Below are 54,181 nucleotides of genomic sequence, written 5' to 3'. Positions count from 1 at the left end.
TGCAGCCTCCACGATCGGCTTGATCGCCCGAGCAAACGCAGGGTCACTGATCAGGGTGTGCATGGGCCGCTCGCGGAAGCCGACCTGCTCGCCTTTGCTGTTGATCAGGATCGGCCGCGTCACCGGGTTGATGTCCTTCAGGGCCTGATAGACCTGAGGCGGGATGCGGTGATACACGAGATCAGCGAGGCAGCTGGCGGTAGCGGGAGACCCCCAGCGATGACCAACGACCGATTCGTAGAACTGCCGGAACTGGGCATCAAACAGCGGTTCAGGGCGCTCTGTACCCAGGTCGATCCAGGCTTCCAGCAGCCGCTCTTCCACCGAGCGGTGGTCCACGATCCCGAAGGCCTGCTGGCACAGCGCGATCAGTGAAACCTCAGCGCCGATCTCCAGCATGCGCACCGCCGCAGGGCCGTAGGTCGGCGAGGTCCGGCTGAGCTCACCCCAGAACCGGATCAGCGCTTGGTGGGACAGGGTCGTGGCATAGCCAGTGGGCCCTGGGTAGGGCACATCCATCAGCGGAGGCCCTGAAATGGACCTGTCCTGGGCTGGACTGACTGCGATCACTGAGATTTCGCCTGGCCCTGGCTTGGGTTCGGGCGTGATTCCCTCAACAACGCGCTCGATCGTGCGCTGAGCCTGGGAATTGGAGAGCATGTGCACCGAGGCCGCGGCACTCCGCATCGAGAAGCGGAAGCTGCCATCCGGCATCAGGAAGGCGTCCAGTGTCGCTGGCCCGTAGCGGACCTTGCGCAGCTGTGCCGTGTAGGCGTTGGCTTCAGCCGGGGGCTGAACCTCCTTGAGGCGATCCAGTCCCCTGGGCTTTTTGGAGCTGCAGTGGACTGGAAGCGGGGCCTGTTCAGCCTCGTAAACAAGACGCGCGCAATCTGGCTGCGCGCCCTGTGGCGCGGTAGTTTCGGTCAAGATGACCTCCTCCGGGTTGTCAGTGGCGTGCTGTTCCAGCAGCACGTCGACCATTTGACCCCTGGGTGCGCTGCATCTGGGGGTCTCCCCCTACGCAGACACCACAGATGGCGTCACGGCCGATGGGAACAAATTAACTGCCCCGCCACGAAGTGACCAGCACGGTCGGTGAAGAAATCCCGGGAAGGCGTTGACCTTTACAAGCCCCCCGTGCTTCCTGCGTGGCCGCATGATGCACGGGGGGCTTGTAAGCTACGACCCTGTCAAACAGGCTTCCAGATTTCTTAAGGTTTCCAAATCAGGAAGCCCTGCGTTGCAAGCGATCTCAGGAGTTGGGGTCTCCGCTTGTGTGTCAGCGCGTGCTGACATGGCCTGCCATCCGTACGGCCTTGGGTTGGCTTGGGGCCTTGAGCCCCCCTTCTGTTTGAGTGGCAATCGCTGGCCTTCGGCTATTCGCGCTGCAGCTGTTGTGCTCGGCTGCGACTAATAGAGCCCGCTTTTGGCCTCCAGGGATAGAACCGACATGGGCACCCTGCTGCTCCGACTACTTGCGCGGGAGGGGCGGAAGGGTGGCACTGCTGGGTGCCTGGCGATCACGCCACCCGGCCTGCCCCGGCTTGCGCACCGCGCAAGGGCTGACGCGAGTCGCTGCGCTGCGCTCCGTGCCCCTTGCACGGCGCAGGCGGTGCCGGGGCTGAACGGCGGTGTCGTTCGCCAGCCCAGCCATGGCCGCCACTCCCCTCTCCCGCACCTGCCCGATCCGCATCGTCTCGGTGCATCTGCTTGATGCCGCGGGCCGGCTTCTCAGGGTGCTCTTCCTCGATCGCGAGGGGCACATCTCAGCAGAGCCGCACTTCGTGCCCCGAGAAGAGGCGCTGATCCTGGCCTCCAATCAGCAGCGGGTGCTCGGGCCCCAGGCCAGGGTGCAGGTGCTCTGAGGTGCTTGCCCGGCGGTGTCCCCGCCGGGTTTTCTCCTTCGGGGGGGGGTGGGTCGCGTCCGGGTCGATGTGCTCAACTCAGCCCCACGTACACCGGCTGGAACCACTGCATCCGGCGGCTCTGACGCTTCTCGCCATGCAGCACGGTGTGCCAATGGCCCCGGCGCCAGTGGGGCCGACGCGAGACGCTGCTGCTGCTGCCAGCCGCGGTCCCTTCTGACGGGGGCCTGGGGGTGCGATCGAACCGGAAGTCCTTGCCGATCCACACCGGGCCCTGGGGCGTCACGGTGCCGGAGTCATCGGCGGTCCCAGCCGAGAAACCCTTGCCGCTGCGCACCCTGGCGGCCGGGCCGGTGGTCAGCAGTTCCGGCTGGTAGAGCTGCACCAGCAGGGCGTTGATCGCCAGCCCCTCCATGCGCTGGTTGGTGCTATGCACCGCCTGCTCATCCCACTGCCAGGCCGGATGGCTCATGTCTTCCTCGGTGGGTTGGCGCTCGCCGATTTGGGCAAAGGAGTGGCGAGTGAGGTATGTGCTGCCATCGAGGGCCAAGCCCACGCAGCTGATGCCGCTGATGCGATGGGCCATAGGCGGCAGCCAGTTGGCCATCACCCGCAGGTCAGCCACAATCACCACCGGTATTGGCACCCCGTCTTCTGTGAATAGGGCCCCATCGGGGAGCATCAACCGGAAGCAGGGCAGCACCTGCGGCAGCTCCTCATCGAGGTAGGGAGAAGGGGTGCGGCGAAAGGCCTCTATCAGCTCTGGCGCCAGGAAGCGGGGCGGCGCCTCCACGATCCGGGCCCAGCGGCAGGTGGTAGCAGCCCAGAAGCCGATCGGATCTTCCAGCTCATCGATGAACTGCAGGGTCGCCTCGATCATTGCTGCAAAGGCCAGGTGATTGGCCCAGTGCTGGAAGCCCCGCGGGGAGCGGTAGCGGTGCTGCTCCTGCTGGATGTAGGGGTCCTGGCGGCGCAGTTTTGTAATCACCGGGCCGATCGGCGGTAGCTCGGCCTTGCTGGCACGGATCGATTCAGGCGTCAGCGGTGTCATCGGCGCAGATCAGCAGAGCCGCTGGCAGATCCTCACCATCCTGGCCGGATGGCGGATGATTGATGCACTGCCCAGGGAGAAGCGCTGCCTTGCCTGGATTCCACATCACCACCCAAGACGATCTACCCGGACCGGATGGGGATGAGCCCTACACGCTATTTGTAAACCAAACCGAGTACGGCAACGCCCGCTTCCTGCGCACCAACGTGCTCTCGGCCCGGCCTGACCTCAAGAAGTACACGGCGCTGCGTTTTCGGCAGGAGGTCAAGCGCCATGCCGATGCCATCGCGCCTGGGGAGTATGCGTTCAGGGGTCGGGACGCCCCACCGCACGAATGCAAGCCTGATCGCTCACCGCTGAGCGATCAGAGACTCTTCCTTGTCCTTTCTTCTGCCTTCAGGGATCGCTCAGCAGTGACGGCATCACCCCATCGCGGTGATGGGCGATCCAGGCCTGCTCCAGGAACTCCCAGACATCCCGCCCCTGTTGCCTGAGGGTAGTGGTGACCGTGAGCAGGCGGCTCCGGCAGATCGCACCTTGGCGGGATTGGACTCCTTGACTGATCTTGCGCTGAATCACCGATTGGCGCAGGGCACGTTCTGCGGCGTTGTTGGTGGGCTCTATTCCCTCGTTCTCCAGGAAGGTCCACAACCCACCTGTCACCTTCTGGAGCTGCTGGCACGTGCGCACTGTGCTGGCCCAAGGCGTTCGCTCGCCGCGCTGGTAGCCGAGCTCTACTACCCGCTGCAGCGTGGTCTCAAAGGTCTGGCGGATCGGCCGGCAGCTTTGCTGCAAGGCGGGCCAGTCAATCTTTCCCTCCTTGTAGCGGTGCCAGTGGCCAAACAGCTGCTGCTGCAGGCCCAGCAGCTGGGCTCCGAATTCAGCGCTGGCGCCCGGGCGTTCGGCGATGGCCGTCAGGTCGCGGATCAGGTGCGCCCAGCACAGCTGGCGCTGCTTGGTGGGCAGGTGGTTGTAGGCCGAGAAGCGATCGCTCACCACAATCCCGCCAAAGGCGTTCCCCAGCAGCTCGATGGCAGCGGTCGTCGATCGACTCAGCCCTTGCACAAATACCGTCACCACGGCGGTGACCATGACCCACTGCCAGCCCCGCTTTCCAGTGGGATTGTTGCCGTCGGCATTGCCGGTGGGGGCGCCAGTTTCATCTACGTAGGCCACCGGCTGCACGCGGGCAAAAGCAAGGGCCTCCTGCATGGGCTGCTCCAGTGCTGCACTCAAGCGCTGGCGGACCCGTCCAATCGCGCCGCGGCTCATCTCCACTCCTACCAGCTGCTGGAGCAGGGCCTGGGTCTTGCTGAAACTCAACGGAAAGGCACTGCCCAGCAGGCCCACCAGTGCACTGAGCCTTGGGCCGTAGTGACTGGCCTCCACATCCGCCGGCAACGAGGCGCAGGTGCTGGTGGAACAGCAGGGGCAGACCAGGCGATGCAGCCGGTGCTCGATCACCAGCGGGGTAATCGGCGGGATCTCGATCACCTGATGGCGCAGGGGATCGAGATCCTCTCCCTGGAGCAAGGTGCCACAGCGGCGGCAGGCATCAGGGTGGTGATCCACCACCTGATCCACCCGCTCGATCGACAGCAGCTCTGGTCCGGATCCGGGATGGCCCTGCTGGCCGCCCCGCTTGCGGCCACTGCCCTTGCGCCGTTCTGGCGGCTTAAAACCCAGACCATCACTGGAGGGAGGTTTGGATGAGTTGCGAGAGCTGCGTCCGATCCGCTCACGCAGGTTTGCCAACTCGGTGGCCAAGGAGGTGAGTTGGCCGCGCAACAGCTCGATCTCCTGCTGCTGGGCGTTGATCAGCGCTCTGACGCTGGCGGGAGTTTCCAGCCAGTCGGCTTCTGGAATTCCAGCCGGATGTGCGGTCATCACAGGCGGGTCTCTACCTGAGATGCAACCGGAAATCAAGCTGTCGTCAAGGGTTCAGCAGGGCCGATGTTCGCCGCGAGCTGTCACGCCCCCTGAACGGATACCCTGGGGAAGACGTGGTGGTGGTCTTCATGGAGGCCCAGGGGCTGGAGCCGCCGCTGACCTTGGTGTGCAGTGACCTGCATCTGGAAATGGAGGGCTACCCGGTGGAGCAGGGGGCGGAGATAGATATCCCGCTGCTGCCGCCGGGCAGCCAGGGAGCGGCGCGGGGATTTGGGTGAGGAGAGAGGCTGTTGGGCCCAGCCCCTGGAGGCACCGCCCCCGCGGCCACCAGGTCGAATCAGGCCAGTCCAGCCGTGTGCAGCAGCAGGTCGAGACCCAGGGCTGCCATGACCAGAGGCATGGCTACTGAGCCGATGCTCCAGGCCGAGCGCATCAGGCGGTGAAAAACCATGAACAGAGGGGGAATCATCAGCGCATCTCGCTGGCGATGGGCTGCACCTGGTCGGCCGCAACACTGAAGGTGGGCAGGCGGACCGGGCTGAGGGGAAAGCGGCGCAGCCAAACGCAGTCGCTGAAGTCATCCACGCTGACCACCTGATAGGTGGCGTCGGGGCTGGAGCTGTAGCTCACCAGAAGGCCGGGTTGGAGCTGCAGGGTTGTTGGCCGAGAAAGGCACCCCCCAATGCAACCGCAGCCACAGAGCAAAATGAGTATAAATGCTTAAGCCCTGACTTGGGTGCTGCGGGCTTGTCGCCGCAAAGGTTTTGTTCCCTTCTGGTGGCCGATTAGCCCGTTGGGCTCAGGCAGGACGCCGTTAGCTACTGCCTCCAGGCCCTGCAGCTGTTCGAGGTAATGGATCAGCAGCGCTTCCTGGCGGTGCTCAGCGAGGTGGCGGCCGTCGGCCAGGGCGGTCTGCAGATCAAGGAGCCGGGCACCTCCCGCAGCCTCAAGACCCTGCCTGGCAGCTGGAGCGACCTTGCCCTGGCCTGCCTGATCCATGTGGGCATGTAGCCGAAGGCCCGCGCAGCGGTAGCGGCTGACACCCGATGAAGATTCAGGGCTGGGGATCGGGGCGTAGTCCGAGGAGGCGATGCGATTGCATGGCGATCGGGTCAACTGAAGAGGAAACTATGCACCCAGCGCATAGTTCTTGGTCTTTCGGTCTCTTTGCCTAAACACCAGCCACCGCAGGGTTTTGCCAATCACTGGCCAGCTGCGCCATTAAGGCATCATCCTGGGGCGAGATAGCCGCACCCTGCCCCACCCGGATGGACTTCCGCCAGCTCTTCAAGCTTCGCCTGGTGGTGGCGGCCCTGGGAGAGACCCAGCGGCTGGGCTGGTGGAACAGCGGCGTACTGACGGGAACTGGGGAGTTCCTGTTCCAGCAGGGCTTTCCGCGCTCCTCGCCCTTCGCGCAGACCAGGGCTGGCTTCCGGGTGGCCCAGCTGGCCTGCGACGAGGCCTTGGGGATTCAGCCCAGCCCGGGAGGAGCGATCACCTGTCATTTATTTCGGCTGACGCCCCAGCTGGAAGACGCCTATGAGAACGAGCGCAACCGCTGGCTGGATGCACCCCAGGAGTGGGCGGACTGCTTCCAGGCGGCCTGGGCCCTGAGTACGGAGCAATGGCCCCAGGCGCTGGTCGAGCTGGCCGAGCTGGATTCGGAGGCGCTCGACTGGGCCCAAAACCAGACCCCACAAACCGCCAAGGCCCTGCGCCTGGACGCTCCCTTCGAGATCAACCAGGGGCACATCGAGCGGCTGGCTGCAGGGTTCGTGTGTGACCCGATGCCCCCCCTCACCCCAGCAGTTTTGATGAAGAACCTCCGTAGTGCTGTGGGGCAACCCCTGTTGGACAAGGCCGACCAGGGAACCGCGGTGGCCTTCGTGCCGATGGGGGAGGTGAAGAGCCTGCCCGTGGTGATTCCCCACGACAGCGAGCTCCAGCGGGCCGAGGCCCTGGAGCAGGAGAGTGTGGCCCTGAGCCGGGAGGTCGAAGAACTCAGCCGCAAGCTGGAACGTCTATCTCGTCAAGGCTGGATGGAAGACATACCAACAGCTCTCCTCGCGGGTGATCAAGGGGAGGCAGCCTGAGCCATGGCCATCCGCAAATCCGAGCTTTACTCCAGCCTTTGGGCGAGCTGCGACGCCCTGCGCGGCGGCATGGATGCCAGCCAGTACAAGGACTATGTGCTGGTGCTCCTCTTCCTCAAGTACATCAGCGACAAGTTCGCCGGCCAGCCCTATGCGCCGCTGGTGATCCCTGATGGCAGCGGCTTTGCCGACATGATTGCCCTCAAGGGCAAAGCGGAGATCGGCGATCGCATCAACAAGCAGATCATTGCGCCGTTGGTGGCCGCCAACCAGCAACTGAGCCAGAGCGATTTTCCCGATTTCAACGACCAGGCCAAGCTGGGCAGCGGCAAGGAGCTGGTGGACCGCCTCACCGATCTGATCGCGATCTTCGAGACGCCGGCGCTCAACTTCTCGCGCAACCGGGCGGACGACGACGACATCCTTGGCGATGCCTACGAATATCTAATGCGCCACTTCGCCGTAGAGAGCGGCAAGAGCAAAGGGCAATTCCTCACGCCGGCCGAGGTGAGCCGCGTGAAGGCCCAGGTGCTGCAGATCGACAGCGACGACCTCAAGGCCTCCACCACCGTGTGCGATCCGTTCTGCGGCTCAGGATCGTTGCTGCTCAAGGTGGCGGCCCAGGCGGGCCGGCCAGTGACGCTCTACGGCCAGGAGAAAGACGCGGCCACCAGCGGCCTAGCGCGGATGAACATGATCCTGCACGGCAATCCCACCGCGATCATCTGGCAGGGCAACACCCTGGCGGATCCGAAACTCAAGGAGGGCGAACAGCTCAAGCAGTTCGACTATGTGGTGGCCAATCCACCGTTCTCCGACAAGCGCTGGAGCACAGGGATTGATGCGGCGAAGGATCCCCACAGCCGCTTCGAAGGCTTCGGCATCCCACCGGCCAAGCAGGGCGACTATGCCTACCTCCTGCACATCGTGCGCACGCTCAAGAGCACGGGCCGGGGCAGCTGCATCCTTCCCCACGGCGTGCTGTTCCGCGGCAACGCCGAAGCCGAGATCCGCAAGAACCTGATCCAGCGGGGATTGATCCAGGGCATCATCGGCCTGCCGGCCAACCTCTTCTATGGCACCGGCATCCCCGCCTGCATCCTGGTGATCGACAAGCGCGATGCCGGCAGCCGCGAGGGCATCTTTCTGGTGGATGCCAGCAAGGGCTTCATCAAGGACGGCCCCAAAAACCGTCTGCGCGAGCGTGACATCCACAAGATCGTGGATGTGTTCACCCGCCAGCTGGTGGTGCCGGGCTATTCGCGCTTCGTTCCCAACGAGGAGATCGCCGGGCACGACTACAACCTCAACCTGCCCCGCTACATCGACAGCTCCGAAGCGGAAGACCTGCAGGACATCGAGGCCCACCTGCGCGGCGGCATCCCCGAACGCGACACCGACGCCCTGGGGGCATATTGGGAGGTGTGTCCCCAGTTGCGCGAGGCCTTGTTTAGGCCCCTGCGGCCTGGCTATCTGGAGCTGGCGCTGCCGCCGGCGGAAGTGAAGGCCACGATCACCGCCCATCCCCAGTTCGCCGGCTTCCTGGCGGGGATGGCCAAGCACTTTGCGGCCTGGCGGCAACAGGCGGCGGCCCAGCTGTTGGCCCTGGAGGCGAGCTGTCATCCCAAGGCGGTGATTCGCGAGCTGAGCGAGGGCCTGCTGACCCACTACCAGGGCCAGCCCCTAATCGATGCCTACGCCGTGTACCAGCTGCTGCTCGACCAGTGGGCCGAGACGATGCAGGACGACGTGTATGCGATCAGCGCCGAGGGCTGGCGCGCCGAGCCCTACCGGGTGCTGGAGACCGACAAGAAGGGCAAGACCAAAGACAAGGGCTGGGCCTGCGACCTGGTGCCCAAGGAGCTGCTGGTGCGCCAGCTGTTTGCCGGTGATCTGGAGCTGATCGAAGCCCTCCGCGCCCAGCTGGAGGAGGCCAGCAGCCGCCTGGCGGAACTGGAGGAGGAGCACGGCGGCGAGGAGGGCGCCTTCAGCGAGCTGGACAAGATCAACAAGGCAGCCGTGAACACCCGCATCAAGGAGATCCGCAAGGATCCCGAAGCCGCCGAGGAGCTGGCCGTGCTGCGGGAATGGCTGGAACTGAGCGACGAGGAGGCCGCCACCAAGAAGGCCCTCAGGGCCGCCGAAGCCGAGCTCGACGACCAGGCCTATGGCCGCTACGACAGCCTCACGGACGCCGAGGTGCGCGAGCTGGTGGTGCAGGGCAAATGGCTGACCACCATGGAGCAGGCCATCGCATCCGAGGTGGAACGGGTCAGCCAGGCCCTCACCAGCCGCCTCAAAGAGCTGGGCGAGCGCTACGGCGAGGCCTTACCGGCGATCAGCCAGCGGGTGGAAGAACTGGAAGCGCGAGTGGCCGGCCACCTGGAGCGGATGGGTTTCGCATGGAACTGAAGTCGGGTTACAAGCAGACGGAGGTGGGGATGATCCCGGAGGATTGGGATGCCTTGGAGCTTGAAGCCGTTTGCACGATGAAGAGCGGCGAAGGAATTACTGCGTCAAGCATTGATGACTTCTCCGAGTATCCCTGCTATGGGGGAAACGGGCTTCGTGGCTACACGAAGCGATTTACGCATGACGGAAGGTTTGCACTAATCGGACGGCAGGGCGCTCTCTGTGGGAACGTGGTTTCAGCTCAGAGCAAGTTCTTCGCATCGGAGCATGCTGTCGTTGTAACACCACGAGCTAGCTACGACATTGACTACCTGACATACGTTCTGGGCGAGATGCACCTGAACCGATACTCGGAATCATCGGCACAGCCAGGACTATCGGTATCCAAGCTGTTGAAGTTACCGCTCGCCGCACCCCGTTCAGAGGCCGAACAACGCTCAATAGCCTTGGCTTTGAGTAATATGGATGCGCTGCTGGGCGAACTTGGAAATCTCATCGCCAAGAGGCGGGGCATCAAGCAGGCCGCCATGCAGGAGCTGCTCACCGGCAAGCGGCGGCTGCCGGGGTTTGAGGGGGAGTGGGGGGTGAAGACATTGCGACAAGTGGCCATGATTCGCTCTGGTATCACCAAAAACTCGGGCACGAAGATTCAAAATCCGGTCAAAGTCAACTATTTACGTGTTGCCAATGTGCAAGACGGCTTTTTTGACCTGTCGGAAATTAGCAAGATTGAGATACCCCGTCATGAGGTTGCCAAGTATTCCGTACTTGCCGGGGATGTACTTATGAATGAGGGTGGCGACCTGGATAAGCTTGGTCGCGGTGCAGTCTGGCAGGGACTGGGCGAGCCCTGCGTCCATCAGAATCATGTTTTTGTAGTGCGTCCTGATCCCTCACTCTCCTCCTCATATCTCAATTCATGGATAACTAGTTCGATTGCCAGAGATTACTTTTTAATCGCAGGCAAGCAAACCACAAACCTTGCATCTATCAGCAAATCATCGCTTGGAGAGCTCCCAATTCATCTACCATCGCTCGAAGAGCAAGAAGCGATCACAGATATCCTCGACACTATGGACAGTGAGATAAGGCGGCTTGAAGAACGACATACCAAGACCATTGCCCTCAAGCAAGGAATGATGCAACAGCTCCTCACCGGCAAGATCCGCCTGCAATGAGACACCACTGCATCCCCATGCCCCGATCAGCCCAGCCGGCAGTGCTGATGGCCGTGGTGGGTTTGGCTACCCTGCGGCCAGCCAGATCCAGCAACCAGCCCCACGGGAACGTCTGCATGCCATGACGCTGATCGAGCGCATCGACATCCATGCCTTCAAGTCCATCCAGGAAGCCAGCCTGGAGTTGGGTGCTTTTAACGTGTTTGTCGGAGCCAACGGTAGTGGCAAGTCGAACATCCTTGAAGCGATTGGCGTACTGGGTGCTGCTGCTTCTGGTCGCGTGAATGATGAATCTCTATGGCACAGGGGCGTACGCCCTGGACTACCAGATCTCTACAAGACATCATTTCGGGGTCATAAACGCCGCAATGCCATTCGCTTCGGGGCCTATAGTGGCACGAGCAGTTACGAGGTCGATCTCAATAATCCTAGTGACCAGTCCACGGCATGGGCATACAAGAACGAAAAGTGGATCAGTGCCGGGGAAAAGATTGTTGGTCGCTCTCCTGCTTCCTCAGAAATCAGTGCGTTAGATACCCAGCGTGGACTGGCAGCCTTGAAGGCGGTTGAGATGGCAGGTACTGAAGGCATTCGGATGCTAACGGCACTGCAAAACTTTTCAATCTATGCCCCGAATACTTTTAAGCTCAGAGGAATAGAGCCCGACTTGCATGGCAGAAGCCCTGTAGGTCTTGCTGGTGGCCGTTTGGCGGAGGCATCTGAGGCGCTTCGACGCCTGGCTCGCAATGATGAAGTCTTCGAAGACGTGATCGAAGGTGTCCTGGAGCTGATCGATTGGGTCGACAACTTTGGAGCGCGCCCCGCTTCCGGTGTGCCCTTGTCTCCTTCAATCCCAAGACCGGCACAAGTTTTATACTTTCGTGATCGCTTTATGGCAGAAGGTCGGAATATCCTGAGTGGCTTTGATGCCAGCGAAGGAGCATTGTACGTGTTGTTTGCAGCCATCCTTGCAACTCATCCAGATAGCCCAAAGCTGTTTGCTATCGATAACTTTGATGCCACCCTCAACCCGCGGCTGCTTCGCTCTCTGACTGCCAAGATGGTCGATTGGGTCTTGGAGAGTGGGCGCCAAGTGCTCCTGACTTGTCATAATCCTCTCGTGCTTGACGGGCTTCCACTGCAGGACGACAGGGTGCGCCTGTTTGCCGTGGATCGATCTTACGGGGGCATGACCGTCATCAGGCGCGTTGCTGTTGATGAAGCGCTCATGGCCAAGGAAGGTTGGCCCTTGTCTCGCCTATGGATTCTGGGGCATCTAGGGGGCGTGCCAAATGTTTAATGTCAAGCTTGTCTGCGAAGGAATAACAGACAAGATCATTCTGGAGGCTGTTCTTTTTGCTTATCTGCAAAGCGATAAGTTTACTGTCAACTGCATCCAGCCGGAATCTTCGGAGATTCAGGGCGTGCCCGCTGAGCATGGCACTGGCTGGAAGGGCGTGCGTAATTGGTGTCAAATGATTCAAGCCGCAGGTGGCCTTGAAGAAGTCCGGGCACTGGCATCAGAGGTGGATCTTCTCATCATCCATGTTGACGGAGAAATTGTCTTTGAAGCCGAGATCAACGCAGGCCAGCCTTGCCCGCCGCCCGAACATAATGTGATCAAGGCTGAGAGCATTGTCATAAGCTGGCTGGGACTACAACAACTTCCCCCAAACGTGGTGATCTGGGCGCCTAGCATGATGACTGAGGCTTGGATTTTGCGTGTATTATTTCCTTCCCTTCCTGAATCGTCGTCTTGCCTTAATCCGTCAGCCAGCTCAACCTGCGTCGAATGCATCAGCGACCCCAAGGCGGCCCTGCTTGGGAAAAGACCGAAGCTTGTGCAGCGCAGGAATCGGACGAAGAACGGCAAGCGTATCACCGAAATCAAACCAATCACCTCTTCATACAAAGCCATCGGTGGATCAATCTCCCAAGCTTGGCCAGACTTAGTTGCAAATCTGTGGACAGCAGCACGTCTTCAGCACAATCTCTCGCAAGCGCTTCCTATCACTTGACAGAGAAACAACCCCCATGAAGATCTCCACTATTCTCGATCACATCGACAGCGGCCACATGGCCCTGCCCGAGTTCCAGCGGGGCTACGTGTGGAATCGTGACCAAGTGCGCGGGTTGTTCGACTCCCTCTACAAACGCCATCCCGTCGGCGGCTTGCTGGTATGGGCCACGGAGTCTCGGACCGCCACCCATCGCGGTGATGGCCCGCTGGCGGCTGGTGTGGTGAAGCTTCTGCTCGATGGCCAGCAGCGTATGACGTCCCTCTATGGCGTGGTGCGCGGCAAGCCTCCCAAGTTCTTCGATGGCAACGCCCAGGCCTTCACTGGGCTCCGCTTCCATCTCGGGGAGGAAGTGTTTGCCTTCTACCAGCCGGTGAAGATGAAGGACGATCCGCTCTGGATTGATGTCACCAACCTGCTCGGCATGGGCAGCGCCGGCCTCGGCCAGTTGGCAGCCGAGTTCGGCCAGAACCCCGAGTTGTCTCCCAGGGTCGGCGAATTCATCGGCCGTCTCAGCCAGCTTCTGGGAATCACCGAAATCGACCTCCACATCGAAGAGGTCACCGGCGCCGACAAGACACTCGACGTGGTGGTGGACATCTTCAATCGCGTCAACAGTGGCGGCACCAAGCTCTCCAAAGGCGACCTGGCCCTCGCCAAGATCTGCGCCGACTGGCCGGAGGGTCGTGATGCGATGAAGGCCAAGCTCAAGGAGTGGAGCGACCACGGTTACAGCTTCAACCTCGACTGGCTGCTGCGCTCGGTGAACACGGTGCTCACCGGTGAGGCCAAGTTCCTCTACTTGCACGACAAGAGCACCCCCGAAATCCAGGACGCCCTCAAGCGCGCCACCAGACACATCGACACTTGCCTCAACCTGATCGCCGGCCGTCTCGGCCTCGATCACGACCAGGTGTTCTTCGGGCGGTTCGGCATCCCCGTGATGGTGCGCTACCTCGATCAGCGCAGCGGCCCCATGGATGAGGTGGAGCGCGACCGGCTGCTGTTCTGGTTCGTGCAGTCCGGTATGTGGGGTCGCTTCTCGGGTTCCACGGAATCGTTCATCGATCAGGATCTCGCCGCCCTCGAAGCCGAAGACGCCGGGCTGGAGCGCCTGCTGGAGCAGCTGCGCCTCTGGCATGGCGGGCTACGGGTCGAACCCGGGCACTTCACTGGCTGGAGCCTCGGAGCCCGTTTCTACCCCGTGCTCTACCTGCTTACCCGCATGGGCGAGGCCCGGGACTGGGGCACTGGACTGCCGCTCAAGGCCGGCATGCTCGGCAAGATGAGCCGCCTGGAGGTGCATCACATCTTCCCCAAGGCGCAGCTCTACAAGGCCGCCTACCGCAGACCAGAGGTCAACGCCCTGGCCAACTTCTGCTTCCTCACCAAAGACACCAATATCAAGATCACCGATCGCCTGCCGGAGGTGTACTTCCCCGAGATCGAGGCAGCCCATCCAGGTGCCCTGGCCTCCCAGTGGATCCCCCCCGATCCAGAACTCTGGAAGCTCGAGAACTTCCGCTCCTTCCTGGAGGCCCGCAAGGCGTTGCTAGCAGCCGAAGTGAACGCCCGGCTGGAGGAGCTGCTGCATGGAGACACCCGCTGGCTGTCCGGCCCCGCGGCCGCCGTGCCTGCTCCAGGCGCCGAGACACTCGGTGGCATCACCAGCGAGGAAGAAGAAGCCGAGCTGATCCGTCTCAATACCTGGATGGGTAACCAATCCCTGCCCCTCGGCACCCTCGCCTACGACTTCGCCGACCCAGCCACCGGCGAGCAGCGCGCCGTGTTCGACCTGGCCTGGCCCGCAGGAATCCAGGAGGAGCTCAGCCAGCCCGTGGTCGTGCTGCTCAACGAGGAGCCCGCCACCCTGGCCCTGGCCAGCGCCGCCGGGTTCCGCTGCTTCACCTCCCCTGTCGCCTTCCGGACCTATGTGGAGCGAGAGATCCTCAGCCTGGAGGCGGTGCCATGAGCGGGCTGGGTTTTGAGCGCGCCACCCAAAACCGGGTGATCAAGCTTTTCGATGAAAAGCTCAGCTACCGATATCTCGGTGACTGGAAAGACCGCACTGGGAACAGCAACATCGAGGAAGACATCCTCACCGGCGTTCTCCAGCGTCGCGGCTTTAGCCCAGCCGAGATCAGTGGCGCCTTATATCAGCTCAGAGGGGCGGCGGATGTAAGCCAGAAGGGCCTCTATGAAGCCAATCGGCAGGTCTACTCGCTGCTGCGCTACGGAGTTCAGGTCAAAGCTGCCGCCGATCAGCCCACCACAACAGTTTCCCTGATCGATTGGCATAACCCAGAGGCCAATGATTTTGCCATAGCCGAGGAAGTAACTCTCAGAGGGCCACAGGAGCGGCGTCCAGACCTCGTTATCTATATCAATGGCATTGCCATCGGCGTGATCGAGCTCAAGCGCAGCCGTGTCAGCATTGGCGATGGCATCCGCCAGAATCTTTCCAATCAAAGGCCAGAGTTCAACGCCTGGTTCTTTGCCACCAACCAGCTTGTGTTCGCCGGCAATGACTCTGAAGGTCTTCGCTACGGTGCCATCGAGACGCCAGAGAAATATTTTCTCAGCTGGAAGGAAGACGAAGCCGACAACAGCCACCTGAAGCTCGACAAGTACCTGCTCAAGATCTGCCGCAAGAACAGGCTGATCGAGTTACTGCGCGACTTTGTTCTGTTTGATGGCGGCATCAAGAAACTGCCACGGGTCCATCAGTACTTCGGCATCAAGGCTGCCCAAAAGCATGTTCAGGAACGTCACGGCGGGATTATCTGGCACACCCAAGGCAGCGGCAAGAGCATTGTGATGGTGCTGCTGGCCCGCTGGATCCTGGCCAACAACCCCAATGCCCGTGTGGTCATCGTCACTGATCGCGATGAGCTGGACAAGCAGATTGAAGGTGTCTTTGGTGGTGCCGGTGAAACCATCCAACGCAGTAGCAGCGGCAAGGATCTAATGCAGGCCCTAGGTCAGCCCACACCCAGGCTGCTCTGCTCTTTGGTGCACAAGTTCGGCGTGCGCGAGGTCGATGACTTTGAGGCCTATCTCGAAGAACTTCATGCTCAGCCAAGCCCAGCGGTAGGTGAACTCTTTGTTTTCGTGGATGAATGCCACCGCAGCCAAAACGGCAAGCTGCACCGTGTGATGAAGGCCTTGCTGCCCGATGCCGTCTTCATTGGTTTCACCGGTACCCCTCTGCTCAAGAAGGACAAGGCCACCAGCCTGGAGGTTTTTGGTGGCTACATCCACACCTACAAGTTCAGTGAAGGCGTCGAAGACAAGGTCGTTCTTGATTTGGTGTATGAAGCCCGTGATATCGATCAACGCCTCAGCGCCCAGGAACGAGTCGATCAGTGGTTTGAGACCAAAACAGCCAATCTCAACTCCTGGCAGCAACGAGAACTGAAGCGCCAGTGGGGAACGCTCCAGAACATCCTCAGCTCCAAAGCGCGGATGAACCGGATCGTCAGTGACATTATCTTCGACTTTTCTCTGAATCCGCGTCTAGTCAGCCAGCGCGGCAACGTCATCCTCGTAGCTTCCAGCATCTATGAGGCTTGTCGCTATTTCGAGCTGTTCAATGGCACGGAGCTCAAGAACAAGTGCGCCGTGGTCACCTCCTATGACCCCAAAGCTGCTGATGTGAGCAAAGAGGAGGTGGGCGCCAACACCGAAACCGACAAGCAATTCATCTACAACACCTATAACCGACTGCTCATTTCCATTGCCCTACGGCCGGGCATGAGCCGCACCGAGGCCTATGAAGAGAGTGCAAAGGATCTGTTTATCAACCAACCGGCGCAGATGAAGCTGCTGATTGTGGTTGACAAACTGCTAACGGGGTTTGATGCCCCGTCCTGCAGTGTCCTCTACATCGACAAGTCGATGCAGGACCATGGCCTATTCCAGGCGATCTGCCGCACCAATCGTCTAGATGGAGACGACAAACCCTATGGGCTGATTGTGGACTACAAGGATCTTTTCAGGAAGGTCGAAAATGCCATTGCTGTCTACTCCAACGATGATCTCGATCATTCGTCTGGTGATTCCGATCCCGAAGTGCTCCTACAGGATCGTCTCGAGAAAGCAAAGGAACGCCTGGACGACGCTCTCGAGCAGGAGGCACTGCTCGCCGAGCCCGTTGCGCCACCCATGGATGAACTCGCAATCCTCCACCACTTTTGTGGCAACACCGAGAACTCCTCGGATCTAGAGGAGCGAGAGCCTCTACGCATAGCGTACTACAAGACTGTTGCCGAGCTGACCAGGGCACATGCCGCTTTGGCCAATGAATTAACAGATGCTGGATATACCGCCAGCGAGGCCACACGCATCACCCAACAACGAGATAAGGCACTCGACTGGCGTCAAGTGATCCGCTTGGCAGCGGGTGAAAATCTCGACCTCAAGGCCTACGAAGCCGACATGCGCTTCCTAATCGATGCCTATATTGAAGCCGATCAGCCACGCAAGATCTCTGCTTTCGACGACATCGGCCTACTGGAACTGATCGTCAAGACGGGAGTAGCTCAGGCCATCAACCAAAGCTTTGGTAAGTCGAGCAGCAACAAGAAAGCGGTCCAGGAGACCATTGAGAACAACATGCGCCGCACAATCATCAGCGAGCGGGCCCATGATCCCGCTTTCTATGATCGGATGTCGCAGGTACTTGATGAGATCATCCGGTTCCGCAGGCAACAGGCTGATGTTTACGAAGAGTACCTACGGAGGGTCGCTGAACTAGCCCGCCAACTGCACCAGCAAACTGCTGATAGCACTCCGGCTCAATTAGATACCGCTGGAAAACGTGCCATGTGGAACAACCTAAATGGCGACCTCGATCTGGCACTCCGAGTTGATAGCACTGTGCGGCAGGTCAGGCCTGACGGTTGGCGCGGCGTCCAGGCCAAAGAGCAAGTGATCAAGGCTGCGCTGTACGGCCTTCTTCAGGACGCTGCGGAGGTTGAACGGCTGTTTGAGGTGCTTGTAGCGCAACCCGAGTACTGATGACGCAGTCTTACCCCAGTCATCAGTTGCTGATCGGTGTTGTGCCCGTAGAGGTCACAATCAAGCCAATCAAGCACCTTCACCTTTCAGTAGTTCCACCAAATGGGGCTGTGAGGATTTCAGCGCCGCAGAGCATGAGCCCCGATCATGTGCGCGCCTACGCGATCGGCAAACTGGGATGGATCCGGAAACAGCAAGCTCGACTTTCAGGTCAGCAACGCGAGAGTCCCAGGCTGGTGGTGGAGCGTGAGTCCCATGCCCTGTGGGGTCGCAGGCTGCTGCTGCATATCGAGGAGGTGAATACCGCACCCAGGGTTGAGGTTCACCCCCGAAATTTGATCATGTTCCTCCGGCCTGGATCCACCCTTGAGAAACGTCAGCGCATCCTTGCAGCCTGGTACCGCAACGAGCTGCGCAAGGAGGCAACAGGCCTGATTGATCACTGGCAGCAGCGGCTGGGTGTACAGATGAACAAGCTCTTCGTTCAAGCAATGAGCCGCCAGTGGGGCAGCTGTAATCCATCCACAAGGAACATCCGCCTGAATACCCAGCTGGCCCAGAAGCCCCGGTCATGCCTCGACTACATCGTTCTGCATGAGCTGGCCCACCTGAGTGTTCCCACCCACGGAGAGGAATTCGTTGCATTGCTCGATTCCTTGCAGCCGGACTGGGAAGAGCGGCGGCGACTGCTTAACGATCTCCCTCTCCTTGATGGTTGACGCAATGTTTGAGGGTTGTCTTTGCCCTGATCACGGCTTTTCCAGACGACGTCACCGTTGAACCACTGACCTGTCTGCATAGTCGACCAGGCCTGGAAATCCTGATGCAAGTGATGTCGCGAAGTGGGTCGCCACCAGGCCGTCAAACACCCACCTAAATCCCTCGTCCAGTCCTCGCGCTGCGTCAAGGATCAGGCCATGCGCCCCTGCGGGGCGTCCTTGCCGCGGCGCTGCGGCAGGCCGTTGGGGGTGGGGTTCTCCGCCGTCCTCCAGATGGCTTCCCTCTCTTCTTCCCCCTCTGGGCACAAGCAGCAGTCCCCAGCTCTCAGCCGTTCTGACCTGCGTGCCCGTAATGCCCTGGTGCTGGAGCACCTGCCCCTGGCCGATGCCATTGCCTCCGCCACCGCCCGGCGCCTGTTCCCGCTGGTGGAGCGGGAGGATCTGATCCAGGTGGCCCGCGAGGCCTTGGTGCGCTCCGCTCCCTGCTGCAGAGCAGGCGAGCCTGCTTGGCCCTATCTACGCCGCTGCATCGCCGGGGCCCTGCAGCACCACCTGCGCGATCGCGTCCGCCTGGTGCGCATCTCCCGCCGGGAGCACGAGAAGGGCACCTGCCCGCTGGGGCACAGCAGCCTCGATGCCACAGCCGATGGCGAGCAATGCCTGCTGGAGCAGCTGGCGGCTCCCGCCGCTGAGCCGTCGCTGGATCCTTCCCTCGCTGGGCACGCCTTGGAGCAGCTGGTGGAGCAGCTGCCGGCGGCGCAGGCCACGGCCCTGAGGCTCACCATCCTCGAGGGGCTCTCCCTGCGAGCCGCCGCGGCGCAGCTGCAGATCAGCCCGATGGCCGTTCAGCGGGCTCAAAAGAAGGCCCTCGCTGCTCTCCGCCAGCAGCTGGTGGGGGCGGGCTGAGGCCCCCACGGGGTTCCCGCCAGGCCCGTGGCAAGAGCCAGAGGACCCGCCGCCCTCTGGCTTGATGAACCCCCTGCTGCGGCTGCTCGGAGCAGCCGCTTCCCATGGCCTGCTCACCGGCCAGCTCGTCTTCTCAACCGCGTTCGTCGGTGCCTGCGAGCTTCCCAACTGGATCCAGGCCCCCCGCCAGGTGAATGCCTGCCTGGAGCGCTGGATGACGGTCAGCGCCCTGTTCTTCCCCTCCGGCATGCAGACCGCGGCCGCCAACAACCAGACAGCTCTGGCTCCCGGCCGACGGGGGGTGTTCCGATGAGCTGTCCCATCCCTGCTGGCGACTACGTCAAACATTTCGATCCCGCGCTTCCGCACCACCGGGCCTGGTTGCTGGCGGTGCTGGAGCAGCTGGTGTCCCATGAGCCCCAGGCCCTGGAGGAAGGCGGCACCCTGAGGCGCCTCTGGACTTCCCATCAGCTCGGGGTTGCTGCGTCCCCGGCGCCATCACTTCCGGTCCGATCACCGTCGCCAAGGCCTCCCAGCCGAACCAACCCACTGCCGGTGCCCTGGTTTGCCCAGCTCGATTCCGCCACCGATCAGGGCCGGCGCATGTGCTTCTCCTCCAGCTGCGCCATGCTCCTGGCCTTCCTCAGGCCCGGCTTGCTCACCGGGCCGAATGGCGACGACCAGTACCTGGCCCGGGTCCACCAGTTCGGCGACACCACCGATCCGGCGGCCCAGATCAAGGCCCTCGCCAGCTACGGCATCACGGCCAGGTTCAGCAAGCAGGCCAGCTTCTCCACCCTCGAGCAACAGATCGCCGCCGGCATTCCCGTGCCCTGCGGCTACCTGCACCGCGGCCCGGTCAGCAGCCCGGCCGGCGGCGGCCACTGGCTGATCGTCGTCGGCATCAGGCCATCCCAACTAATCGTGCACGACCCGTTGGGGGAGGCGGATCTGGTAGACGGCACCACCCTGGGCGGGAAGGCGCGCTTCTGTCGCTACAGCCGCCGGAACTTCGGGCGGCGCTGGATGGTGGAAGGAGAGGGCACGGGCTGGGCGGTGCTGGCGGAGGGCTGAGGCGGGTGCCGCGCAGCGCCTGGGTCGGGGGATCTGCGGCTGGTGGCCCCTCTGGGGTTCGCCCCTCTGGGGTCCGCTCCTCTGGGGTCTTGCGCCGGGCCTCTCCACGCTATGGCCCTCCTGATGTCGGGCCATGGCTGGGATCGGTCCCGTCGCTGCGCCCCCTGGCGCCCTACATCCATGGTTGTCACGGCCGCTCCCTCCCCGTTCTGCTCGCCTGAGGAGGATCCGTTCCTGCTGCTGCAGTCCACCCTCCGCTGCGTGGAGCGGATCCTGCAGCGCTCCGCCGGCCGGCCGTTGCGCCGCACCTGGATTGAGTTCCCCTATGGGGAGGAGGAGATCACCCTGCTGGAAGAGGAGGTGCTCCCCGCGATCCAGCAGTGTCTGCAGCGGGTCGATGAAATCGATGCCGCCCTGCAGGGGGAGCAGGAGGCGCGGATGGCGATGCCGCTGTGATCGCCAGGGCCTGCCGGGAGCCCTGATCCCGGCTTCTTTCCTGCATCGAGGGTCAGGTGGGACGCGACCAGTGCCCCCCCCCGGCAGCGGCTGGTGCGCTCAGGACGCAGGCAAATCCGGTGACGGTCTGGTTGAAGGCCCCGGTAGGTGCTGGCCGGCCGGGCCGGCGAACGCCGCCTGGGCCTGCACCGGCGCGGGCCGGCCGGCAAGGGCTGACGTGAATCCCTCGCAGGCTCGGGCCCCTTGCCGGCCGTCTCCTTGCCGGTGCGATTCGGCCCGGTCGTTCGCCTTCCCGGCCATGGCCTCCCTCTCCCCCTGCTGGCCCTGCTGCCCCATCCGCATCGTCTCGGTGCATTTGCTTGATGCCGCCGGCCAGCTGCTGCGGGTGCTGTTCCTCGATCGCGAGGGTCACATCAGCCCCCAGCCGCACTACGTGCCCCGCACCGAGGCGCTGATCCTGGCCTCGAATCAGCAGATCGTGCTCGGGACCCAGGCCCAGGTGCGGGTGCTCTGAGGCCCCATGCCCCTGCGGCTCAGGCCTCTCGGGGCCTGGCTCGCAGGGGTTTGCTGCATCGGCAGCGAGGCGACATCGAAAACTGAGCCACCCGGCGGTTGACCCCATGGACAGGGCGCATCGCTGAGGGTATGCGACTGCAGCGAAGCCGGATTTTCTCTGGCCATTGGCCTGGCAGCGGATGGCTCCGACTCGATGGTCCTCGGGGTGCCCGGCCGAGTCCGCAGGCCGCCCCAGGATCCGCGCCGCGGCAAGGGTCAGGCCTGGCTCGCCGTTTGTCGTAATGGGCGCTGTCGCGCCATCGGGATGTGGCGAGCCCTTGACCGGCGGCGCGGATGGGGGCGGGGTCCTGCGTCCCCTCAGCCGTGGCCCCTGCCGAGTCCCATCGCGCTGCCCTCAGCTTCCCGAGCAGCAATGCCAAAACAGGGCCGATCGCCGTCTCCAGCACCAGCCGGCTCACCTGCCCCTCCTCCTGCCCCCTCGCCGGGGATCAGGGCTGCTACGCCGAGGCTGGCTTCCGCACCCGCCTGCAGTGGGATCGGCTCAGCCGGGGCGAGAGCGGCCTGCCGGCGGCGGCTTTCATCAAGCAGGTGCTGGCGCTGCCGGCCGGGATCCTGTTCCGCCATTGCGTGGCGGGCGATCAATGGCCCGAGCCGGCCAATCCGCTGCGCATCGATCAGGGCCTGCTGCTCCAGCTGGCCAAGGCCACACGCCACCTGCGGGCGGCGTGGTCCTACACCCACTTCCCCATGGGCCCCGCCAATCAAGCCACCCTCCGTCTGGCGGCGGCCCAGGGCCTGGTGATCAATGCCTCCACCGAGTCCCGCTCCGTGGCAGCGGGGCTGCAGCGGCAGGGCATCCCGGTGGTCTGCGTCGTGCCGCCCGATGCGCCCGCAGTCTTTCGCCATCAGGGCGTGCGGTTCGTGGCCTGCCCCGCCAGTCGCCGGGGGAGAGGCGGGCGCAAGATCCAGTGCATCAGCTGCGGCGGCCGCTGGGGCTTGCCCCTCTGCGCCGTGGCCGCTCGCTCGTTCGTGATCACCTTTCCGGCCCATGGGGCGCTGGCGGCGGCTGCGGCCCACCACTGCAGCTGAGCTCTCGGGCCGGCTGGATGGAGGTCCAGCAGTGGAGCGCTTGGGCTCTCCATGCCGATTGCTCAGGGATCTGGCGGAGCCTGCGTACATCGCCACAACCATCAAAGTCCGCCTGGGCTTCCTGTAGGGGGAGGACTGATGCAGCGATCAGCCGGCATCGTGGGGGGAGTCAGACAGCGTCAGGAGCCGTGTTCAGCGACATCCCCAATCCCCCGCTCGAACTCCAGGAGCTGCGGCTCAAGCTCAGGGAGGTACTGGCCAAGATCGGCTACTGCATGGCGGCCGGCATGGGCACCGACGAGCAGGTGCTACGTCACGACCTGAGCGTCGAGTTCCCCGATGAGGGCACAGAAGCCAGGCTGGCTCAGCTGGCGGCCGCCCTGGAGAGCATCGCCGATGAGGCGGAAGTTTCCGCCGTGCAGGCGGTGTGCGAGCACGTGCTTCTTCCTGATCCGCCGGTCACCTCCTGAGGATCCCGTCAGTCGGCGATCAGCATCTGAATCTCAGCTCCAGCAGCGATGCCTGCCAAAGCATGGTGAATCGCTGCTTCCGGGCACTGCTGATGCTCAAGCCAGGCGTTCTGCAGGTCGATGCGCGTTACCCGGTAACCCTGCCGGCGGGCAGCCAGCAGCAGGTCCTGGGGGCTGCGGCATTGGCGCAAGGTCTGCCGCATCTCTTGACTGGCTTCCGCATCAGCCACCAACCGTTCCAGTTCAGGCCAGCTCATGCCCTTGGCTCCAGTTACCCGCACGATGGCGTGAGAAGGGGGCTGGAACCATGTTCCGCGGAGCACATTGCACCACGGCCCAGATGCCGACTCACCTCAGCCGTGATTCGTGGTCGATGGACGGGATAGCTAGTGGGCTGTCCGCGGCGGTCTGGGATGGTCGGCTGTCGCCAATCTCAGATCGTCACCTCAATAATTGCGCGGAGTTCGTCCTTCGTGAGCGTCGCCAACTCCCAGAAGCCGTGCTCCCACGGCCTCAGAAGGCCCCTCCTGACCAAGGCATCAAACAGTCGCTCGGCCTGTTCGGGTGTCGCATCAGGGCCGATGTCGTACGCCAGGCTCACGAGCATGTCCGGTGGGCGCAGGAACGTTGCCATGGTCTGGTGGTAGCCGATCAAGACGTCGGCGGCCCTTCCCATGCTGCGGCGCTCGCGCAAGGGTTCCACGAGCTGGCCGCCACAGGACCCGATTGCCCTTGGGACGCGACTGCATCGGGTCCTGGCCAGCCCTTGCGCGGCGCCGCCTCTGGGTCGGGTCCTCCGCCGTTATGGCCATGGCCCAGGTCCAGGTTCTCCACGATGTCCTCCAGAGCGGGATCCGCTGGCGCGTCACCCTCCATGCCTCCGCTGATGGGGGCTCCTTGGTGCGCTTTGAGAAAAGCGGCAAGGGCGGGCGGCTGTTGCATCAGGAATCTGCCCAGTGGAATCGGCTGGCTGGGGGCTTCCTGCTGCCCCGCGAGCGGGTAGCGGGCGGGATGGTGCCCAAGTATCTGGTGGAGCGCATTGAAGCCATCCTGCGGGGGGCGCCCCTGCCGGCCAGGCGAGCTGAGCGGGAGCAGGTGCGTGGGAGGTTGGTGCGAGCCCGGTAGGGGCCTGCCGGGTGAGCTGCAGATCCCCGCCTGTCCGTCACTCGGCCTTTCATCCAGGCCGTGCGCGACAGGCTGCGGCGATCAGGGCCCATAGGATCTCCAGCTCTTGGAGGGTGTGCAGTGGTCCAGCCCGATCAGGTCATGGCAACACGCGGCCCAGGCGGTGAGCGGGATTATGCGTTGTACGCCATGCTGATCAGCCCTGGTGGGAGGCGATCGCTGTTCATTGCCGATCGATTACCAACACTGAGGGAGGTGAACATAGCCTTTGCTCATGTGTGGCAGGGCCTTGGCCATGAACAGGGCTATTTGCTTGCCGAAGTGGTCGATCCGGTTGTCCTTGTCAAAAGCACCGGTGCTCGCCTTCTGGATCGACTGTTTGCTGCGATTGAGCCCTGGCTTGCTGGTGGTGCAGATCCGTTGGCGGCGTTGGGGGACATTCTGCTGACAGTGCAGGCCTGCAGCGTGACCTTGGAGGTGGAAGGTGATGTTGATCTGAATTGGCGCCGCCTGAGTGCAGAAGGATTCCAGCCCGCCTTCCGGCGCCTTGGCAGTCATGAGCCTTACGACCCGCGCCAGCTGCTGAAACGCCAGCCGCGCAAGGGTGACGCCAAAGGGTTCCGCTGATGCCCTGAAGATGAACCGGCAGCTGCATATCGGTGTTGATTGGTTCTCCCCCAGGGGCGGACAACGCTCACCTCACGCCCCCCCGAGGCCAGAGCAACCCTGTGGTCGGCCTGGCCAGGGCGCCGCTGCCATCATCCCCATCTCCCCCACCACCGGAGCTGGAGAGCAGGGGCCCCTGCTGCGGATGCTGCTTGGTGCCGGCGGCACTCATCGGCGGGAAGTGGCGGATGAAGTCCGCCGTGCCGGTGATCAGCTGCAGACCCTGAGGGGGAAGGCTGCTGATGAAGTGCAGCTCGTTGCATTCCCGCCAGTGGCTCAGGGCCAGGGCGGAACTCCAGGGGTTGACCTCGTTGTGGCTGGTGCCGGTGGGCAGCCACAGCCACACATCCCGCTCGCTGGAGCGCTGCCCCAGCTGCAGCATCACCCCATCGGGCCTGGTCACCTTACCGAAATGGGTGCTGGCGCCTCGGATGGTGGTGGAGCCGATGAACAGCGGCGCCGGCAGCTGGATCAGCGGTGGCGGTGAATCAAAGAGCCCTTGGGCCTGGAGAGTGAAGTCGTAGTGGCCCAGGGCGATGCCGCTGCGCAGCTGGTGGCCGTTGGCGGTGATGCTCGCGCCGATCGCCGAGGGAAGGCCGGCAAAGCGATTGCCCGAATAGCCGTGCAGCACCACCTGCCCGTAGAACTGCTTGCTGGTGCGGGGGAAGACGGCGATCGAGTTCCAGCCCGTGGTGCCGGGGCTTTTGTAGAGGGCATGGCAGCTGTCGCGATGCAGGTCATCGTTGCCGCCATGGGTCTTGAGGGCCCAGCAGAAGAACTCCTTGCCGGGGGTGGTGTCGCGTGCGATCAGCAGGATCGCGCCGATGGCGGTGGCCCCGGTGAGGGTGCTGTCGACATACGCCAGAGCGGTGCTGTTGATGGAGGAATTGTTGTAGGAGCCGTAGCCGCCGTTGCTGGTGTTGTTGGTGAAGGTGCTCGCCAGCGCGTTCCCGAAGACCGCACTGCTGCTGCTCTGCGACTCCCCTTGCGCTGTGGTGCTCTCGGTGAGGAACCAGAGGTGCGCCGGTTCAACGGGGTGCCCCAGCTGCCAGGTGTAACCCCAGCGGTTGGCGGTGGCATCGGCATGGGAGCGGATGACCGAGAGGGGGGTGCTGGCGTTATCAGGGTGGTCGTTCACCACGGCGGCGAAGGCCCGTAAAGCGGCATCGAGCTGCAGGCCCACCCCGGCGGGGTCCTTGCTGGTCCACTTCCAGCTGCCGGGCGCAAAGCTCTGGCAGAACACCTGATAGGTCATGGGGGTGTCTCCTTGGTGCGCAGCAGCAGGCCATGGCCGCCGATCGCCAGCCACTCGCTGCCATCGGGTGGCTTGAAGTAGCTCATCGCTGCGCTACTCAGATTCACCGCCGCGAAGTCGGGCGGCAACAGCAGCGGCTCCCAGAACTGGGCCGGTTCGTTGGCGCTCTCGTAGTAGCTCCAGTCAGTGGTGGCGATCACCAGCTCGGCGGGCTGGCGGATCATCACTGGTGTCGTAAAGCTGTCGCGCAGCAGGGTGCGGGAGCCTGAGGGCTGGCCGGAGCGGACGTTCCAGCTCACCGCCCGCAGCCCATCGCTGGTCGAGGGCGGAGAAGCCGCCAGGATCCAGTGCCCGGACACCTGATCGCGGGCAATCAGCAGTGGCACCGCCTGGCGGTTGGTGTAGCGGTGCTGGCTGTAGGCAAAGACGAAGTATTCAGCGCCAGGTGCCAGCGACCAGCCCACCTGCGCGTTGAAGGGCAGCGGCGTGGTGCTCCAGGTGCCGCTGGTGTAGCCCACGTCTCCAGCGGGGTACACCCAGCCCTGTTCGGTGTCGGCGCCCACGTAGGGCTCGGTGTTGCCGATGCCCGGGCGAATCTGAAGGGTGGTGCCGGTGAGGAACACCTCCAGCAGCAGCACCGCCGGATCCCCGCCTGGGGTGAGCTGCGACAAGGTCGCTTCCAGGCGCCAGCCGCAAGGGTCCGTGGCGGTGGCCTCGGGGTTGGGGGCCGTGACGATGCGCAGCTGGTGCTGACTCACCTGGGCATTGGCCGCGCTGAGCCAGCTCTGCAGATACCCGTTCACCTCGGTGGCGACAGAGGGCCAGGTGGTGTCGGTGCCGAGGCGGCTGATGTCGATCAGGGTGCGGCTCATGGCGCAAGCACCACGGCGGTGACGGTCAGAGCAATGGCGGCCTGGGCGGTGCCGGTGTTGCGCACCACCGCCCGCAGCAGTGGCGCCGCCGCAGGACTTTCGGTTGAGAAGTAGGTGCCGCCCGGCGGAGCAGCAACCGTGAGGGATGCGCTAGTGGTCACCAGATCGAGCAGCACCCCGCTCCCCGGAGTCGGGTCCTGGGTGATGGGGCGGCTGCCATCGGCCTCGCGTGCGCTAGCTGAGCTGTAAAAGCTCACCCAGCCCGGCGCATCGGTGCTGACGGCCAGGAAATGCCCCAACCGCCCCAGGCCCGGCAGATCGAGCAGGGCACTGGCACCTGGCAGCAGGGGCGTGGTGGTGGCGCTCACGCTCAGCCGCTGGCCGGGAACTTGGGTACGCGGCAGCCAGTTGGCCATCAGCCGGTTCCCATCAGCAGCAGAGGGTGGGGCAGAGCATCAGGGCAGCACCTGGATGCGGCGGATGGCCCGCACCTGGGTGCCTGAGGCGATCGTCTTGCTCTCGGCGAACTGATCACCCAGGTAGGTCATCCGCAGGTAGGCGGTGCCGCTGGCGGCCTGGGTGGAGGTCCAGTGGAAGAAGGGATCGTCGCCGACGTTCTCGTCGAAGTGCTTGAGCGTCTCGGCGCCACCAGCGCGGAAGGCGAGCACGGAGGTGAGGGCGGGATTGCTGTCGGTGTAGTTGCCGCCCGCCGGCACCGCATAGGGGTTGGCGCCATAGCCCGCCCCCGAATAGGTGCCGTTGGCCGTCGCCTCCGGTTTGAAGGACCGATACAGCACATCCCACTCCTGGGTGGCGGGCAGGTACCAGTCGTCGTAGCCGCCGATGTTGAGCGAGCGGCAGAACTGCGCGGCCGGATGGCTGGCGTTGTTCATCGCCTCGCTGTTCGCCCAACCGTCGAACACGCTCGTGGTGCCGGTGCTGGCGGTGTTGGCGGTCTTCCAGGCCACGTTCAGCAGCGAGCCGGCGGCCTTGGGCGAAATGATCAGCGCATGGGTGGCCACGCCATTGGCGGTGTGGCTGATCAGGCCGGCGTAGTAGCCGCCCTGGAAGGAGCTGCCGATGGCGGGCAGATCGGCCACGCGGATCGGGCCGAGCTGATAGACGGTGCCGGTGAGCAGGTCGAGGTAGAGGTCGCCATCGACGGCACCAGGGATGTTCAGCGGTGGAGCACCGCTGCCGGTGAACCAGCCCGTACCGCGAGGACCGATCAGGCCATCGATGCCGGCAGGTCCCTGAATGCCCTGGGGCCCTTGCGGCCCAGCCGGGCCCTGAGGCCCTGTCGCCCCAGCAGGGCCCGCCACACCCGCAGGGCCTTGCGGGCCCTGGATCGAGCCGCCATTCACCCAGCTGTTGGTGCCGCTGTCCCACACCCGCAGCGAGTCGTCGGCCTGCACCAGGTAGGCATCGCCCTGTGCGGCATTGGCGGGCAGGTTGGCGATCGCCGCCACCGAGCCCTTGAAGTTGATGCCGATGCCGGCTGGACCTTGGATGCCCTGCGATCCGGTCGGACCAGCCGGACCAGAAGGGCCAGCGGGACCCTCGGGGCCCTGCAGACCGGCCGGGCCCTGGGGTCCCTGGGGGCCAGCAGGCCCCTGGTTGCCCTGAACGCCGGGAGAGCCCTGCGGGCCGGCGGGGCCCTCAGGACCGCGGATTGAACCGGTGGAATTCCAGGACCCCATGGCAGCCAGACGGGTGTTGCGTCATCGGCTATTGCCAGGGAGCGGGATTGTCCCCATCGGGGGACGGCCAGGGCTGGCAGGGTCCGAATAGAGGTGGAGTGTTGCCGAGGCAGGCAGCGCCTCCCCAGCCACCTGCTGATCCAGACCGGCGACGCTGGGCGCGTGCAGTCCCGCGCCCCAGCTTCTCCAAGCCCGGCCCCAGCCTCCTGTCTTCCCTTCCGGAAGGCAGGGGCCTTACTGCAGCTCGATCGAAACCGTCAGGCCCAGAGGGTTGCCGGAGGCCGCCGTGACCTGCAGCCATAGCCAGTGACCAGCGGGAAAGATGGGGCTCTGAAAGCTGGTGCTCGCGCTGCCGGTGGTGGTGCTGGTGACGGTGATCGGATCCGTCGTGGCGACTGTGCCAGCAGCGGAAACGTCGGCGCCATGGCGCAGCGAGAAGGAGACGCTGGGGCTGGTGCCGCCGCTGAGTACGGCATCAACGCGGCTGATGGTCTGGGCCTGCGGTGCCCGCAGCAGGATGCGCCGGTCATTGGCCTGGGGGCTGGGCATCGAGAGCACCAGCGGTGTCATCGGCCCTGGCGGTCCGAGCAGTGAGGCGAGCTGACGCCAGGAGAGGGGCACGGAGCAAAGGCGGCGACGTCACTGGCTTTTGCCAGTTGCCCAGGGGCTGGGCTCCCCCAACTCCGAGCGAACTCCTAATCGACGCCAAATTTGGAGTTGCGCTCAGCGCTGCTCCAGGAGCTGGCCGAGTCGCTGGGAAATCAGCTGCAACTGCTTCTGCTGACGCTCGTGCAAGCCACCAGGGGACTCTGGCCGCTCTTGGTCGTAGAGCGCCAGCAGCAGTCCCTTGCTGCGCTCTGTGCTGCTGCAACCCACCGGGCAGAGCAGCAGCATGCCGTTGCCCGTGGCCACGGAACGCACCGCCATCGGCAGAGCGCCGGATTCGTCGCTGGCGCACAGGCCCAGGGCAGCGTGACCCAGGGCCTCGGCCATCTCGACGCCGAGCAGCGGTTCTTGACCCGGCCTCATCCCCAGCTGGTTGCTGCGGCCATCGGCTGCCAGCACGGTCACGCTGCTGCCGCCGTTCCACTGCAAGAGGGCCAGGGTGTGCAGGCCCGAGCGGTTGGTTTCAATCGCAGTGCGGAGCAGCGTCTGCACCTGGCCCTGGCGGGCACGCACCTGCTCCTGCAGGCTCTGGGCCTGCGGAGTGGCCATGCGTTTGGCCAGCTCCGGCTGCAGGGTGATCAGCAGCCAGGCGGTGTAGAGCACCAGGCCGAGCAGCACGATGCGCGAGAGGCGATAAAGCAGCTGCCAGGGACCCTTGGCATCGAGCACCTCGCCCACAGCCTTCTGCAGGGCATCGCTGGTGGCACGGGTGAACACCTCCACCCGTTCCGCCAAGCCCTTGTTCGTATCGGGCACGGCGATCAAGCGGAAAGTTCGTAGACCTGCCCGCTCAGCCGGTCCAGGTAGAAGTCGCCCACGGCCGGTGGCGGCTGCAGGGTGGTTGGTGGTGGGCCGTCGCCGGAATACCAGCGGGTGGCCCTACTGCCGACGCCTGATTCCTGCACCACCGCCAGGGCCGGCTCACCGCTGCTGGGGTCCGGCAGGAAACCCAAGCCACCATTCGGGTGGATCCGTAGGCGCCAGACCACGGCATGGCGGCCGTCGTAGGGCTCACCGGTGATGCCGCCGCTGGGGATCAACGGCTGGATCACACCACCGGTGCCGCCGCCGCCGTCGCGGTTTTTCAGCAGTTGCTGGGGTGGCACCGGGCAACCCACCAGGGCGACGCGGAGGGTGGCGATCAGCATCCCCAGCTGCACCTGCACGGTCACATCGGCCCGCTGGGCGTAGACGTGCCGCAGCCGCGGCGCCTGCCTGGAGACCGCGGGCCAGGGCACCACGTTGCTGCTGCCGTCGCCCCAGGTCACCGAGATCGGTGTGGGCACCGTGTAGCGGGGGTTGATCAGCAGCTCGATGGCAGCCGAGCCGATGGGTTCGTTCCAGCGGCTGTCGGCCGGCAGCCAGAAGAGTTCGAGGTCATCGGCAGGGATGGGGCCCTTGCGGTAGCCCAGCTCGGCCCAGCGGCTGAACTCCATCGGCAGCACCCACTGCTCTAACCCTGGGCAGCCGACGGGTGGAAGCAGCCGTACCCGTTGACCGCCCACGGTGCTGGGTTGCTGGGGCAGGGGGTAGGGCATGGCCAGCAGGGGATCAGATCAGCGGGTCGTCGAAGAGGTCATCCGGCAGGGCGGTGAGAGCGAGTTCTGCATCGGGCGATGGATCAACAGCGAGGTCGGGATCTGGATCCGGCTCTGAGCCGCCAGCAGCAGGGGGTTCAGCGTCCTGCTCCTGTTTGCTGAGCTCTTTGCCGCTTGCATCGCTGTCGCTGTTATCGCTGACGGTGCCGGCGCCGGTGTCAGCCGGTTCCACGGGCAGGGCCTCGTCCTTGCGGCGCCGGCCTCGGCGACCGCGGGTTGATGCAGGTTTTGCATCATCCAGCTCCAGCAGCTCGGATGCAGCCGCGGCGATGGGTGCTGGCGGCTCTGCTGCGGCGCCCCCAGCCGATGACGCTCCGGCTGTGGCCTCGGCCCCGGCAACCCGCCAGCCGAGCCCCAGCCAGCCGGGCAGGTGCACCGGCCAGACATAGCGCTCCTGGTTGCCCAGGCGGATGCGCAGCATCCCAGCGGGAAGCGGACCCTGAGCGGCCATTCCCGTCATCTGCGGTCCTGTCATGGTCAGGCCGGCAGGGTGGCGGTCAGGCCGACGACCATCCCCTCAGGGGTGGAGGGGGTGACGACGGCCTTGGCAAAGCAGAGCGCCGGCAGGTCGGCGTTATCCACATCGGCTGTGTCCAGCAGGATGTCGTGGCCGCTGATGTAGGCCTCCACCCGGCCGCCCTCGGCAGGCACCGCGACGGTGGCGACAGGGACAAAGGTGCCCATCGTTCCGTCGCGGAGTTCGGGCGCCAGGTGCAGCACCACCGTCACCGCATCGCTGTGGCCCGGGTGAGAGACCAGCAGGGAGAACTGGGAGGCGGCATCGAGCTTGGTGTTGAGCTTGACCACCTCACCGCTGGTGAACACCTTCTCGGTGTCGCGGGTGGCGGAGCGGTTGGTCCAGCCCACCAGCACCGTGGCGGCATCCAGCAGGGCGTTGGCTTTGAGGCGTGTCATCGGTCGATCTCCAGTACGGAAGGAGCAGAAACAGCAGTGGTCGAGGTCCGAAGGGCCAACTAACGCAGCCCCAGCCCAGTCACAAAGGGGCCCCTGGCCTCTCAGGAAATGGGGGCGATGCTGTGCAGGCGGCCTGCAGCGCGGGGGTGCATGACGCCAAAGCCCACGTACCAATCGATCCGGGTGCGGAACACAGGCGCATCCGGCACCTCACCCAGGTCCCGCACCGAAATCCCATAGCGGCCCTGGAACGGCCCCTGCAGGCCGGTCACCGCCTGGTCGCCAAAGGTGCAGCAGTAGATCGAACTGGTGCCGCCCGCCTCGCCGTAACCCAGCACCTCCAGGCCCTGGGCGTCACGGTCGACGGTGAGGATCTGGCACTCCTGGTAGTGATGCACCATCACCCCCAGGTTGTTGGTCGAGACGTTGTAAACGCCCTGGCCAACGGTCTGGCGGGCGAGGGCGTTGAGCTGGCGGCGCATCGCCTTGCTCATCACCAGGTACTTCCGGCCGCCGTAGGAGTTCACCGAATCGATCAGCTCATCGAGCTTGTCGAAATCGAGCGCCCCGCCACCGTTGTTCAGCGCCATCTCGGTGCCTGGGGAAAGGCGCTTGGCCAGCCCGTCAAAGCCTCGGCCCTGGCTGGCGGTGGCATCACCGTTGATCAAGGCAGCCTCCAGGGTGAGCCGCATCGAGCGGACCTTCATCTCGGTCTGAGCCGCCCGGGCCTCGGGGCCCTGCAGGTCAACGATCGAGCGGTCCACATCCACGTCACCCCCAAAGAGGTGCACGGCCTCGGATTGGGGATCAACGACCCCGTAGCTCTGCTTGTAGCCCTCGTTCACCGCCCGGAAACCCACTGAGGGGAGCTCCTTCTCGACGGAATAGAAGAGGCCGCCGCCGGCGATGTTCATGAACGGCAGCCAGCTGAGCAGTTCGCCCTCAGCGAAGGTCTTGATCACCGCCAGGTGCTCCAGGCGGGTCTCGTACTTGGCTGCCTCGATCAGGGTGAGGCCCATCGGTGCTGCACTCCCGGGGTCCGGCCCCAGATCACGTCACCGGCTATTGCCATGGACCAGATCCTTGGGGTGTCAAGCAGAGTTGATCTGCTCCGAGCCTCGTTTCGGGCCGCTTGGTCCGGTGGCGTTTGCTCAGGCCTGCAGTGTCCCGGCCAGCGCGGGCGCGCACCCATCACCAGTGGGGCCACCTGCGGCAAATGCGCCGACCTCCTCGGTGATGACCTGGAAACCCGTCGGCTCATGCGCCCCGAAGGACCGCAGGAAGGGCACATCGGCAGCATCGCGGCCACGGCCGATCAACACCCTCCCGCACCGAGGAAAGTTGTGGCGGGCATCAAAGACGTACCAGCGATCCTGCAGGAACACCTCGAACCAGGCGGAGAAATCCACCGGTGCCTCTCCGCGGGCGATGCCGGTGTAGCCGAGATAGCCCGTGCAGTAACGGGCGGGGATGTTGAGGCAGCGGCAAAGGGTGATGGCCAGATGGGCGTAGTCACGGCAGACCCCAGCACCAGAGGCAACGGACTGGCTGGCGCTCTGATGCAGCTGCGAGGCGGAGTAATCAAAGCGGATGCGCTCATGCACCCAGTCGCAGATGGCCTGCACCAGCGGCCAGCCAGGTGTGATCCCCGCGAAGGTGCTCCAGGCCAGCTCCATCAGCGCCGCGGTGTCGCAGTAGGTGCTGGCGTTGAGGAAGCGATAGGCGTCGATCGGCAGGGCCTGAATCGGACACTGACGCACATGGGGGAGCACCGGATCGGTGCAGTCCGGAACCTCGATCGTGGCGCTATAGCTCAGGCTGGTGCTTCCTGAGGGGGCCAGAAGACGACACCAGCGGTTGCCTACCTGATCGGCAAGCACCTCGTAGCTGCGATCGGGCAGCACCTGCAGCTGTTCCGCCGCGACGAGGTCTGGCGCCAGGCTGCTGTGGACATGCACCAGCGTCAGCAGGGGTGTGGCGGGCTCACAACGCAGGTCGAGCTTGCAACCGATGCTCAGATGCACGGGGGCGAGGGTGGCATGAGAGCTGTCTTGATGCTGTTCGAATAAGACGGCGATCGGCAGACCAGCAGGCGCCAGGCCAGGAAGTCCTGATCAGACGAGGTGGCTGGTTTGCATTTGCCTGACCGTGCCCGATTGGGCTGCAGATCGAATCGCCGTCGATCTGGGGGCCTGCGTGTCGTGAGGGCTACTGATGCAACGGCGTCTCCGAACAAGGAACGTCCACCAGCTCCTGAACGGGCTCCGCTCCGGCCCTCCTCATGGTCGGGGGGCGCGTCAAGGGTGATACGAGCCCGCCGCTGGGTCGTTGGCTGCGCTGCGCTCCGCTTCGTTGTGGTGGACGGGCCCTTGACCCGCCCCCCGCCGGCTGAGGGGTCCTACGCGGAGCCCTCCCATGGCCCCTCTGTCCCGCAAAGCTCAGCTGCAGCAGTTCTCCTGGCAGGTGCTGGAAGATCTGGCTTTCTGCAGCGGGCGCTGGCCACGGCTGGCTGAGCTGGCCTCACAGGTGCTGTTCGAGCAGCAAGCAGCCGCCCCGGCCATGTCGGTCGATCCAGAGCTGGAAGCACTGCTGCCCTTCTGAGGGCCAGGGCCAGCAGCCGGCGGGGCTCCCCAGGGCCCTGCCTTCCTGCTGGTCGCGAACACCAGCAGACACCGCAAGAGGCCCAGTGGACCTGGCAGCCCAGGAGGCCCAGCGGACTTGGCAGGCCACCGATCCACCGTATGCCGACCCAACGACCGAGCTGGCGGGGGTTCAGCACGCGCGGGGCCGGAGGCCTCACGGTCGGCGAGGGGGAGAAAGGGGGCACCGCTGCCCCAGCCGTCTCGCCCTGGCAAGGATCGGGCCAGGCGCCACTGTGTGGCGTCCTTGCCAGGTCGCTACAGCCGGGGCCTGACGCGGGTGTCCCTCGCCTCCTTCGTGATGGCCTCCTCTTTCCCCCGCTGCGAGATCCGCCAGCTGGCGGTGTTCGTGTATCCCGGCGGAATCAAGGCGCATGATGCCGAGCGCATCACGGTCTTCTATGGCCGCCGCGGCCTGCCGGTCAAAAAGCCCCGCTTCATTCCGGCGCAGCTGGCCCATCAGCTGGCCCGCAAGCTCCAGGCCAAGCGGCTCGGCACCGTGGCGGTGCTGTGAGCCGCCTGGGCTGCGGCCCCTTGTCCCGGTGGGCCTGCCGGCCCCCGGGGCTTTCAGCTGACTCAGCGCACCGACTCACTCCGCTGCCAGCTGCGCTCCAGCTCCGCCCGATAGCGCTCGATTCCCCAGGCGCTGCGACGCATCTGACGGTTGATCAGCCGAGTCACCTTCCAGGCCTTGAGCCCCATGCCGCCAGCGAACACCAGCCAGGGCACCAGGAGCCAGAACGGATGGTCCATCAGACCGGCAGCGGCGTCCTGGCCTTCGTACAGCGTTTGCTCTGCTGGTGTTGGCGGACGGTCCACTGGTTGCCCTTGATCGCCACACCGCAGTGCTCGCAGATCGTCACCGGCCGACTTCTGCACCACTGCTCGGGTCGCTCACCCACCAGCTCGCGGCGGCTGGGGTCGATGCCCCTGCCCTGCTGGTAGCGGGTGAGGGCTGGTGCCGTGGTCACGAAGCCCGTCTCCAGACAGCGAAACAGCAGGGATTGCCCCCGCAGGTTCTGGACGTTGAAGGTGGTAGCCGTCATCAGCGCAGGGTCCGCTGCCACCACCGATGGTGGCATGAGCTCCCTATCTCCACCACTGGTGGCGGGCAGATCGGGATGCTGCCACGAGACCCGATCAAGACAGCAGGGCCAGAGGGAGGGGGGATTTCCCAGAACCTGAAAAATTTCCGAGGCACCCTGCGCCGCTCCTGGAAACAGGGGGAATACCCCCCCCCGAGCCTGCGTTCTTCTATGAGGAGCTACGGGGCTCTCCAAGGAGTTGCAGGAAGCTGATTTTGAAACGCAAATTATGAGGAGAATTCGCGATTTTTTTCGCGTCAGTTTCTCCCCTTTTGAGGTGTTGATCGTTTGGCCGGCTGTGTTTTCCGGGCTCCGGGCAGTGACGGGGTTGATCGGCTCGCGCGTCAGCGGAGGCGGGGTTGTTTGGTTGAGCGCTGAGCTGCTTGCTCCGCCGCATCCATCCGCCGCGCGACAGCACTGGCCCAGCGGCGGCCGGGATCACCGCCCCAGCCATCCCAGGCCTGCCGGCCCTTGCCGTAGCTCTCCCAGCTGGAGCCCTGCTTGTCGACTTCGTGGCGAGCGAAGTAGCTCACCATCCGATCAATCGTCTGGGGAGAGAGCTCCTGGCGATGGAGCAGCTGCCGGGCTCGCGCCAGCCCCACCGGCGTCATGCCCCGGTTGGAGGGCGGCTGCTGGGCCCGGCGCTCCAGGGCACGGCGGGCGGCAGCAGCCACGAGCTCCGGCGGTCGGAAGGAGAGGCCGGCGTAGAAGCTGTGGGGTCGCCTTGCCATCGACTGGTCTCAGCGCCGAGCCCCGCGGCCATTCACCGCGAAGGACGCCCGATAGAGCTCAGAGGCCGACATCGCCTGAGGGTTGATCGGCTCGCCGTTGCTGCCGATGCCCGACACCGTCAGGCCTCCGGCGGCCTGCATCCCGGCCGGGCCCCGCTGCTGGAACAGGAAGCCGTAGACGGGGTGCACCCGCATCTGATCGAGGAACTCGGTGGTGGTCATCGGACGGCCGTCATCACCCAGCAGCGGCTTGCCCTGGGAGTCGAGCGGTTCGAGCACGTCCTTGCAGTCACCGCCAGTGGTCAGGCGGAAGCAGGTGCCCAGCTGGCCTTTGAAGATGTCGAAGAACGTGCCCCTGGCATCGCCACCCGTGCGGCCCTCGGCCTGGGAGAAAGCACGCTCCAGCAGGCGGTCCTTGCGCAGCTGCAGGATCTGCTGCTTGGCCTCGTCGCGCTCAGCGGCGACGGCGGCCACCTTCTGGGCGGAAGCTTCTTCCATCTGCCGTTCGCGCAGCTCCATCTGCTGCTCGAGGATCTGCTTCTGCCGTTCGGCCTCCTGCAGGCGGGCGTACTCCTCGGGGTTGATCTCCGAGAAGCGGTTCAGCTGCTGCCGCAGGGTGCGGATTTCTTTTTCAAGCTGGTTGCTCTTGCGCCGTTCGGCCCGCAGGGGCTCGGTGAGGCGGCTGTCGTCCGCAGGTGGAGCACCGGCCTCGGATTGAGCAGCGCCGGAGCTGTCGCCGCCGCTGGCAGCAGTGCCGCCCTGGCCGCCGGCGCCGTTGGAGTCGCCCGAGGGACCACCAGTGGTCGTGGTCTCACCGGGCTGGCCGGTGGCGGCGTAATTGTCGTCAGCGCCCTGGCCGCTGGAGGCGGTGGTGCTGGAGGTGGAAGAAGCAGTGGCAGTGGCCATGACCCATCGCGGCTGTCGTGGAGGAGCACCCCGTCCGGGCTGTGCTCCTCAGCTATTGCCAGCCATCGATCTGTGAGGAGAACGCAGTGGAGCACAGCCGAAGGAGCCCGAGCTGCCTACGGTCAACCGCAGATGCCTGCCCCCCGTGAAGCGCCTGCTCTCGATTGCGTTACTCGCCGCAGCGGTGTTGGGAGGCAGCGGTGCCATGGCCTGTGAGAAGCACCTGAACGGCCACCAGAACAGCAGCGACACCAACACCGAAGGCGCCAAGAAGTAGGGCCTCTTTCGTTCTGAGCAGTTGAGTCAGCCCCGCGACAGTTCCAGCTGCCGCGCCAGCCACAGCTCCACGTCCTCGTAGGTGTAGCGAACGAGACCGAGAAGGCGGCCAACTGCCCCCGGCTGGGGGAGGGGAGCAGGCCGTGGGTGCGCAGCTCAGTCAGCGGCCCCAGCCAAACGGCCCCGAAGCATGGGGTGAGCAGCGCCGGGGTCGTGGCAGACACCGGCCGGATGCCACTGGTGCTCCAGGCGATGTCCGTGGCTAACCAGTCCCAGGGCTGGGACGGTGTCAGCGGCAGCACGGCGCCGCGGGTGAGGTAGCCCTCGTAGGTGAAGTCGCCGGTGTCGAGGCCTGGAGCGTTTTCCTTGCTGGAGATCCCCCGCAGGCGCTTGAGGAATCCCTCGAACAGGAAGCGGCCGGTGCGCTCGGAATCCAGCACCCCCGGCAGCGCATTGGAGAACAGCAGGATGCGGGCATTGGCGTAGGGCTGCAGCGCCGATGGAGGCAGGGCAGCAGGCGACTGCTCCCCCGATGCGGGTGTAGTCGTCATGGCTCAGCCCCGCGCCAGTGCAGTGGTGAACGCGCCGCCCTGGGCGCTCAGCTGCGGGTCGCGGCTCCAGTTCGCCAGGGTGGGGAGCATCAGCAGCAGGGCCTGGGCATGGCTGCCCCGTTGGCGCCGCAATGCCTGCTCGATTGAGAGTCCCTCGCCGTAGCGGGTGATGGTCTCCTCCCGCAGCAGCTCGGTGTCGTACTCGATCACGTCCGCCTTTTTGACCGGCAGGGTGCCGTCCTCCGGCAGGGCATCGGGGCCGACGGCCTTTCGGCGGGTCTCGATCGGCGCCTGCAGCTGCTCAGGGCTCAGCCCCGCCAGCTCGGTGTCGATGGCGGCGATGGCATCGAGCTCGCGGCGGGCTGTGAGGATGGCATCGGGGTAGAGCTGCTCGAGATCCGCCATGGCGTCGTTGATGGCGCGGATTGCGGCCATCTGGGTTGGGATCGAGAGGGCAACGCGAATCCCCTCCAGGTCAGCGGCCCGCCAGCGGTAGGGCGAGTCGGTCGGGGTCTGGCTCATGCGGCTGCAGGTGCGGCTGACTCCTCTTGCCTGCGATGCACCGGCGCTGAGCTCTCAGCAGCCCTGGGTTCCGGGGCTTGGCGCCCCTCCCCAGCCCTCGTGGCAGGGCTGTCATCGAGGGTCGGGCTGCTGATTGCATTGGCCGTCGCCAGGGCCAGCTGGTGCCGGAGCTCCTCCCGGCTGATCACCCCCTTGTCGAAGAGCTCAATCCATTCCTTCACCTGGGGCTGCGGCTGGATCGGTGGGGTGAGCGGGCTGACGGTCACCTGCAAGCCGGCGCCCGGATCCAGGGGTTCACCGGTGAGGGCACACCAGTGCTGCAGGAGCGTGGAGAACAGCGACGCCTTCTGGATCGCCATCGCCTGCAGCAGGGCATAGCTCTGGCTGGCGGTGAGGCTGATCTCCATCTCGGTGCGGGCGGCGCCCCGGTTTTGGCTGGGAATGAGGGCATCGCGGCGCATGGTGTCGTCAAGGATCTGCAGCCAGGCCCGGTGCTCCGCCAAGGAGCGGGCCCGGATCTCCACGAACTCAAAGGAGGCGTCCGAGGGCAAGTCCATGCAGGTGTTCGGGCCCAGCACGACGGGGCCGGCCTGACTGTTGCCCATGGCATCGACCATTCCCTTACGGACGCCAACGGGGAGAGCAGTCCTGGAGAGCAGCTCCTCGTATTCGCTCTTGCAGCGGAAGTGGTTGAGGTACTGGTGGGCAAGGCCCAGGTGCGGCAGGTCTCCCTCCCCGAAGGCCGAGCCATCGGAGGTGTACCAGCAGGCCGGCAGGCGGTGGATGCCCTCATAGGTGGTGACCACCGGCTCATCACAGCGCCAGCCGCTGGTGGCCTGGGGGTCGGCGCAGACCGGGTGGTGGGCTAGTTGCAGGCCGGTCACGGCATCACCGGGGGTGAGCAGCGAGAGGCTGCGGTAGTGCCAGCGGTCGGGGGCGTCGGCATCGCCCAGCAGGGCGTTGATCTGCTCCGTCACAGCCCCTTCGCTGTCAGGGGGCTCGGCGCTGATTGGCCGATTCACCGGCTCGCGCCAGATGATCCGGCCCGGCAGGCCATAGGAGACAGGCAGCTCCCAGTTCAGGCAGTTCGAGCGGGGAACCAGCTGCAGCCGGGGCAGGGAGAGGCGATCACCGCGGCGCAGGGCCTCCTGACGGTCCCCCTCGCTGGGCCAGCTGTGCTCGGGTGGCAGCACCAGCACCAGAGCGGCGCCGTCCCGCAGCACCAGCAGGTCGGCCGCCGCCAGGAACACACCCAGGTCCGTGCCCCGACCATCCACGTCAGTTAGCACTGAGGTCAGGCTTGCCGGAAGGCTGATCCAGCTGCCCCGGCTGAGCATGCCGGCATACGTGCGCAGGGCGTCGCGGAAGAAGCCCGAGGGACGGGCGGCATCGAGACGCTTGCGGTAAGCGGTGTCCGGTTCACGCTCGCCCTTGGGGAGGTAGTGCTCCTTGCGGCTGCTGCCGTCAGGGGCGGCGAGCAGGGCCCAGCAGTCGGCGGTGATCTGCAGGGAGGGCTGCAGGGCGGTCAGGGTGGGGTGCTGTCGCCATGGCATGAATCCCGCAAAGAGAAAGCTGTTCTCGACGATGGCCACAGAAGTCATTAAGCCACTTGCCTCTATTGCCAAAACCTTGGCCATGACCAATGCGACACAAAACGCAGGTTGCGTTTGTATAGTTTCTCCGAGGCAAGAAGACTACAAGAAAAGTCTCCAGAGGTTGCTGATTAGATGAACTCAATTCTTGCGAGGCTCTTCGCTGGCATCCCAAGCGCGCCCGATGCATTAAGTTTGATTTGGCTGGCCAATTGACGGCACCAGCCACAGAGCGACTCCCAGGCCTTCCACCACGCGGGAGGCGAGGTCGGAGGACCTACCACCTGGGGCAACCCTCCGGGTGGTGGCTGGGTGTCGCCTCGTAGCCCTAGGCTTTCCTCCTCCAACCATCCAGGTCCCAGGAAGTGACTTCAGTTGTCTCATGGGTCGGGGTTGACTCAAGAGGCCCTGCCTCCATTTATATAGCGAGCGATAGTCGTATTTCTTGGGGAGAAGCCGCTACCTGGGATCATGGTCGCAAGGTTTTTGCCTGCAACTCAACTCCAGAGATTTTTGGGTATGCAGGCGTTGCGCTTTTTCCTTCAATATTTTTATCGCAGCTAACAGAAATTATCTCCAGCAAAGCTCTTGGGAATCTGCGCGACCCCGCGTCGAGGGTTTGTCAGATCCTGGATTGTGCAAGGAGCAGCCACGACTCTTTTCCTGGAGAAGTCCCCGATAGACGATCGTTCAATATTCTGTACTGCTGTCGAGTCGGCATGAATATGGACTCGCGCTTTTATGCATATCTGATTGCTTATGACTCAGCGACCTCTTGCTGGACTTCACAAGAGTTACCGCTTCCCAGCGTTTCGGGCCTAATTCATGCCGAGGGATCGGGAGCCAACACAGTCCGCGAACATATTGAACGCTGGAAAAAGTCTGAGCAAGGTGGAACAAGCAGAGCGATTTTCAGCGGATTTTGCGATTCGCTGCGCTCATCTGGTGACCCATTGTCAGGAGGGGCGCCTCAGCTTGTAGGCATTAAGAGGTCTTTTGCGGCTGCGCACTATGGAGTTATCTGGAATGAATCGCTTCACCAGCTTGGTCTTAGACTGCCAAGTCAAATGGGAGATGGCTCTGAAAGCGAGTGGATGAATGAGCTTTTTGAGCGATGCGACTTCACAACACTGAAGCCACTTAGCGGCGCGCAAAGACATTTCAGGCCTAAGTCTCTATAGTCCTTTAGTCCTCTTGCTCCGCGTCGGATTGCTCTATGGCTTGTGCAGTGGCGATCCATGTTCTAACTTTCTTTGTTTAATGCTGTCAGCATTGGAACTTTTGCGAAGGGCCGCCCTTTGCCATCTTGCTTGATTCGTGCGATGCTTTTATTCACAGTCGCCTGAGTTGCCGTCGAATACATCGAAAGCCAAGACTCTCTGGTTGCATGCTGTTTTTATTTCTCTCCACCGAGACATGCTGATTGCTATGAGCTCGGGAATGTGGTCTTCATCGGCCCCCAGTCGCATCAGCTTCTGCCCCCTGGCATACAGCTCCCGCCAGGAGGCCGGCACCTTGATCAAGAAGCCCTTGTCCCTGAGGTAGTGATACACCTCCCCATTGGCATAGGTGCGGGCATAGGGCCGAAAGGCTCCCCGCTCTGGTGAATAGCGACGGGCAGCCTGAATGATGCCGAGCATGGCAATCTGCTCCAGGTCTTCTTTCGGGTGGCCGGTGCGGCGGGAGATGTTGCCGGCCACGGTGGCGGCTATGTCGCGGTGCTGAAGCGCCAGAGCGTTGGCCTTGGCGTGAGGATTCACAGGCCGATGGCGCCGCGGCTTGGCCGGGAAGGCGATCACCAGCTGAACGGCATCGCCCTGGTGCTGGGGGCGCGGCCGCGGTCGAGGACCGATCCGAACGCGCTGGGTACTGCTGGGCCGCGGCAGACACGTCGCCACCACCGGCGGCCGCAGTGGCAGATCCAGCTGGCCGACCGTTCCGCGGCAGGAGGGCGTTCGCAGGGGTCGGGCGATGGCGTCGGTCATGGCTCAGCGGCTGAACACCATCGGCACCGGCGAGCTGCCGTAGCCCCGACCCCGCCAGAACTGGGCCTCGATCCAGAGCACCCCCTGGCAGAAGGCATCCACCTGGTCATCCACCCCGCCCCGGGGCGAGAAGGCCAGCAGCTCTTCCACCAGGGAGTCGGCCTTGCGGGCAAAGCGCACCTGGCCCGCCTCCACCAAGGGGGCCACGGCATGGGCACGGGAGGCCTTGCTGCCCCTGGGCGGGATGGCGATCAAGCCCGGCAGCTGGCGTTTGAGCAGCTGGCAGACCGCCGGGCCGTTCGCCGCGTCCTCGATCAGCACGGCATTGGGCCGCAGGCCCTGACGCTCCAGCGACGCGAGTGAGGCCAGTAGGAACTTGATCACCCCCGGCAGATCGAGCCGCTGCCGGTGGGCCCAAAGCGCCTCGATCTGCAGTTCCGCCCATGGGTCTGGGCTGCACGCAGGGGGGTGAGTGGTATTCACACCCCTGGAGGCCCCATGAGCTCCGGCGGCATTGGCAGCCAGAGCCAGTCCCTGTCGCCGCGCATCCAACGCCGGATGCCGCTGCGGTTCCAGCAGGCCGAGCAGGGCAAAGCCGCAAGCGTCGTTCTCCTTGCCGTCCTTGAAGCTCAGGTCACAGCTCAGCACCAGCGGCGCAAAGCGGCGGGGGTGACCCGGGGCGATTGGCAGCGGTGGCTGAATCCAGCCCTTGCGGAACAGCAGGCCCTCCGCCGGGCTTGGCCGTTGCTGGTAGAGGGCGTTCCACCAGTAGGACCCCAGGCGGGTGCGGATGCGCTGGAGGACTGCCAGCGGCACCCGCTCGGGGCAGAGCGGTTCGCCCGGCTGGCGCCAGTCGGGGACTTTCGTGCAGGTATGCGGAATCTGCATCGAAATCGCCTCCGGCTCAGCGAACGCCGGCAGGTTAAGCACCGTCCAGTGCTCCGGGTTTTCCTGGCTCTCCTGCTCGAGCAGCCAGGCGGTCATGTCGTGATGGTCCCAGCGGGTCTGCACCACCACCTGCGCCGCCGGGAGCAGAGCGCCTTCTGCCGTCAGGCCCGGTTCGGCCCGTGTGAACCAGACACTCTTGAGCCAGTCGATCAGCCGTTCGCGCTGCAGGGCCGACTTGGCGTCCTCTGGCCCCTTGTAGGGGTCATCGATGATCCCGAGGTTGTAGCCCTTGCCCGTGAACGGCCCCCTCACGCCGGCGGCGATGCAGCCGCCCCGCTGGGGCGTGAGCCAGTTGCCCACGGCAGCGGAATCCTTGGAGAGGGCGTGGCCAGTGATTCGGTAGTAGTGGCGAGCTTCCCTGGAGTGGGCATAGGCCAGCTCACCGGAGTAGCTGGCGATGGCGCAGAACAGCTCCGGGTGGCGGCTCACCCAGTAGGCGGGGAACAGCCGCGAAACCAGCACGGATTTACCTGCCCGTGGCGGACAGCAGACGATCAGCCGGGTCAGAGCACCATCGGCCACCTGCTGGAGCAGTTCGATCAGTACCTCCGAGAAGCGCGAGCGCTGGAAGCTCGGAAAGGCACGTCCGATGAATCCATCGAACGACAGCTCAGCGGCGGTCGTTGTCGCCCGGTCGGGATCGGGAGCACCGAGCAGACCCCAGTCCGCCCAGCGGTCGGTGACGGGGTCCAGCAGCAGGCCACCGTCGCTGGGGACGATGGCCATGGGCCTGCCAATGGAGGCGATGCGGCCCATCAGCTTTTCGCCTCGGGTGGCTTGATCGGCGCCCGCAGCAGCCCGCCGATCTCCGCGATCACACGGAAGGCACCGACGGCAGCAGAAAACTGCTCGGCATCCATCGCCCGGCGGGCGCAGTCATTCAGCGCGAAAATCTGTTCGGCCTGGTGCCGGCGCCGGTCGGAGATCAGCTCCTCCACCATGCGCATCCGTGCCAGGTCGAGATAGCGATTGACCGTCTTGACGTTGCTCACCCCCCAGCTTTCGCCCGCTTTTGCCCTGATCTCCAGCAGCGGCAACCGTTGTGCAATCCACAGCTGGGCCTCTGCAATCCGCCGTTCCACCTCCCCGGCAGTGGCCCTGGGGGTCTGGGCGTGATGGGGCGCCCGCCGCGGCGGATTGGTCTGACTGATCGGGCGGCTCGGATCCACCGCTACCGGCGCCCACAGCGACTCACCATCGGCGTCCTGCTGATCGGGCGCTGATCGCAGCTCCTCCACCGGATCAGCTGCGGCCTGGTTGGCAGCGCGCAACGGCATCAGCTCAGAACGGCAGGGGCTGGGTCTTCGGGGGGCGGATCGTCCAGAAGGGGTTGCCGCGCTTCTCGGTGGCACTGCCCTGCTGAATCGCTGCTTCCTTGGCGGCCTTGAGCTGTTTCTCGATCTGCTGCACCGCCGCCGGGAAGTCGTAGGTCAACCGGCCCGGGCTGTGGGAGAAGGACCAGTCGTTGTGGGAGAAGGACGGATCCAAGTGGCCGCTGGCCATCGCCGTGTTGAGGGCCTCCAACAGCGGCTCAAGCTGCTGCTCCAGTTCCTTCTGCTGGGCCTTGAGCGCGGTGACCGCGTCCAGCAGGGCGTCGAGATCAGCGTCAGCAGCCGCATCAGCGGCTGGCGCCGGGGGAGCAGCAAGCAGGAGGTCCGCCATCGAGGAGCACCAGAACACTTGCCCGGACGATTCCGAGCCCGCTCAATCTAGCGGCCAGCATCTGCTAGCCAATGTGCTTAGTCGGCTTGCATCGATCCTGGCGCTCAGAAGGGTCTCCGAGCCACGCAGTAGCTGCTCCAGGCCGCGGCCCAGGCCGCCAGGCACTGCTCACGGCTGTAGAAGGTGCTGCAGGAGGCTGCACCGGGTTTGCTCCAGATCGTCTGGCCCAGCTCGTAGTGGTTCCCCTGGGCCGCCTCCAGCACCATGTAGCCGCCGAGCTGGGCGGCAGTGGAATAGGGCCGGCCGTGGGCCGAGAGGGTCTTGAGGTCGTAGAGCACCCGCACCTCGCGTCCCCGCCGCTCGCTCAGTGCCGGTGAGACGTAGGCGCCATCGAAGGCCCCGGCCACGTTGCGGGCCAGGCAGCAGGTGAGCCGCTCGCTGGCGATCACCTGCACCTCATCCCAGAGCGGCAGCTGCAGCAGCGGCAGGATCCAGTCCCGGTACTGGTGATGGCCGCTCAGGGTCTCGGCTTCCAGCAGGGCTTCGCTGGCGTTCTTGCCCACCAGGAAGCGGGCTTGGCTGTAGCGCTCCAGGGCGGCATGCACCGTGGTGCCGCGCGGCTCCCAGATCGGTCGCTTGGCTTCGATCGATCGCTTGGCGGTGTCGCTCAGGCCATGGGCCAGCACGCCGGTGATTGACACCGGGAACAGGTGCTCGCCCAGCCAGTAGCGGTGGGCTTCCTCATCCCTCCAGAGACCGGGGATGGGCTCCAGCCAGGTCGATGTGGTGGTCTGCATGGCCGTTTCAGGTGTGACGCGCTGTGACGGAGGGCGTCACAGCCGAGATCGGTTGCTGGCAGAGGCTTCTGGCGGCGCCTGTAACGATGTAACCCTTTTTCAGATATAGAAGCATTAGCAAGCAGCCGTGTCTGGTTGAGCAGGTGTGCATTTGTCTTTGAATTCATAAGGGGCTCTCTATGCTCCCTGGAGCGTTACATCGTTACGGAGACCCAGATCGCTTGCGGGGCAGGCGATCTGGACGTTACCGCTGCTGTTATGTCTGGCCGTTTTGTGACGGCTGCTGGTTACAGCACGCTCAGGGGAATGGCGACCGAACGGCTGACCATGCCGGCGCCACAGAAGCGCACCGGTCCGGCCCGTTGCGCACCGCTCAGGCGCAGCAGCACCACCGACCAGCTGTTCTGCCAGGCGGTATCGGCGAGGAACTGCTCGATCGCCTTGGCGGTGTTGCTCACCAGCAGGCGCTCCTGATCCACCCGCAGGCCATGGCGCCCCAGGGTCTGGGCTGCCAGGCCAGGGCTCACGTCGATGCAGCTGCTGTGGCAGGCGGCCAGCTCCACCAGTTCACCGATGGTGCGGGTGACGGGCTTGTCGTCGGTCTCCACCCGCACCTGCCGCTGCAGGATCGTCTGGATGCAGCGGGCCTCGTCGGGGATTTCGGTGCTCTGGCTGTAGCTGTCCCAGTTGTGGACCTCAATGCACTCCTCGGCCTCCTTCTGGCTGGGAACTGCATCGCTGAGTAGCGACCAGGCGCCGGCCATCAAGGTGCCGTACTGATCGCCCAGGCGCTGGGAATCGAAGTGGCGGGCGGCAGCCGCGGAGAAGACCACGACCGACTGGCGGATCACCGGGATCAGCGTCACGGTGCGGGCGATCAAGCGCCGCGCCAACTGCGGGGTGATGTAGCGCTCAAGATCCCGATCGAGGCTCTGCCAGTGGGCCTCGCGCTCCTCCTGGCCCATCTCGGTGGGGCTGCGCAGGGTGAGCTGGGCAAAGCGGCTCTTGTCGGCTCCCTGTTTGAGGGCGGTGGCGATCGAGGACATCAGGAACATCGAGCGCACCCGGTAGCGGCTGACATCGCCGCTGGGGGAACCCTTGAGCATCTCGGCGCTGCTCTCGCTGCTGGCCACCCGCGCCAGAGAGAGGATCGCCTGCATCCGCTGCTGGTCGCCCCTCTCGTTGCTCTCCGCCTCATCAAAGACCACCGGCACGGCGTCCGAGCAGATGGTCTGGCGCAAGCCGGCCTCTGTCGTGGCGCCCGACACCGGCAGGCGCAGGTCGCCGAGCAGCGGCACCACGAAGCGATCGAGAATCTGGCTCTTGCCCGAGCCGGCACCGGCGGTGAGCCAGAGGTGGGGCCGCCAGCGCAGGGCACCGCAGATCGGAGCCAGCACCACCCAGCCCTGCAGGAGGGTGCCGGAGGCGGGCACCTCCCAGCGGAAGCGGTTGGCGATGCTGACGATCACCGCCGCCTCCTCCACGGTTAGGGGCTTGACGCCGCAGGGCCCCTCCTGGCGTTCGAGGCGCTGGTAGATGTGCCGCGAGCTGAACGGTTTGGTGATCGGGTGCTCCCCCTCGGGGGTGATCAGACGATCGCCGAGGTGCAGCACGGTGCGGCCCTCATCCCACCAGGCGCCGCGGCCGCGAATGCGCTCCACCGCAAAGATCCCCATCGCGGCGCAGCTCTTGTGCAGATCGCTGGCCGCGGCCGGCCAGTTCACACCGGTGCGGCTGGGGTAGAGGGTCTCCCAGTACTCCAGTGGTGCCAGGGCCACCAGATGGGTGGCGGTGTGGCAGCCGCGGGGCAGGCGGATCACCTGACCGGTGCTGGCGGGTTGGTAGAAGTTCGCATCCGCATCGAAGCCCAGGCAGAGGAAGGGCGCTGCCGGCCTGGGTGCCGCCGCCGCTGCCGGGGCGTGGTCGCTGCCATCGGTAGCGGTGGGTGGGGGCGTCCATGGCTGGGCTGCTTTCGCCAGCTGCCGCGCGGCCTGCCGGGGCGTCCAGTCGGCATCAGCCAGGTCCCAGCCCTGGGGCAGATCCGCCGGCAGGGCCACCAGTTGCAGCTGGCAGTCGAGGGGATGCAGCAGGGCGGCCAGGCTCTCCATGGCCGCCACCCCGGCAGCATCGGCATCGGGCCAGAGCGTCACCGAACGGCCAGCCAACGGCGTCCAGTCCGCCTTGGCGATCGCCTTGGAGCCATTGGCCCAGCTCAGCACCACGTGCTGGGGGAACAGCCGAGCGGCCGCATCGGCCGTGCCCTCCCCCTCCACCACCAGCACCGGCGCTTCTGGTCGTTGGCCCAGGCCCGGCAGGCCGTAGAGCGGACGCGGTGCCGGCCAGTCGCAGGTGAAGGCGTCGCGGCGGCTTGGGCGATGCCAGTCGCCATCCAGCCAGACACGATGCAGGAAGGCCTTGCCGCCGCTGCGCAGCCGGATCCGCTGGATCCAAAACAGCACCTCACCAGCCGCGTTCCGGTAGGCCCACTGGGCGGTGGCCCCGCGGTTCATCGGCGGCGGCGGCGCATCGGCAGGGGGCTTCTCGGGCATGCGCCAGGGCTTGCCATTGCGGCCGGAGCCCTGGCCGCAACCAGTGTTCTGCCCATCAGGCACCAGGCCAAGGAAGGCCTCCACCTGCCGGGCGGCCTCCACAAAGCTCCAGCCCTGCCGGCGCATCAGCAGGTCCATGCCGGAGCCGGCGCCACCGCGCTGGTCCTTGCCGCCGCATTGGTTGCAGAACCAGGAGCCGCTGCCGTCCTTGTCGTCAAAGCGGTAGCGATCCGTCCCGCCGCAAAGTGGACAGGGCTGATGGCGATCCCTTAGCTCCGCTTCGCTCAGCCCGGCCAGGGCAGCAAGGATCTCCGGCCAGCGGCCCCGGGCCGCAGCAATGGCATCGGCCATGGGATGTGGCTCACCATCCCTGGCTGAAAACCGCCTGGTTCCCCGTAGACCCGCGATCAGGCGCGGGCACCAGGGTCTCACGGTGGATCACAGCGTCGAGCACCTGCCGCAGGGCGGCTGAGCGGCTGAGGGAGCCGTGCCGACGGCGTGCATCAAGCCAGGCCAGTTGCTCTTGGGTGATCGAGACACTCACCGGCAGGGCGTAGTCGGACATGGGGTCTCTGCTCGTGAACTACAGCCTAATACCTTGGGCCAGCTCTCGCTAGGCTGAGCCACAGAGGGCCAGTGGCTAGCGACTGTCCTGATTGCCTGTGAACCTTGTGGCTCCGATCGTCCTGCGCGACTACCAGCAGCAGCTGCTGGCCGACCTCCGCGCCGCCCTCAAAGTCCACCGGCGGGTCTGCGCCGTGATGCCCACCGGTGCCGGCAAGGGCCAGACCATCGGCGCCATCGTCCAGGGCGCTGCCAGCAAGGGCCGGCGGGTGCTGGTGCTGGCCCACCGGGCCGAGCTGATCGAGCAGCTCACCGGCACTGTGCGGGCCTGGGGGCTGGAGCCCGACGTGGTCTCCCCCGGCATGCGGCTACAGGGCCGCCAGGTGGCGGTGGGCTCGGTGCAGACCGTGGCCCGGCGGCTGGAGCAGCTGCCGCCGCCGGATCTGATCATTCAGGACGAGGCCCACCACCTGGTGGCCGGCAACGTCTGGGGCCGGATCATCGAGGCCTGGCCAGGCGCCCACCTGATCGGCAAAACCGCCACCCCGGAGCGTCTCGACGGCAAGGGGCTGGGCGTGGAAGCGGGCGGCTACTTCGAGGCCCTGGTGCTGGGTCCCTCAGCGGCCTGGCTGGTGGAGCAGGGCTGGCTGGCCAGGCCGCGGGTCTTCTCCTGGCCTGGAGCCAGGAACAGCAAACTCAGGCGCCGCATGGGCGAGTTCGACCTGGAGCAGGCGGCCCAGGCCTTTGGCGATCGTGCCTCCATCGGCGATGCGGTATCCCACTACCGCCGTCGACTGCACCAGGGTACGGCGATCTGCTTCTGCTGCACCATCGAGCACGCCGAGCAGATGGCCGATGCCTTCCGCGCTGCGGGAATCCGGGCCGCGTCGGTGAGCGGCGGCACGCCGGCCGAGGAGCGCAAACGCCTGATCACCGGGCTCGGCACCGGCAAGGTGGAGGTGCTCACCAGTTGCATGATCATTTCCGAGGGCACTGACATCCCCTCAGTCGGCGGCGCAATCCTGATGCGGCCCACCGCTTCCTTGGGCCTCTATCTGCAGATGGTTGGCCGGGCCTTGCGTCCCGCGCCAGGGAAGAGCGAGGCGGTGATCCTTGATCACGTCGGCAATGCCCATCGCCATGGCCTGCCCACCGATGAGCGCGAGTGGAACCTGGCCGGCCGCAGGCGCCGCGAAGGAGTCTCGATCCCGATCAAAGACTGCCCGGTCTGCTTCTGCAGCTGCCCCAGCGCTGCACAGGTCTGCCCGGACTGCGGCCATCTGTTTCTGGCCGACGAGCGCGATGAACAGCGGCGCGGGCTCCAGCAGCTTGATGGCGAGCTGGTTGAGATCAGCGGCTCGGCGCACCACCGGCCCAGGGCCAAGCAGCAGCGGCCCCAGCGCAGACACCCAGCAGCTGGCTGCCGCACCTTCGAGCAGCTGCTGCAGCGCGAGCAGGAGCGCGGATATAAGCCGGGCTGGGCCAGGCACGTCTGGACTGCTCGGCAACGGGCTGGCTAGCCATGACTCCGTTATTCGCACGAAGGATGACGGCCATTGATCTGGCGACGATTAGCCTGTATGGGCGAAACAATTACAACAATGGAATCTGACGGTTCTCTGAGTGTTGAGCGTGAGCGACTGAGGCTGGGCAAATACACATCCTGGGCAGCAGACCTTAGTGCTGATGAGCTCTTGGCGCTGCTATGGATGGTTGGTGAGTACGGAATCAGGTCCTCGGCCGCAAGCGAAGATCCATCCATTGGATGCGATGTCAGACGAGAAGTGGGGCGGCGTGCTCTGGTCAGCTTTGTTCACCACCGGCCCATTTCGCTGGAAGAAGCTAAACGTCAGATCCGCCAAGGTCTTAGGCCTGAGTGAAGAGCTGGTCAACAGGGAATCACCAGCGTCCCGCTGGACTGAATGAAGAGGCCCTCTCAGGCCGCGTCAGGCAAGAGGAGGCATGGCCTCCTCCCCCAGCGAACATGAGATCCAGCAGAGCATCCGCCTGGCCTGTGGCCGTGGGCCGGTGCGGCTCTGGCGAAACAACACCGGCGCCCTGGTCGACCAGCAGGGGCGCTTCGTGCGCTTTGGGCTTTGCAAGGGCAGCAGCGACCTGATCGGTCTGCGCTCGCTGGAGATCACGCCAGAGCTGGTCGGCCAGCGGCTCGCCCAGTTCGTTGCCCTGGAAATCAAGACGGGCTCCGGAACAGTCAGCCCTGAGCAGCGGGCCTATCTGCGACTGGTGCAGCAGCTGGGCGGGGTGGGGGCGGTCTGCCGCTCGATTGCACAGGCCCAGGCGGTCCTGGCCCTGGATCCCATGGACTGGTCGGGCCAATGAACAGGCCCGAACTCCGCAGGCAGCTGCAGGCCCTGGCCCGCCGCCATCCAGGCATCCACCCCTACACGCTGGCCCTGCGCTTCCAGGCCCAGACGGGCCGGATTCTCACCGGCCAACAGGTCAAACAGCTCTTAGCCGAGCCAGGGAACCACCGAAAGCAGCCTGCCAAGCTGTAACAAGCTCTGGCTTGCAGTGCCAAGGAACGCTTAGGATTGGGCTATGGCACAAGCAAAAAAGCCCGTCAAGCGCACCTACCAGGCCGTCCTGGACTGGCAGGACGAGTCCCGCAGATCCTTCGGGAAGATGCTGCTTAACTGGCGGCGCCGTAACGGATGGACCCAGTACACCGCCTGCGAGTGGGGCACGGAAGCCGAGTTTGAGGTGATCTCCTACGGGAACCTCTCGGTGATCGAGCAGGGCAAGGCCGGTGAGCTGCGGCAGAAGGCCTTCTTCCAGCTGGAAGAAATCAACCGCCGCCTTGATGAACCGGCCAAAAAGCTTGAGGGAGTGAAGAGCCAGCGCCTGAAGGAGCAGTTGAGAGACGCCGAGCCCCTGCGAGGGGATGACGGCAAGCTCTGGGATGCCGTCGATTTCTGGAGCTGCTACATCGGCTATGCGCCGGTGCCCAGGTCCTATCAGGCAGCGCCCGCGCCGACTCTGACCCCCAAGCGCGCCGAGGAGATCTGTCAGAAGTGGCGCCAGCACGTGCGCCGCGTCATCAAGGAAGGCGGTCTCGACGTGACCCAGGCCCTGGAGCAGCTGGTCATGGGTGCACCGAAGGAGCACCAGAAGCGTTTCTCAGAGGTGCTGGCCATCGACGACTACAGCTCGGTTGAGCTGGCTCAGCTCTGGGTGGATGGCGAGGAGTTCCTGCCCGAACAGTGGATCAGCGCCTGGGAGCAGACGGCGCTGGCCGCCTAGGAGGCCTGCCGAGACAGGGGGTCGTCCACGACCCGGGCGATTCCGAGCACAGGTCAGGGTTGCGCCTAGCGTCAGCTAGCCGCTAAGCTCAGGCCAGCGGGCACAAGCCCGGCTCTCAGTTGCCATGACTCAACCCCCCGCGCGCGCAGGCGTGCCAACCGACGTTCTTGAGCTGCTCGACGAAAAGGGCAGCGCCGAGCGCGCTCTCACCGCCGCCCTGGCCTCCTTCCAGGAACAGGTGCAGGCCGTTCCATCCCTTGATTTGGCTGCCGTGGTCGAAGCAGCCAGACCAGCCTTTGCTTCAGGCATCGCCTTCAGTGCCCAGCTGGTTGACATCCGCGGCCGCAACAAGTTGCGCGTCACCGTGATGCACGCTGGCGGTGCTGAGGTCAGCAGCGAGGAGTGGGCCGACCAGGTCGACGACTTGCTGAAGGCTTCCGGCTGGATGCTGGCCATGTTGCTGGGCATTCCTTTGACCAGACAGGCTTTGCCTGTAGAGCCTGAGAAGGAGGGGGCAAGGAGCCTCGCAATCGTCGTGCATCCTGATGCTCCGACTGGGCCTGGGCCCAGCGAGGAGGAAGGGGCTGTTCCGGCGGCTGACCTCGAAGTCGCCCTGGAGCCGCTCACGCCCCAGGAGATCGAGGCCACCCACCAGCGGATCCTCGCCCTGCCTCAGGCCGCTCGCCAGGAGCTGACCAAGGCGTTCCGCGAGCACTTCCAAGTGCCGCGCAGTGCTCGCTCCATCGGTGATCGCATCACCCAGCACCAGCACGCCGCCTTCATCGACCACTTCCTCGAGGAGTGCCAAGGGCAAGGGCTTGATGCCGATCAGTCGCCTGCAGAGCCATGAGCAGCCGGCGCCGATATGGCGAGCAGCCCCGCTCAGTGGCCGGCCGCCACTTCATCCAGACCCAGGTGCGCACTGACGTCTACCTCCGGGTCCGCGAGGTGATGGAGCGCCACAACCTCTCGGCCAGCGGAGCGGTGCACCACCTGCTGCGTGAGCGATTTGGTTTGCCGCCCCTTCCCCCGTTCGATCAACAGCCCATTTCCACCGTTCACCCCGATTCAACCCATGGCTAAGGACATTTTTCGCAGCCCCCTCGCCGAAGTGCGCTGGGCCCACTTGATCACCCCCAGGCACCAACTCGACAAGAGCAAACCCAAAGCCTGGACGGCCGATCTGCTACTCCCCAACAACGACGAGAAGGCCCAATCCTTCCTACTGGCGATGGAGGACCAGTTCATCGCTCTACACGGCAGCCGCAAGCGCCGGGCAGAGAAGGGCTTCCCCTGGAAGGCGGATAAGGAGAAGCCCAACGAGCTCACCGTGCTGCGCTTCAAGATTCCGCAGTTCCAGCGGCGCGATGGATCTCTATCCGAGGGGCCGCGAATCGTTGATGCCAGGAAGCAACCCTGGGATGGTGCCGCCATTGGCAACGGCTCGAAGGTCATCGTCGCCTTCGACATCTACGACTGGGACGGGGAAAACGGCTGCGGGATGACCTTCCAGCCGCGTGCCGTTCAGGTCGTGGAGTTCGTGCCCTACGAGCAGGTCGACCCCACCGACGGCTTCGATGAGCTCGATGGATACACGACGGGTAGTGCCGCGGAGACCGGAAGCAGTACGGGGTGGGCTGTTGATGACGACGACGAGGCCCCCTTCTGATGGCCTCGCCACACGTTCGTAGCAATGGGGCCACCGGGCCCCGTCCCAAGTTGCCTGCCTTCTGCCGGAGCCGCCGGCCGGTCGTCATGGTCACGGCCAGCAGCATCGCCAACTTGCGCCTGCTGGTCTTGCTGGGGTTGCTGTTTCAGCTCAGCACCCTGCTGCTGGTGATCACTGGGCCCGTGCCACCGCGGTTGGCGCCGGCCACCGTCACCAGCCTCTCCTGCTTCGATCCCAACCCCGATCCCAGCTCCGCCCTCAACGGGCCTGTCACCTCCTCACCGATTTCAGACCGATGAACAACAACACGTCTTCCCTCGTGCCCTTTGAGTATGAGGGCCGCCAGATCCGGGTCATCAGCGATGAACTGGGTGATCCTTGGTTTGTTGCTGCCGATCTTCTCGCCTCGCTCGCCCTCGACCGCAAGGCCTTGGAGCGGCTTGATGACGACGAGAAGGGTGTGAGTTCAATTCACACCCCTGGTGGCGAGCAGGTCATGACGATCGTGAATGAGCCAGGGATGTACAACCTGGTACTGGGCAGCCGCAAGAAGGAGGCGCACAGCTTCAAGCGCTGGGTCACTCACGAGGTGCTGCCGACAATCCGTCGGGCCGGGACCTACAGCGTGACTGGTACCGTCCCCACTCCGGCAGCTTTGCCCTCAGAGAAGCAGGACAGCGTCGGCGCTCTTCTGCTGATCGGTCAAGCCATTGCCCGGCTGCCCGGCGTGAAGGCCGGGATCGCTATGGCTGCCACCCTCAACTGCATCCAGGAAAACACCGGCCTGGCAGTTGAGACCCTGCGCCGTGCCTTGCCGGCTGCCGATGAGCCCATCTGTTCGCTGAATGCCACTCAGCTGGGTCGGAAGGTGGGCATGTCGGCCCGGGTGAT

62 protein-coding genes (2 of these 62 only partly in view) are annotated in these 54,181 nt (G+C 64.7%); 31 read left to right on the top strand and 31 right to left on the bottom strand.

Annotated elements, in window-relative coordinates:
• Positions 1-927, bottom strand: the 5' portion of a protein-coding gene (locus tag I1E95_RS16415) for a hypothetical protein (RefSeq protein WP_197164095.1). 216 nt of this gene lie to the left of the window's left edge; only the first 927 of its 1,143 coding nucleotides appear in the window; it begins with the start codon at positions 925-927; its stop codon lies beyond the left edge, outside the window.
• 704 nt (positions 928-1,631) lie between these two features.
• Between I1E95_RS16415 and I1E95_RS16410 the strand changes: the two genes are divergently transcribed.
• The gene (locus I1E95_RS16410; protein WP_197164093.1) at positions 1,632-1,865 is read left to right on the top strand and encodes a hypothetical protein; all 234 of its coding nucleotides are present in this window, start codon (positions 1,632-1,634) and stop codon (positions 1,863-1,865) included.
• A gap of 73 nt (positions 1,866-1,938) precedes the next feature.
• Here the strand turns inward: I1E95_RS16410 and I1E95_RS16405 are convergent, their stop codons facing one another.
• Positions 1,939-2,916 carry a hypothetical protein gene (locus I1E95_RS16405; protein WP_197164091.1) on the bottom strand — a complete coding sequence of 326 codons (978 nt, stop codon included), beginning with the start codon at positions 2,914-2,916 and terminating at the stop codon, positions 1,939-1,941.
• A gap of 396 nt (positions 2,917-3,312) precedes the next feature.
• Positions 3,313-4,803, bottom strand: a complete 1,491-nt coding sequence (locus tag I1E95_RS16400; RefSeq protein ID WP_197161742.1) for an IS66 family transposase — start codon at positions 4,801-4,803, stop codon at positions 3,313-3,315.
• Positions 4,804-4,919: 116 nt separating this feature from the next.
• Here I1E95_RS16400 and I1E95_RS16395 point away from each other — a divergent pair, with 116 nt between their 5' ends.
• Positions 4,920-5,084 carry a hypothetical protein gene (locus I1E95_RS16395; RefSeq protein WP_197164089.1) on the top strand — a complete coding sequence of 55 codons (165 nt, stop codon included), beginning with the start codon at positions 4,920-4,922 and terminating at the stop codon, positions 5,082-5,084.
• 59 nt (positions 5,085-5,143) lie between these two features.
• On the opposite strand, the gene I1E95_RS17160 is transcribed toward I1E95_RS16395, so the two are convergent.
• Together I1E95_RS17160 and I1E95_RS16390 are read right to left on the bottom strand one after the other, a co-directional pair.
• Positions 5,144-5,275 (bottom strand): hypothetical protein, encoded by a 132-nt coding sequence (locus tag I1E95_RS17160; protein ID WP_255518512.1) that lies wholly within the window; start codon positions 5,273-5,275, stop codon positions 5,144-5,146.
• A complete protein-coding gene (locus I1E95_RS16390) occupies positions 5,275-5,436 on the bottom strand; it encodes a hypothetical protein (protein WP_197164087.1) in 162 nt (53 codons plus the stop codon). The genes I1E95_RS17160 and I1E95_RS16390 overlap by 1 nt, the downstream gene beginning before the upstream one ends.
• 222 nt (positions 5,437-5,658) lie before the next feature.
• On the opposite strand from I1E95_RS16390, the gene I1E95_RS16385 reads away from it, so the two are divergent.
• The 16 genes from I1E95_RS16385 (at position 5,659) to I1E95_RS16310 (ending at position 22,756) form a co-directional block, all read left to right on the top strand.
• Entirely contained in the window at positions 5,659-5,817 is a 159-nt protein-coding gene (locus I1E95_RS16385) for a hypothetical protein (protein WP_197164085.1), read from the top strand.
• Positions 5,818-6,074: 257 nt separating this feature from the next.
• Positions 6,075-6,899 carry a BrxE family protein gene (locus I1E95_RS16380; protein ID WP_197164084.1) on the top strand — a complete coding sequence of 275 codons (825 nt, stop codon included), beginning with the start codon at positions 6,075-6,077 and terminating at the stop codon, positions 6,897-6,899.
• Positions 6,900-6,902: 3 nt separating this feature from the next.
• Positions 6,903-9,311: a class I SAM-dependent DNA methyltransferase gene (locus tag I1E95_RS16375; RefSeq protein WP_197164082.1), complete on the top strand. Its 2,409-nt coding sequence runs from the start codon at positions 6,903-6,905 to the stop codon at positions 9,309-9,311.
• The gene (locus tag I1E95_RS16370; protein WP_197164074.1) at positions 9,302-10,489 is read left to right on the top strand and encodes a restriction endonuclease subunit S; all 1,188 of its coding nucleotides are present in this window, start codon (positions 9,302-9,304) and stop codon (positions 10,487-10,489) included. The genes I1E95_RS16375 and I1E95_RS16370 overlap by 10 nt, the downstream gene beginning before the upstream one ends.
• 121 nt (positions 10,490-10,610) lie before the next feature.
• A complete protein-coding gene (locus tag I1E95_RS16365) occupies positions 10,611-11,789 on the top strand; it encodes an AAA family ATPase (RefSeq protein ID WP_197164072.1) in 1,179 nt (392 codons plus the stop codon).
• Positions 11,782-12,507, top strand: coding sequence for a hypothetical protein (locus I1E95_RS16360; RefSeq protein WP_197164070.1), 726 nt, complete (start codon positions 11,782-11,784; stop codon positions 12,505-12,507). The genes I1E95_RS16365 and I1E95_RS16360 overlap by 8 nt, the downstream gene beginning before the upstream one ends.
• A 16-nt stretch (positions 12,508-12,523) precedes the next feature.
• Positions 12,524-14,479 carry a DUF262 domain-containing protein gene (locus I1E95_RS16355; RefSeq protein ID WP_197164068.1) on the top strand — a complete coding sequence of 652 codons (1,956 nt, stop codon included), beginning with the start codon at positions 12,524-12,526 and terminating at the stop codon, positions 14,477-14,479.
• Entirely contained in the window at positions 14,476-17,526 is a 3,051-nt protein-coding gene (locus I1E95_RS16350) for a type I restriction endonuclease subunit R (protein ID WP_197164066.1), read from the top strand. The genes I1E95_RS16355 and I1E95_RS16350 overlap by 4 nt, the downstream gene beginning before the upstream one ends.
• Before the next feature lie 134 nt (positions 17,527-17,660).
• On the top strand, positions 17,661-18,245 hold the full coding sequence (locus tag I1E95_RS16345; protein ID WP_231594721.1) for a M48 family metallopeptidase: 585 nt from the start codon (positions 17,661-17,663) through the stop codon (positions 18,243-18,245).
• A gap of 273 nt (positions 18,246-18,518) precedes the next feature.
• Complete coding sequence (locus I1E95_RS16340) at positions 18,519-19,151, top strand: sigma-70 family RNA polymerase sigma factor (protein WP_197164062.1); 633 nt, start codon at positions 18,519-18,521, stop codon at positions 19,149-19,151.
• A gap of 64 nt (positions 19,152-19,215) precedes the next feature.
• Positions 19,216-19,464 (top strand): hypothetical protein, encoded by a 249-nt coding sequence (locus I1E95_RS16335; RefSeq protein WP_197164060.1) that lies wholly within the window; start codon positions 19,216-19,218, stop codon positions 19,462-19,464.
• Positions 19,461-20,225 (top strand): C39 family peptidase, encoded by a 765-nt coding sequence (locus tag I1E95_RS16330; RefSeq protein WP_197164058.1) that lies wholly within the window; start codon positions 19,461-19,463, stop codon positions 20,223-20,225. The genes I1E95_RS16335 and I1E95_RS16330 overlap by 4 nt, the downstream gene beginning before the upstream one ends.
• 180 nt (positions 20,226-20,405) lie before the next feature.
• Positions 20,406-20,681, top strand: a complete 276-nt coding sequence (locus I1E95_RS16325) for a hypothetical protein (protein ID WP_197164056.1) — start codon at positions 20,406-20,408, stop codon at positions 20,679-20,681.
• 298 nt (positions 20,682-20,979) lie between these two features.
• Entirely contained in the window at positions 20,980-21,195 is a 216-nt protein-coding gene (locus I1E95_RS16320) for a hypothetical protein (RefSeq protein WP_197164054.1), read from the top strand.
• A 365-nt stretch (positions 21,196-21,560) separates the two neighbouring features.
• Entirely contained in the window at positions 21,561-22,286 is a 726-nt protein-coding gene (locus tag I1E95_RS16315) for a hypothetical protein (RefSeq protein WP_197164052.1), read from the top strand.
• A gap of 188 nt (positions 22,287-22,474) precedes the next feature.
• A complete protein-coding gene (locus I1E95_RS16310; RefSeq protein WP_197164051.1) occupies positions 22,475-22,756 on the top strand; it encodes a hypothetical protein in 282 nt (93 codons plus the stop codon).
• Between the two features lie 8 nt (positions 22,757-22,764).
• Here the strand turns inward: I1E95_RS16310 and I1E95_RS16305 are convergent, their stop codons facing one another.
• Complete coding sequence (locus tag I1E95_RS16305) at positions 22,765-23,013, bottom strand: Nif11 family protein (protein WP_197164049.1); 249 nt, start codon at positions 23,011-23,013, stop codon at positions 22,765-22,767.
• A gap of 176 nt (positions 23,014-23,189) precedes the next feature.
• Positions 23,190-23,450 (bottom strand): hypothetical protein, encoded by a 261-nt coding sequence (locus I1E95_RS16300; RefSeq protein ID WP_197164047.1) that lies wholly within the window; start codon positions 23,448-23,450, stop codon positions 23,190-23,192.
• 116 nt (positions 23,451-23,566) lie between these two features.
• Between I1E95_RS16300 and I1E95_RS16295 the strand changes: the two genes are divergently transcribed.
• Both I1E95_RS16295 and I1E95_RS16290 read left to right on the top strand, forming a co-directional pair.
• Positions 23,567-23,881: a hypothetical protein gene (locus I1E95_RS16295; RefSeq protein WP_197164045.1), complete on the top strand. Its 315-nt coding sequence runs from the start codon at positions 23,567-23,569 to the stop codon at positions 23,879-23,881.
• Between the two features lie 141 nt (positions 23,882-24,022).
• A complete protein-coding gene (locus I1E95_RS16290; RefSeq protein ID WP_231594720.1) occupies positions 24,023-24,508 on the top strand; it encodes a hypothetical protein in 486 nt (161 codons plus the stop codon).
• Positions 24,509-24,575: 67 nt separating this feature from the next.
• Here the strand turns inward: I1E95_RS16290 and I1E95_RS16285 are convergent, their stop codons facing one another.
• The 11 genes from I1E95_RS16285 to I1E95_RS16235 form a co-directional block, all read right to left on the bottom strand.
• Positions 24,576-25,802 carry a hypothetical protein gene (locus I1E95_RS16285; RefSeq protein ID WP_197164041.1) on the bottom strand — a complete coding sequence of 409 codons (1,227 nt, stop codon included), beginning with the start codon at positions 25,800-25,802 and terminating at the stop codon, positions 24,576-24,578.
• Positions 25,799-26,674, bottom strand: a complete 876-nt coding sequence (locus I1E95_RS16280) for a hypothetical protein (RefSeq protein ID WP_197164039.1) — start codon at positions 26,672-26,674, stop codon at positions 25,799-25,801. The genes I1E95_RS16285 and I1E95_RS16280 overlap by 4 nt, the downstream gene beginning before the upstream one ends.
• Positions 26,671-27,090 (bottom strand): hypothetical protein, encoded by a 420-nt coding sequence (locus I1E95_RS16275; protein ID WP_197164037.1) that lies wholly within the window; start codon positions 27,088-27,090, stop codon positions 26,671-26,673. Before I1E95_RS16275 ends, I1E95_RS16280 begins: the two co-directional genes overlap by 4 nt.
• A gap of 39 nt (positions 27,091-27,129) precedes the next feature.
• Positions 27,130-28,374, bottom strand: coding sequence for a hypothetical protein (locus tag I1E95_RS16270; protein WP_197164035.1), 1,245 nt, complete (start codon positions 28,372-28,374; stop codon positions 27,130-27,132).
• A 234-nt stretch (positions 28,375-28,608) separates the two neighbouring features.
• The gene (locus tag I1E95_RS16265; RefSeq protein WP_197164033.1) at positions 28,609-28,995 is read right to left on the bottom strand and encodes a hypothetical protein; all 387 of its coding nucleotides are present in this window, start codon (positions 28,993-28,995) and stop codon (positions 28,609-28,611) included.
• Positions 28,996-29,097: 102 nt separating this feature from the next.
• The gene (locus tag I1E95_RS16260) at positions 29,098-29,796 is read right to left on the bottom strand and encodes a hypothetical protein (protein ID WP_197164031.1); all 699 of its coding nucleotides are present in this window, start codon (positions 29,794-29,796) and stop codon (positions 29,098-29,100) included.
• Positions 29,797-29,801: 5 nt separating this feature from the next.
• Positions 29,802-30,578 carry a hypothetical protein gene (locus I1E95_RS16255; RefSeq protein WP_197164029.1) on the bottom strand — a complete coding sequence of 259 codons (777 nt, stop codon included), beginning with the start codon at positions 30,576-30,578 and terminating at the stop codon, positions 29,802-29,804.
• Positions 30,579-30,591: 13 nt separating this feature from the next.
• The gene (locus I1E95_RS16250; protein ID WP_231594719.1) at positions 30,592-31,113 is read right to left on the bottom strand and encodes a hypothetical protein; all 522 of its coding nucleotides are present in this window, start codon (positions 31,111-31,113) and stop codon (positions 30,592-30,594) included.
• A gap of 2 nt (positions 31,114-31,115) precedes the next feature.
• On the bottom strand, positions 31,116-31,553 hold the full coding sequence (locus I1E95_RS16245; protein ID WP_197164026.1) for a hypothetical protein: 438 nt from the start codon (positions 31,551-31,553) through the stop codon (positions 31,116-31,118).
• A gap of 101 nt (positions 31,554-31,654) precedes the next feature.
• On the bottom strand, positions 31,655-32,572 hold the full coding sequence (locus tag I1E95_RS16240) for a major capsid protein (protein ID WP_197164024.1): 918 nt from the start codon (positions 32,570-32,572) through the stop codon (positions 31,655-31,657).
• A gap of 132 nt (positions 32,573-32,704) precedes the next feature.
• Entirely contained in the window at positions 32,705-33,577 is an 873-nt protein-coding gene (locus tag I1E95_RS16235; RefSeq protein WP_197164022.1) for a transglutaminase family protein, read from the bottom strand.
• A 391-nt stretch (positions 33,578-33,968) separates the two neighbouring features.
• Here I1E95_RS16235 and I1E95_RS16230 point away from each other — a divergent pair, with 391 nt between their 5' ends.
• Positions 33,969-34,154, top strand: a complete 186-nt coding sequence (locus I1E95_RS16230) for a hypothetical protein (protein WP_197164020.1) — start codon at positions 33,969-33,971, stop codon at positions 34,152-34,154.
• A 285-nt stretch (positions 34,155-34,439) separates the two neighbouring features.
• Positions 34,440-34,706 (top strand): hypothetical protein, encoded by a 267-nt coding sequence (locus I1E95_RS16225; RefSeq protein ID WP_231594718.1) that lies wholly within the window; start codon positions 34,440-34,442, stop codon positions 34,704-34,706.
• Between the two features lie 62 nt (positions 34,707-34,768).
• Here the strand turns inward: I1E95_RS16225 and I1E95_RS16220 are convergent, their stop codons facing one another.
• From I1E95_RS16220 to I1E95_RS16205, 4 genes are all read right to left on the bottom strand, one after another.
• Positions 34,769-34,945, bottom strand: a complete 177-nt coding sequence (locus I1E95_RS16220; RefSeq protein WP_197164018.1) for a hypothetical protein — start codon at positions 34,943-34,945, stop codon at positions 34,769-34,771.
• Positions 34,945-35,238 carry a hypothetical protein gene (locus I1E95_RS16215; RefSeq protein ID WP_197164016.1) on the bottom strand — a complete coding sequence of 98 codons (294 nt, stop codon included), beginning with the start codon at positions 35,236-35,238 and terminating at the stop codon, positions 34,945-34,947. The genes I1E95_RS16220 and I1E95_RS16215 overlap by 1 nt, the downstream gene beginning before the upstream one ends.
• Before the next feature lie 383 nt (positions 35,239-35,621).
• A complete protein-coding gene (locus I1E95_RS16210) occupies positions 35,622-36,008 on the bottom strand; it encodes a hypothetical protein (RefSeq protein WP_197164014.1) in 387 nt (128 codons plus the stop codon).
• A 9-nt stretch (positions 36,009-36,017) separates the two neighbouring features.
• Positions 36,018-36,914 (bottom strand): hypothetical protein, encoded by an 897-nt coding sequence (locus I1E95_RS16205; RefSeq protein ID WP_197164012.1) that lies wholly within the window; start codon positions 36,912-36,914, stop codon positions 36,018-36,020.
• A 145-nt stretch (positions 36,915-37,059) separates the two neighbouring features.
• Between I1E95_RS16205 and I1E95_RS17155 the strand changes: the two genes are divergently transcribed.
• Positions 37,060-37,191, top strand: coding sequence for a hypothetical protein (locus I1E95_RS17155; protein ID WP_254950587.1), 132 nt, complete (start codon positions 37,060-37,062; stop codon positions 37,189-37,191).
• A gap of 553 nt (positions 37,192-37,744) precedes the next feature.
• Here I1E95_RS17155 and I1E95_RS16200 read toward each other — a convergent pair.
• The 9 genes from I1E95_RS16200 to I1E95_RS16160 form a co-directional block, all read right to left on the bottom strand.
• Positions 37,745-38,263, bottom strand: coding sequence for a hypothetical protein (locus I1E95_RS16200; protein ID WP_197164011.1), 519 nt, complete (start codon positions 38,261-38,263; stop codon positions 37,745-37,747).
• Entirely contained in the window at positions 38,260-39,864 is a 1,605-nt protein-coding gene (locus I1E95_RS16195; protein ID WP_231594717.1) for a DUF4055 domain-containing protein, read from the bottom strand. Before I1E95_RS16195 ends, I1E95_RS16200 begins: the two co-directional genes overlap by 4 nt.
• A 1,319-nt stretch (positions 39,865-41,183) precedes the next feature.
• A complete protein-coding gene (locus I1E95_RS16190; RefSeq protein ID WP_197164009.1) occupies positions 41,184-41,840 on the bottom strand; it encodes a sigma factor in 657 nt (218 codons plus the stop codon).
• A gap of 3 nt (positions 41,841-41,843) precedes the next feature.
• On the bottom strand, positions 41,844-43,514 hold the full coding sequence (locus tag I1E95_RS16185; protein ID WP_231594716.1) for a terminase: 1,671 nt from the start codon (positions 43,512-43,514) through the stop codon (positions 41,844-41,846).
• 29 nt (positions 43,515-43,543) lie between these two features.
• Positions 43,544-44,065: a hypothetical protein gene (locus I1E95_RS16180; RefSeq protein WP_197164005.1), complete on the bottom strand. Its 522-nt coding sequence runs from the start codon at positions 44,063-44,065 to the stop codon at positions 43,544-43,546.
• 4 nt (positions 44,066-44,069) lie between these two features.
• On the bottom strand, positions 44,070-44,450 hold the full coding sequence (locus I1E95_RS16175) for a hypothetical protein (RefSeq protein WP_197164004.1): 381 nt from the start codon (positions 44,448-44,450) through the stop codon (positions 44,070-44,072).
• Between the two features lie 104 nt (positions 44,451-44,554).
• Positions 44,555-45,247, bottom strand: coding sequence for a hypothetical protein (locus I1E95_RS16170; protein WP_197164002.1), 693 nt, complete (start codon positions 45,245-45,247; stop codon positions 44,555-44,557).
• Between the two features lie 287 nt (positions 45,248-45,534).
• Positions 45,535-48,147 carry a primase-helicase zinc-binding domain-containing protein gene (locus tag I1E95_RS16165; RefSeq protein WP_197164000.1) on the bottom strand — a complete coding sequence of 871 codons (2,613 nt, stop codon included), beginning with the start codon at positions 48,145-48,147 and terminating at the stop codon, positions 45,535-45,537.
• A 10-nt stretch (positions 48,148-48,157) separates the two neighbouring features.
• Entirely contained in the window at positions 48,158-48,361 is a 204-nt protein-coding gene (locus I1E95_RS16160; protein ID WP_197163998.1) for a hypothetical protein, read from the bottom strand.
• Between the two features lie 106 nt (positions 48,362-48,467).
• On the opposite strand from I1E95_RS16160, the gene I1E95_RS16155 reads away from it, so the two are divergent.
• The 8 genes from I1E95_RS16155 to I1E95_RS16120 all read left to right on the top strand — a co-directional run.
• On the top strand, positions 48,468-49,880 hold the full coding sequence (locus I1E95_RS16155) for a DEAD/DEAH box helicase (RefSeq protein ID WP_197163997.1): 1,413 nt from the start codon (positions 48,468-48,470) through the stop codon (positions 49,878-49,880).
• 442 nt (positions 49,881-50,322) lie between these two features.
• On the top strand, positions 50,323-50,700 hold the full coding sequence (locus I1E95_RS16150) for a VRR-NUC domain-containing protein (protein ID WP_197163995.1): 378 nt from the start codon (positions 50,323-50,325) through the stop codon (positions 50,698-50,700).
• 219 nt (positions 50,701-50,919) lie between these two features.
• Positions 50,920-51,621, top strand: a complete 702-nt coding sequence (locus I1E95_RS16145; RefSeq protein ID WP_231594715.1) for an XRE family transcriptional regulator — start codon at positions 50,920-50,922, stop codon at positions 51,619-51,621.
• Between the two features lie 151 nt (positions 51,622-51,772).
• Entirely contained in the window at positions 51,773-52,471 is a 699-nt protein-coding gene (locus I1E95_RS16140; RefSeq protein ID WP_197163992.1) for a hypothetical protein, read from the top strand.
• On the top strand, positions 52,468-52,704 hold the full coding sequence (locus tag I1E95_RS16135; RefSeq protein WP_197163991.1) for a hypothetical protein: 237 nt from the start codon (positions 52,468-52,470) through the stop codon (positions 52,702-52,704). The genes I1E95_RS16140 and I1E95_RS16135 overlap by 4 nt, the downstream gene beginning before the upstream one ends.
• Positions 52,697-53,290 carry a hypothetical protein gene (locus tag I1E95_RS16130; protein WP_197163989.1) on the top strand — a complete coding sequence of 198 codons (594 nt, stop codon included), beginning with the start codon at positions 52,697-52,699 and terminating at the stop codon, positions 53,288-53,290. The genes I1E95_RS16135 and I1E95_RS16130 overlap by 8 nt, the downstream gene beginning before the upstream one ends.
• Positions 53,290-53,589 carry a hypothetical protein gene (locus I1E95_RS16125; protein ID WP_197163987.1) on the top strand — a complete coding sequence of 100 codons (300 nt, stop codon included), beginning with the start codon at positions 53,290-53,292 and terminating at the stop codon, positions 53,587-53,589. The genes I1E95_RS16130 and I1E95_RS16125 overlap by 1 nt, the downstream gene beginning before the upstream one ends.
• Positions 53,590-53,609: 20 nt before the next feature.
• Positions 53,610-54,181: the 5' portion of a BRO family protein gene (locus tag I1E95_RS16120; protein WP_197163985.1), read on the top strand. Its footprint extends 175 nt past the window's final position; 572 of the gene's 747 nt are visible here — the first part of the coding sequence; its start codon is at positions 53,610-53,612; its stop codon lies off the right edge, out of view.

This window comes from Synechococcus sp. CBW1107, from assembly GCF_015841355.1.
GTDB lineage: Bacteria > Cyanobacteriota > Cyanobacteriia > PCC-6307 > Cyanobiaceae > Regnicoccus_A.
Note: the sequence above shows the minus strand (reverse complement) of the source record. Positions and strands in the feature narration are given on the sequence as shown.

What these genes read in the sequence shown, in the direction of transcription:
- I1E95_RS16405 (WP_197164091.1), bottom strand. Translation starts at nt 2,916, where the DNA reads ATGACACCGCTGACGCCTGAATCGATCCGTGCCAGCAAGGCCGAGCTA.
- I1E95_RS16400 (WP_197161742.1), bottom strand. Translation starts at nt 4,803, where the DNA reads ATGACCGCACATCCGGCTGGAATTCCAGAAGCCGACTGGCTGGAAACT.
- I1E95_RS17160 (WP_255518512.1), bottom strand. Translation starts at nt 5,275, where the DNA reads ATGATTCCCCCTCTGTTCATGGTTTTTCACCGCCTGATGCGCTCGGCC.
- I1E95_RS16385 (WP_197164085.1), top strand. Translation starts at nt 5,659, where the DNA reads ATGGATCAGCAGCGCTTCCTGGCGGTGCTCAGCGAGGTGGCGGCCGTC.
- I1E95_RS16380 (WP_197164084.1), top strand. Translation starts at nt 6,075, where the DNA reads ATGGACTTCCGCCAGCTCTTCAAGCTTCGCCTGGTGGTGGCGGCCCTG.
- I1E95_RS16375 (WP_197164082.1), top strand. Translation starts at nt 6,903, where the DNA reads ATGGCCATCCGCAAATCCGAGCTTTACTCCAGCCTTTGGGCGAGCTGC.
- I1E95_RS16370 (WP_197164074.1), top strand. Translation starts at nt 9,302, where the DNA reads ATGGAACTGAAGTCGGGTTACAAGCAGACGGAGGTGGGGATGATCCCG.
- I1E95_RS16365 (WP_197164072.1), top strand. Translation starts at nt 10,611, where the DNA reads ATGACGCTGATCGAGCGCATCGACATCCATGCCTTCAAGTCCATCCAG.
- I1E95_RS16360 (WP_197164070.1), top strand. Translation starts at nt 11,782, where the DNA reads ATGTTTAATGTCAAGCTTGTCTGCGAAGGAATAACAGACAAGATCATT.
- I1E95_RS16355 (WP_197164068.1), top strand. Translation starts at nt 12,524, where the DNA reads ATGAAGATCTCCACTATTCTCGATCACATCGACAGCGGCCACATGGCC.
- I1E95_RS16350 (WP_197164066.1), top strand. Translation starts at nt 14,476, where the DNA reads ATGAGCGGGCTGGGTTTTGAGCGCGCCACCCAAAACCGGGTGATCAAG.
- I1E95_RS16345 (WP_231594721.1), top strand. Translation starts at nt 17,661, where the DNA reads ATGAGCCCCGATCATGTGCGCGCCTACGCGATCGGCAAACTGGGATGG.
- I1E95_RS16340 (WP_197164062.1), top strand. Translation starts at nt 18,519, where the DNA reads ATGGCTTCCCTCTCTTCTTCCCCCTCTGGGCACAAGCAGCAGTCCCCA.
- I1E95_RS16335 (WP_197164060.1), top strand. Translation starts at nt 19,216, where the DNA reads ATGAACCCCCTGCTGCGGCTGCTCGGAGCAGCCGCTTCCCATGGCCTG.
- I1E95_RS16330 (WP_197164058.1), top strand. Translation starts at nt 19,461, where the DNA reads ATGAGCTGTCCCATCCCTGCTGGCGACTACGTCAAACATTTCGATCCC.
- I1E95_RS16325 (WP_197164056.1), top strand. Translation starts at nt 20,406, where the DNA reads ATGGTTGTCACGGCCGCTCCCTCCCCGTTCTGCTCGCCTGAGGAGGAT.
- I1E95_RS16320 (WP_197164054.1), top strand. Translation starts at nt 20,980, where the DNA reads ATGGCCTCCCTCTCCCCCTGCTGGCCCTGCTGCCCCATCCGCATCGTC.
- I1E95_RS16305 (WP_197164049.1), bottom strand. Translation starts at nt 23,013, where the DNA reads ATGAGCTGGCCTGAACTGGAACGGTTGGTGGCTGATGCGGAAGCCAGT.
- I1E95_RS16295 (WP_197164045.1), top strand. Translation starts at nt 23,567, where the DNA reads ATGGCCCAGGTCCAGGTTCTCCACGATGTCCTCCAGAGCGGGATCCGC.
- I1E95_RS16290 (WP_231594720.1), top strand. Translation starts at nt 24,023, where the DNA reads ATGGCAACACGCGGCCCAGGCGGTGAGCGGGATTATGCGTTGTACGCC.
- I1E95_RS16285 (WP_197164041.1), bottom strand. Translation starts at nt 25,802, where the DNA reads ATGACCTATCAGGTGTTCTGCCAGAGCTTTGCGCCCGGCAGCTGGAAG.
- I1E95_RS16280 (WP_197164039.1), bottom strand. Translation starts at nt 26,674, where the DNA reads ATGAGCCGCACCCTGATCGACATCAGCCGCCTCGGCACCGACACCACC.
- I1E95_RS16275 (WP_197164037.1), bottom strand. Translation starts at nt 27,090, where the DNA reads ATGGCCAACTGGCTGCCGCGTACCCAAGTTCCCGGCCAGCGGCTGAGC.
- I1E95_RS16270 (WP_197164035.1), bottom strand. Translation starts at nt 28,374, where the DNA reads ATGGGGTCCTGGAATTCCACCGGTTCAATCCGCGGTCCTGAGGGCCCC.
- I1E95_RS16255 (WP_197164029.1), bottom strand. Translation starts at nt 30,578, where the DNA reads ATGCCCTACCCCCTGCCCCAGCAACCCAGCACCGTGGGCGGTCAACGG.
- I1E95_RS16250 (WP_231594719.1), bottom strand. Translation starts at nt 31,113, where the DNA reads ATGACAGGACCGCAGATGACGGGAATGGCCGCTCAGGGTCCGCTTCCC.
- I1E95_RS16245 (WP_197164026.1), bottom strand. Translation starts at nt 31,553, where the DNA reads ATGACACGCCTCAAAGCCAACGCCCTGCTGGATGCCGCCACGGTGCTG.
- I1E95_RS16240 (WP_197164024.1), bottom strand. Translation starts at nt 32,572, where the DNA reads ATGGGCCTCACCCTGATCGAGGCAGCCAAGTACGAGACCCGCCTGGAG.
- I1E95_RS16230 (WP_197164020.1), top strand. Translation starts at nt 33,969, where the DNA reads ATGGCCCCTCTGTCCCGCAAAGCTCAGCTGCAGCAGTTCTCCTGGCAG.
- I1E95_RS16220 (WP_197164018.1), bottom strand. Translation starts at nt 34,945, where the DNA reads ATGGACCATCCGTTCTGGCTCCTGGTGCCCTGGCTGGTGTTCGCTGGC.
- I1E95_RS16215 (WP_197164016.1), bottom strand. Translation starts at nt 35,238, where the DNA reads ATGACGGCTACCACCTTCAACGTCCAGAACCTGCGGGGGCAATCCCTG.
- I1E95_RS16210 (WP_197164014.1), bottom strand. Translation starts at nt 36,008, where the DNA reads ATGGCAAGGCGACCCCACAGCTTCTACGCCGGCCTCTCCTTCCGACCG.
- I1E95_RS16205 (WP_197164012.1), bottom strand. Translation starts at nt 36,914, where the DNA reads ATGGCCACTGCCACTGCTTCTTCCACCTCCAGCACCACCGCCTCCAGC.
- I1E95_RS16200 (WP_197164011.1), bottom strand. Translation starts at nt 38,263, where the DNA reads ATGAGCCAGACCCCGACCGACTCGCCCTACCGCTGGCGGGCCGCTGAC.
- I1E95_RS16195 (WP_231594717.1), bottom strand. Translation starts at nt 39,864, where the DNA reads ATGACTTCTGTGGCCATCGTCGAGAACAGCTTTCTCTTTGCGGGATTC.
- I1E95_RS16190 (WP_197164009.1), bottom strand. Translation starts at nt 41,840, where the DNA reads ATGACCGACGCCATCGCCCGACCCCTGCGAACGCCCTCCTGCCGCGGA.
- I1E95_RS16185 (WP_231594716.1), bottom strand. Translation starts at nt 43,514, where the DNA reads ATGGCCATCGTCCCCAGCGACGGTGGCCTGCTGCTGGACCCCGTCACC.
- I1E95_RS16180 (WP_197164005.1), bottom strand. Translation starts at nt 44,065, where the DNA reads ATGCCGTTGCGCGCTGCCAACCAGGCCGCAGCTGATCCGGTGGAGGAG.
- I1E95_RS16175 (WP_197164004.1), bottom strand. Translation starts at nt 44,450, where the DNA reads ATGGCGGACCTCCTGCTTGCTGCTCCCCCGGCGCCAGCCGCTGATGCG.
- I1E95_RS16170 (WP_197164002.1), bottom strand. Translation starts at nt 45,247, where the DNA reads ATGCAGACCACCACATCGACCTGGCTGGAGCCCATCCCCGGTCTCTGG.
- I1E95_RS16165 (WP_197164000.1), bottom strand. Translation starts at nt 48,147, where the DNA reads ATGGCCGATGCCATTGCTGCGGCCCGGGGCCGCTGGCCGGAGATCCTT.
- I1E95_RS16160 (WP_197163998.1), bottom strand. Translation starts at nt 48,361, where the DNA reads ATGTCCGACTACGCCCTGCCGGTGAGTGTCTCGATCACCCAAGAGCAA.
- I1E95_RS16150 (WP_197163995.1), top strand. Translation starts at nt 50,323, where the DNA reads ATGGCCTCCTCCCCCAGCGAACATGAGATCCAGCAGAGCATCCGCCTG.
- I1E95_RS16145 (WP_231594715.1), top strand. Translation starts at nt 50,920, where the DNA reads ATGGCACAAGCAAAAAAGCCCGTCAAGCGCACCTACCAGGCCGTCCTG.
- I1E95_RS16135 (WP_197163991.1), top strand. Translation starts at nt 52,468, where the DNA reads ATGAGCAGCCGGCGCCGATATGGCGAGCAGCCCCGCTCAGTGGCCGGC.
- I1E95_RS16130 (WP_197163989.1), top strand. Translation starts at nt 52,697, where the DNA reads ATGGCTAAGGACATTTTTCGCAGCCCCCTCGCCGAAGTGCGCTGGGCC.
- I1E95_RS16125 (WP_197163987.1), top strand. Translation starts at nt 53,290, where the DNA reads ATGGCCTCGCCACACGTTCGTAGCAATGGGGCCACCGGGCCCCGTCCC.